The 57,671-nt window shown below is 41.4% G+C and carries 47 protein-coding genes, 1 other RNA gene and 1 pseudogene (1 of these 49 running past the window's edge); 38 read left to right on the forward strand and 11 right to left on the reverse strand.

Features of this window, described 5'->3' with window-relative positions; all coding sequences use genetic code 11:
* Positions 1-94 precede the first annotated feature (94 nt).
* Complete coding sequence (locus tag LKD48_RS03220; protein ID WP_066556783.1) at positions 95-1,513, reverse strand: arabinose isomerase; 1,419 nt, start codon at positions 1,511-1,513, stop codon at positions 95-97.
* A 242-nt stretch (positions 1,514-1,755) separates the two neighbouring features.
* On the opposite strand from LKD48_RS03220, the gene LKD48_RS03225 reads away from it, so the two are divergent.
* From LKD48_RS03225 to LKD48_RS03290, 14 genes and pseudogenes are all read left to right on the forward strand, one after another.
* Positions 1,756-2,472 carry a CpsB/CapC family capsule biosynthesis tyrosine phosphatase gene (locus LKD48_RS03225; RefSeq protein ID WP_118615923.1) on the forward strand — a complete coding sequence of 239 codons (717 nt, stop codon included), beginning with the start codon at positions 1,756-1,758 and terminating at the stop codon, positions 2,470-2,472.
* Positions 2,473-2,581: 109 nt separating this feature from the next.
* Positions 2,582-2,932, forward strand: coding sequence for an Hpt domain-containing protein (locus LKD48_RS03230; RefSeq protein WP_118615921.1), 351 nt, complete (start codon positions 2,582-2,584; stop codon positions 2,930-2,932).
* Positions 2,933-2,989: 57 nt separating this feature from the next.
* Positions 2,990-4,126 (forward strand): zinc ribbon domain-containing protein, encoded by a 1,137-nt coding sequence (locus LKD48_RS03235; protein ID WP_308731177.1) that lies wholly within the window; start codon positions 2,990-2,992, stop codon positions 4,124-4,126.
* Between the two features lie 32 nt (positions 4,127-4,158).
* Positions 4,159-4,938: a TatD family hydrolase gene (locus tag LKD48_RS03240; protein ID WP_308731178.1), complete on the forward strand. Its 780-nt coding sequence runs from the start codon at positions 4,159-4,161 to the stop codon at positions 4,936-4,938.
* Positions 4,931-5,797 carry a 16S rRNA (adenine(1518)-N(6)/adenine(1519)-N(6))-dimethyltransferase RsmA gene (rsmA, locus tag LKD48_RS03245; RefSeq protein ID WP_227100557.1) on the forward strand — a complete coding sequence of 289 codons (867 nt, stop codon included), beginning with the start codon at positions 4,931-4,933 and terminating at the stop codon, positions 5,795-5,797. The genes LKD48_RS03240 and rsmA overlap by 8 nt, the downstream gene beginning before the upstream one ends.
* Before the next feature lie 71 nt (positions 5,798-5,868).
* Positions 5,869-6,822 (forward strand): DUF6128 domain-containing protein, encoded by a 954-nt coding sequence (locus LKD48_RS03250; protein ID WP_308731179.1) that lies wholly within the window; start codon positions 5,869-5,871, stop codon positions 6,820-6,822.
* A 32-nt stretch (positions 6,823-6,854) separates the two neighbouring features.
* Positions 6,855-7,364: pseudogene (tadA, locus tag LKD48_RS03255) on the forward strand (tRNA adenosine(34) deaminase TadA); the annotation flags it as partial.
* A 40-nt stretch (positions 7,365-7,404) separates the two neighbouring features.
* Positions 7,405-7,669, forward strand: an RNA gene (gene ffs, locus LKD48_RS03260) — signal recognition particle sRNA large type.
* Between the two features lie 142 nt (positions 7,670-7,811).
* Positions 7,812-8,882 carry a 6-phosphofructokinase gene (locus tag LKD48_RS03265; protein ID WP_227100555.1) on the forward strand — a complete coding sequence of 357 codons (1,071 nt, stop codon included), beginning with the start codon at positions 7,812-7,814 and terminating at the stop codon, positions 8,880-8,882.
* A 6-nt stretch (positions 8,883-8,888) separates the two neighbouring features.
* On the forward strand, positions 8,889-10,490 hold the full coding sequence (dnaX, locus tag LKD48_RS03270) for a DNA polymerase III subunit gamma/tau (protein WP_308731180.1): 1,602 nt from the start codon (positions 8,889-8,891) through the stop codon (positions 10,488-10,490).
* A 40-nt stretch (positions 10,491-10,530) separates the two neighbouring features.
* On the forward strand, positions 10,531-10,896 hold the full coding sequence (locus LKD48_RS03275; protein WP_066556754.1) for a YbaB/EbfC family nucleoid-associated protein: 366 nt from the start codon (positions 10,531-10,533) through the stop codon (positions 10,894-10,896).
* Positions 10,896-11,495, forward strand: coding sequence for a recombination mediator RecR (gene recR, locus LKD48_RS03280; RefSeq protein ID WP_227100553.1), 600 nt, complete (start codon positions 10,896-10,898; stop codon positions 11,493-11,495). The genes LKD48_RS03275 and recR overlap by 1 nt, the downstream gene beginning before the upstream one ends.
* Before the next feature lie 20 nt (positions 11,496-11,515).
* The gene (locus LKD48_RS03285) at positions 11,516-13,816 is read left to right on the forward strand and encodes a hypothetical protein (RefSeq protein WP_308731181.1); all 2,301 of its coding nucleotides are present in this window, start codon (positions 11,516-11,518) and stop codon (positions 13,814-13,816) included.
* Positions 13,817-13,836: 20 nt separating this feature from the next.
* A complete protein-coding gene (locus LKD48_RS03290) occupies positions 13,837-14,532 on the forward strand; it encodes a CvpA family protein (protein WP_308731182.1) in 696 nt (231 codons plus the stop codon).
* A 75-nt stretch (positions 14,533-14,607) separates the two neighbouring features.
* Here LKD48_RS03290 and LKD48_RS03295 read toward each other — a convergent pair whose 3' ends face one another.
* Complete coding sequence (locus LKD48_RS03295) at positions 14,608-15,960, reverse strand: MATE family efflux transporter (protein WP_308731183.1); 1,353 nt, start codon at positions 15,958-15,960, stop codon at positions 14,608-14,610.
* Positions 15,961-16,157: 197 nt separating this feature from the next.
* Here LKD48_RS03295 and LKD48_RS03300 point away from each other — a divergent pair, with 197 nt between their 5' ends.
* The 3 genes from LKD48_RS03300 (at position 16,158) to LKD48_RS03310 (ending at position 20,225) form a co-directional block, all read left to right on the forward strand.
* On the forward strand, positions 16,158-17,570 hold the full coding sequence (locus LKD48_RS03300; RefSeq protein WP_308731184.1) for a Sapep family Mn(2+)-dependent dipeptidase: 1,413 nt from the start codon (positions 16,158-16,160) through the stop codon (positions 17,568-17,570).
* A 294-nt stretch (positions 17,571-17,864) separates the two neighbouring features.
* Complete coding sequence (locus tag LKD48_RS03305) at positions 17,865-18,776, forward strand: LysR family transcriptional regulator (protein ID WP_308731185.1); 912 nt, start codon at positions 17,865-17,867, stop codon at positions 18,774-18,776.
* A 144-nt stretch (positions 18,777-18,920) separates the two neighbouring features.
* Positions 18,921-20,225, forward strand: coding sequence for an O-acetylhomoserine aminocarboxypropyltransferase/cysteine synthase family protein (locus LKD48_RS03310; RefSeq protein WP_066556735.1), 1,305 nt, complete (start codon positions 18,921-18,923; stop codon positions 20,223-20,225).
* Between the two features lie 195 nt (positions 20,226-20,420).
* On the opposite strand, the gene LKD48_RS03315 is transcribed toward LKD48_RS03310, so the two are convergent.
* Positions 20,421-21,416: a DUF6709 family protein gene (locus tag LKD48_RS03315; protein ID WP_308731186.1), complete on the reverse strand. Its 996-nt coding sequence runs from the start codon at positions 21,414-21,416 to the stop codon at positions 20,421-20,423.
* A gap of 184 nt (positions 21,417-21,600) precedes the next feature.
* Here LKD48_RS03315 and LKD48_RS03320 point away from each other — a divergent pair, with 184 nt between their 5' ends.
* The 6 genes from LKD48_RS03320 to hslO are packed head-to-tail and all read left to right on the forward strand — an operon-like array spanning position 21,601 to position 27,537.
* Positions 21,601-23,043, forward strand: coding sequence for a phospholipase D family protein (locus LKD48_RS03320; protein WP_308731187.1), 1,443 nt, complete (start codon positions 21,601-21,603; stop codon positions 23,041-23,043).
* A 13-nt stretch (positions 23,044-23,056) separates the two neighbouring features.
* Positions 23,057-23,731, forward strand: coding sequence for a response regulator transcription factor (locus LKD48_RS03325; protein WP_308731188.1), 675 nt, complete (start codon positions 23,057-23,059; stop codon positions 23,729-23,731).
* The gene (locus tag LKD48_RS03330; protein ID WP_066556723.1) at positions 23,728-24,756 is read left to right on the forward strand and encodes a HAMP domain-containing sensor histidine kinase; all 1,029 of its coding nucleotides are present in this window, start codon (positions 23,728-23,730) and stop codon (positions 24,754-24,756) included. The genes LKD48_RS03325 and LKD48_RS03330 overlap by 4 nt, the downstream gene beginning before the upstream one ends.
* 24 nt (positions 24,757-24,780) lie before the next feature.
* Positions 24,781-25,839, forward strand: a complete 1,059-nt coding sequence (locus LKD48_RS03335; RefSeq protein WP_308731189.1) for an FUSC family protein — start codon at positions 24,781-24,783, stop codon at positions 25,837-25,839.
* A 49-nt stretch (positions 25,840-25,888) separates the two neighbouring features.
* The gene (locus LKD48_RS03340) at positions 25,889-26,653 is read left to right on the forward strand and encodes a class I SAM-dependent DNA methyltransferase (protein ID WP_118611917.1); all 765 of its coding nucleotides are present in this window, start codon (positions 25,889-25,891) and stop codon (positions 26,651-26,653) included.
* 17 nt (positions 26,654-26,670) lie between these two features.
* Entirely contained in the window at positions 26,671-27,537 is an 867-nt protein-coding gene (gene hslO, locus LKD48_RS03345) for an Hsp33 family molecular chaperone HslO (protein ID WP_118611918.1), read from the forward strand.
* A gap of 41 nt (positions 27,538-27,578) precedes the next feature.
* Here hslO and LKD48_RS03350 read toward each other — a convergent pair whose 3' ends face one another.
* From LKD48_RS03350 to LKD48_RS03365, 4 genes are all read right to left on the reverse strand, one after another.
* Positions 27,579-28,070: a QueT transporter family protein gene (locus LKD48_RS03350; protein WP_118611919.1), complete on the reverse strand. Its 492-nt coding sequence runs from the start codon at positions 28,068-28,070 to the stop codon at positions 27,579-27,581.
* A 103-nt stretch (positions 28,071-28,173) separates the two neighbouring features.
* Entirely contained in the window at positions 28,174-28,485 is a 312-nt protein-coding gene (gene trxA, locus LKD48_RS03355; protein WP_118611920.1) for a thioredoxin, read from the reverse strand.
* Positions 28,486-28,547: 62 nt separating this feature from the next.
* Complete coding sequence (locus LKD48_RS03360) at positions 28,548-29,255, reverse strand: 5'-methylthioadenosine/adenosylhomocysteine nucleosidase (RefSeq protein WP_118611921.1); 708 nt, start codon at positions 29,253-29,255, stop codon at positions 28,548-28,550.
* A gap of 194 nt (positions 29,256-29,449) precedes the next feature.
* Positions 29,450-30,664 (reverse strand): ATP-binding protein, encoded by a 1,215-nt coding sequence (locus LKD48_RS03365; RefSeq protein WP_118611922.1) that lies wholly within the window; start codon positions 30,662-30,664, stop codon positions 29,450-29,452.
* A 329-nt stretch (positions 30,665-30,993) separates the two neighbouring features.
* Between LKD48_RS03365 and LKD48_RS03370 the strand changes: the two genes are divergently transcribed.
* A complete protein-coding gene (locus LKD48_RS03370) occupies positions 30,994-31,515 on the forward strand; it encodes a GNAT family N-acetyltransferase (RefSeq protein ID WP_118611990.1) in 522 nt (173 codons plus the stop codon).
* Between the two features lie 121 nt (positions 31,516-31,636).
* Complete coding sequence (locus LKD48_RS03375; RefSeq protein ID WP_308731191.1) at positions 31,637-32,809, forward strand: aldo/keto reductase; 1,173 nt, start codon at positions 31,637-31,639, stop codon at positions 32,807-32,809.
* 63 nt (positions 32,810-32,872) lie between these two features.
* On the opposite strand, the gene LKD48_RS03380 is transcribed toward LKD48_RS03375, so the two are convergent.
* Entirely contained in the window at positions 32,873-33,883 is a 1,011-nt protein-coding gene (locus tag LKD48_RS03380; RefSeq protein ID WP_118611924.1) for a sugar kinase, read from the reverse strand.
* Between the two features lie 195 nt (positions 33,884-34,078).
* Here LKD48_RS03380 and LKD48_RS03385 point away from each other — a divergent pair, with 195 nt between their 5' ends.
* The 12 genes from LKD48_RS03385 (at position 34,079) to LKD48_RS03440 (ending at position 54,101) form a co-directional block, all read left to right on the forward strand.
* Positions 34,079-36,370 (forward strand): hydratase, encoded by a 2,292-nt coding sequence (locus tag LKD48_RS03385; RefSeq protein ID WP_227100528.1) that lies wholly within the window; start codon positions 34,079-34,081, stop codon positions 36,368-36,370.
* Between the two features lie 111 nt (positions 36,371-36,481).
* The gene (locus tag LKD48_RS03390; protein WP_308731192.1) at positions 36,482-39,028 is read left to right on the forward strand and encodes a beta-mannosidase; all 2,547 of its coding nucleotides are present in this window, start codon (positions 36,482-36,484) and stop codon (positions 39,026-39,028) included.
* Positions 39,029-39,125: 97 nt separating this feature from the next.
* The gene (locus tag LKD48_RS03395; protein WP_118611928.1) at positions 39,126-39,653 is read left to right on the forward strand and encodes a type II secretion system protein; all 528 of its coding nucleotides are present in this window, start codon (positions 39,126-39,128) and stop codon (positions 39,651-39,653) included.
* Between the two features lie 15 nt (positions 39,654-39,668).
* Positions 39,669-40,088 (forward strand): prepilin-type N-terminal cleavage/methylation domain-containing protein, encoded by a 420-nt coding sequence (locus LKD48_RS03400; RefSeq protein WP_118611929.1) that lies wholly within the window; start codon positions 39,669-39,671, stop codon positions 40,086-40,088.
* Positions 40,089-40,096: 8 nt separating this feature from the next.
* Positions 40,097-40,885, forward strand: coding sequence for a prepilin peptidase (locus tag LKD48_RS03405; protein WP_308731193.1), 789 nt, complete (start codon positions 40,097-40,099; stop codon positions 40,883-40,885).
* Between the two features lie 11 nt (positions 40,886-40,896).
* On the forward strand, positions 40,897-42,102 hold the full coding sequence (locus LKD48_RS03410; protein ID WP_308731194.1) for a type II secretion system F family protein: 1,206 nt from the start codon (positions 40,897-40,899) through the stop codon (positions 42,100-42,102).
* A 12-nt stretch (positions 42,103-42,114) separates the two neighbouring features.
* Positions 42,115-43,029: a type IV pilus biogenesis protein PilM gene (gene pilM / locus LKD48_RS03415; RefSeq protein WP_308731195.1), complete on the forward strand. Its 915-nt coding sequence runs from the start codon at positions 42,115-42,117 to the stop codon at positions 43,027-43,029.
* 21 nt (positions 43,030-43,050) lie between these two features.
* Positions 43,051-43,689, forward strand: a complete 639-nt coding sequence (locus LKD48_RS03420) for a hypothetical protein (RefSeq protein WP_308731196.1) — start codon at positions 43,051-43,053, stop codon at positions 43,687-43,689.
* Positions 43,679-44,392 (forward strand): hypothetical protein, encoded by a 714-nt coding sequence (locus LKD48_RS03425; protein ID WP_308731197.1) that lies wholly within the window; start codon positions 43,679-43,681, stop codon positions 44,390-44,392. The genes LKD48_RS03420 and LKD48_RS03425 overlap by 11 nt, the downstream gene beginning before the upstream one ends.
* Positions 44,382-46,061, forward strand: coding sequence for a GspE/PulE family protein (locus LKD48_RS03430; protein ID WP_262537834.1), 1,680 nt, complete (start codon positions 44,382-44,384; stop codon positions 46,059-46,061). Before LKD48_RS03425 ends, LKD48_RS03430 begins: the two co-directional genes overlap by 11 nt.
* 11 nt (positions 46,062-46,072) lie before the next feature.
* The gene (locus LKD48_RS03435) at positions 46,073-47,116 is read left to right on the forward strand and encodes a type IV pilus twitching motility protein PilT (protein WP_308731198.1); all 1,044 of its coding nucleotides are present in this window, start codon (positions 46,073-46,075) and stop codon (positions 47,114-47,116) included.
* Positions 47,117-47,198: 82 nt separating this feature from the next.
* A complete protein-coding gene (locus tag LKD48_RS03440) occupies positions 47,199-54,101 on the forward strand; it encodes a type II secretion system protein (protein WP_308731199.1) in 6,903 nt (2,300 codons plus the stop codon).
* A gap of 53 nt (positions 54,102-54,154) precedes the next feature.
* On the opposite strand, the gene LKD48_RS03445 is transcribed toward LKD48_RS03440, so the two are convergent.
* The 3 genes from LKD48_RS03445 to LKD48_RS03455 form a co-directional block, all read right to left on the reverse strand.
* The gene (locus tag LKD48_RS03445; protein ID WP_308731200.1) at positions 54,155-54,535 is read right to left on the reverse strand and encodes a DUF1622 domain-containing protein; all 381 of its coding nucleotides are present in this window, start codon (positions 54,533-54,535) and stop codon (positions 54,155-54,157) included.
* Positions 54,536-54,603: 68 nt separating this feature from the next.
* On the reverse strand, positions 54,604-55,797 hold the full coding sequence (locus tag LKD48_RS03450; RefSeq protein WP_262537843.1) for a metallophosphoesterase: 1,194 nt from the start codon (positions 55,795-55,797) through the stop codon (positions 54,604-54,606).
* A gap of 10 nt (positions 55,798-55,807) precedes the next feature.
* Positions 55,808-56,824: a LacI family DNA-binding transcriptional regulator gene (locus LKD48_RS03455; RefSeq protein WP_262537845.1), complete on the reverse strand. Its 1,017-nt coding sequence runs from the start codon at positions 56,822-56,824 to the stop codon at positions 55,808-55,810.
* A gap of 251 nt (positions 56,825-57,075) precedes the next feature.
* On the opposite strand from LKD48_RS03455, the gene LKD48_RS03460 reads away from it, so the two are divergent.
* A protein-coding gene (locus LKD48_RS03460; protein WP_262537846.1) for an ABC transporter permease crosses the window boundary here: on the forward strand, positions 57,076-57,671 show its 5' portion. The gene runs 346 nt beyond the window's last position; the window shows 596 of its 942 coding nt (coding positions 1-596); its start codon is at positions 57,076-57,078; its stop codon lies off the right edge, out of view.

A 57,671-nucleotide genomic window follows, 5' to 3' on the forward strand; every position in this document is an offset into this window, starting at 1 on the left:
TCCTCATGTTTTTGCGGGTCCCAAGCTCAAAAACCTAATCGTGCAAGCACGAACGGCTTTTGGAGCTTTTGACCCTGGTATCTTTGAATTGTAATTATCTAGTTACAATTTCAACAGGAACATTTAAGATCTTTGCTACCTTCAAGATGGTATCAATATGTCTTCCAGTTGCTGCTGCCATATGATGAGTTGGGCCAGCTTCGCTCCAACGATTTACAAATTCTCTTGCACCGCAGGTGAAGCGTGTTCTCATGTTTGTATCACCAAAGGAAAGGATCGGTCCGTCCTCGTTAACACCTTCTGCTACAACAAACTTGAAGTGACCATCAGCATCTTGTGTGATTGCCAGGTAGGTAACAGGACCAGTATATGGATAGAACTGTGTCAGATAGCCGCCACCTGTCTTTCCGTGGAATACCTTAACGATCTTCATGGTTGGCTTCTTTGCAGAGATATCAGCATCGCCGCTTCCAGAGTGACCAATGATACAGATGTCATCGTTAAAGTCGATGGAGTACATTTCAGAAAGCTGTCCTGTTCCAGAAATTGTTTTTAAGATACTCATTGCCATGGCAACCTTCATGTCACCCTCTACGGCACATGCAGTTCCCTGCTTGATTAACATAGAGAATGCTGGAATAAGCATACTGTCAAGAACACCAGCCTTGCCCTGTGCAAATCCGTCATAGTGAGATGCGATCAGTCCAAGGTGCTCATCCTTAACCCACTTCTCAAAAGCAACAACATATTTTGCCATATCCCAAACCTTCTCGATGGTGCCGCCGCCCTCAATCTCGAAGGTATCCAGAATATCCTGAGCCTTTGCGCGGATCGCATCCTCATCAGTAATATCATCTGCGATAGCCCACATTTTTTCCCAGTCAAACTGCTTTGTGTATAAGAACATTCTGTTATACAGATTTGTCTCATCAATGTAAAGATCCATCATACCAGGATATGGTCTTCCAATCTGTGCAATATTTGTGTCACGGAATCTTCTTCTTACCTGAGCTGCTTTACACCAGTCTTCGATTTCTGCCTGAACACCAGGATCACCGCCCTCAACAACACCAGTGATAACAGCATGTCGTTTTCCAGCTCTTTCAAGGTCTGCAACTGCCTCACCTACAGCGCCGCATGCATAGCCTTCACCGAGCCAGGATGCGATATCGGTATGCTCATAATCTAATGCCTTTAACTTCTGAACATTTACTAAAACAACCGGAACATCAAGATCACGGATTGCTGGAAGCATGTTGTAGGAGGTAGCGTAGGTCAGCATCTGGAGAAATACCAGATCAACATCTGCTGCACGGAACTTATCTCCGGCTTCCATAGCCTGCTCCTTTGTGGTAACCATTCCGCCGTCAATAACCTCTACGGTATCTGGAAGAGTTTTTTTGAATGCTGCATACTGTGACTCGAACTCCGGTACTAATGATGGGAACTGCGGAAGGTATGCGCCTAATGCGATAGAAAATACACCGACTCTCGCTTTTGTGTTTACTAACATAATGAAACCTCCATTCATTTGTTTTTATTATTTGGCCTGCCGATTTTTGCCAGTCTCAAATTACAGCATTATTATACAAAAGTCATGTGTAAAAAACAATCACTTTTGGCACATTTATCACCTTATTCCGACCCTTTTATAAGAATGATTTCTTCTAATTTTCAGCGGTTGACAAGGGCACTTAACAAATGCTAGAATAACGTTGAAATGTAAGGGAAAGTAATAGATAAGGAAAGAGATTTATGAGAGATTTGTACGATATTCACTGCCATATTCTGCCAGGGGTGGACGATGGAGCGAAGGATATGGACATGGCCCTTTCGATGATTGAAAAGGAAATAGACGCTGGTGTTGAGACAATTATTTTGACACCACATTTTCGAAAAGAAATGTTTGAACCTGATATGGAGGATATTTGGAGCGCGTATGATACGCTTGTTGATGAAACAAGAAATAGGAATATCCGTCTGTATTTGGGCTGTGAATTTCATGCCAATATGGAGATGGTGGAGACATTAGATAGAGATCTTCGTCCAACACTTGCAGATTCACGCTATGTACTTACTGAGTTTTCAAGCAGCAGTACAAGAGCTTTTATAAAAGAGAGAGCTGATGCTCTTTTGACAGCAGGCTATTATCCGATTATTGCCCATATTGAGCGTTATCGTGCGCTGAGAAAAGATTTTGATTTTATCGCAGATCTTATCGAAATGGGGTGCGAGATGCAGGTCAATGCAGATGCTGTGATTGGAAGAAATGGACTTGGTGCACAGCGTTTTTGTAAAAAGCTAATGCAGGAGGATATGCTTCATTATGTTGCAAGCGATGCCCACAATTTGAGGGGACGTGCCTCTCATATGGGGGAGTGCTGTGAATATTTGAAGAAGCATATGGGGCGACTTTACACAAGTCGTATTATGAGAGATAATCCAAGTAAAATTGTTGAAACTTTGAGATAGCCATTTTATTTGTAGGAAGCAACGAAAACAGGTTGAAATTTTATAAATGATAGAGTAGAATACAAAATGAAAATGGAAACTATAGTTACATTAATAGATTGGAGAGAGCATGACAATAAAAGAGTGCTATGAGGCAATGGGTGGAGATTATGAAGACGTTCTCAAGCGCCTCATGAACGAAGCAAGAATACAAAAATTTGCATTAATGTTTAAGAAGGATCCAAGCATGAGTCAGTTAACACAGGCGATGGATGCAGGTGACGTTGAGACTGCATTTCGTGCGGCACATACACTTAAAGGAATTTGTGCAAACCTGGGTTTTAAGTCGTTGTTTGAAGTAAGCTATGAGATCACAGAGGCTTTAAGAGCAGGTGATATGGAGCAGGCAAAGGTTATGTGGCCAGATGTGCAGGCATGCTATGCACGCGTGGAGAATGCATTAAATCAGCTGGAACAGTGAAAAGCTGATGAATTTGCAGAAATTACAAAATAAGGATAATCAGAAAGGAATCAGAGGATGATATGTCCAAAATGTGGTGCGAAGCTTGAGGAAGGAACCAGAGTATGCCCGATTTGTGGCAAGAGTCTGGTGGCTACTAGCGTAGGCACTGTTTTTAAGCGCAGAGATTTACAGGAGTATGATGAGCTGTCATCAGATGAGTACGATGATAGTGATTATCAGGATGATGGTTCTTACGAGGAGGAACAGTATGATGATACTTATCAGGATGATGAGTACGATGATGGTTCTTACGAGGAAGAACAGTATGATGATGGATATGAGGCGGAAAGTGGTCCATATGATAATGAAAATAATGAAGCCTATTTTTCAGACCAATCAGATGAGAAGCCGGTAAAGAAAAAGTCGATTGCAAATAAAATCCTTGGAGGAATGATTTTAATTTGTCTTGTTGGTATTGTGGTTGTGGGCATTGCGACAGCAAAGATGCTTACTGCAACAAAGCAGGATAAAAAGAAGCTTCCACAGACAATTGTTCAGACAACTGAGGAGCAGACAAGCACTGCGCAGGAGACAACAGAGCAAGAGACTTCTACAGAGGAAGAGACAAGTACAGAAAAGGAAACTTCTTCTGAGGCAGAAACAAGTACTGAGGCAGAAACAACAGAAGAAAAAACGACTGAAGAAAAAACAAAGGCAACTACTGCAGAGGAGACAACGACAACTACAACAGCAGTACAAACACAGCCATCTACGTCACCGGCACCGACGCAGCCAAAGCCACAGCCAACACAGCCAAAGCCGCAGCCGACACAGCCAAAGCCGCAGCCGACGCAGCCAAAGCCGGCACCGACGCAGCCAACGCAGCCAAAGCCGGCACCGACGCAGCCGACACAGCCAAAGCCGGCACCAACGCAGCCAACAGAGCCAGATACACCAGCGCAGCCAGATACAGTGCCGACAGAGCCAGATACACCGGCTCAGCCAGATACACCGGCTCAGCCAGATACACCGGCCCAGCCAGATACACCGGCCCAGCCAGATACACCAGCTCAGCCAGATACACCGGCTCAGCCAGATACACCGGCTCAGCCAGATACACCAGCTCAGCCAGATACGCCGGCTCAGCCAGATACACCAGCAGCTGATGTGCAGGAAGCACCGGCAGCAGAGATTGCAGAGACAATCGAATAAATTTTTCGGATTGTAACAGAGAGGAATATAAAATGATTTTTGATACTCATGCGCATTATGATGATGATGCATTTGATGAGGATCGCGATACATTGCTGGGGGAGATTTTCTCCTCCGGCATTTGTTGTATCACGGACGTTGGTGCGTCTGTAAAATCCTCAAAAAGTGCGGTTGCTCTTTCAAAAAAGTGGCCGCAGATATATGCTGCCGTTGGTGTTCATCCAGACAGCACAGCTGATATGACAGAGGAAGATATTGAGACGCTGCGAAGCCTTGCACAGGAAAAAAAGGTAGTGGCAATTGGTGAGATCGGACTTGATTATTATTGGGACAACTCACCGAGAGAAGTTCAGAAGAAATGGTTTGAACGCCAGCTTGAACTTGCAAGAGAGGTTGATCTGCCGGTTATTATACACAGCAGAGAAGCAGCAAAGGACACTATGGATATAATGAGAGAGGCTGCTAAGGCAGGAAATACTGGCGTAATTCATTGCTATTCTTATGCAGCGCCTATGGCAAAGGAGTATATTTCAATGGGATTTTTCATTGGAATAGGAGGCGTGCTTACCTTTAAAAATGCCAGGGTAATTAAAGAGGTGGCATCAGAAATTCCGCTTTCTTCGATTGTGCTTGAGACAGACAGTCCATATCTGGCACCTGTGCCGTATCGCGGAAAACGTAATAATTCAATGTATTTAAAAGAAGTAGTAAAGCAACTGGCACAGATCAAGCAGGTGTCTGAGGAAACTGTTATTACGACAACGCTTGCAAATGCCAAAAGACTGTACCGATTGGAGGAAAACTGTGGCTGAATTAGGAAATCCAAAGAATACAATAGAGGTATTACAGAAATACCAGTTTCATTTTGCAAAGAAATTTGGTCAGAACTTTCTGATTGATACGCATGTGCTTGATAAGATTGTGCGTGCAGCAGAGATCACACCAGAGGATTATGTACTTGAGATTGGACCGGGAATTGGAACACTGACCCAATATCTGTGCGAATCTGCAAAACATGTATTTGCAGTTGAAATCGATGACAATCTGATTCCGATTTTACAGGACACGCTGTCTGCATATGATAATGTTACGGTTATTCATAATGATGTTCTTAAGCTTGATATTAACAAGCTCGTGGAAGAAAAGTGCGAGGGAAAACGCATCAAGGTAGTTGCAAATCTTCCGTATTATATTACTACACCAATTTTAATGGGATTATTTGAGAGTCATGTACCTATGGAGAGTGTGACTGTTATGGTACAAAAGGAGGTCGCACAGCGTATGCAGGCACTTCCTGGCGGAAAGGATTATGGTGCATTGTCTCTTGCTGTACAGTTTTATGCAGAACCATATATCGTGGCAAATGTTCCGCCAAACTGTTTTATGCCAAGACCAAATGTCGGAAGCGCTGTTATCCGTCTGACAAGTCATAAAAAACCAGTGGCAGTAAAAAATGAAAAGCTGATGTTTGACATTATACGAGCATCCTTTAATCAGAGAAGAAAAACACTAGTAAATGGCCTATATAACGTAGGCGGTTTAAACAAATCAAAGGAAGAGCTTGCAGCTGTGCTTGAAAGCATTGGTTTAGCAGCAAACGTGCGTGGAGAAACGCTGACACTTGAGCAGTTTGCAGCACTTTCTGATGCATTGTCAAAAAGCGCGAATTAAATTGTTCTAAACGATGCCTTTCTTTCATATGTACTTATTTAGAATACATATAAGGAAAGGAAGGTATCAATATGGCACAGTATCAGCGCTTCCTCTCATATCTTTTTGAGTATGAGGGTGATCAAAAAAAGGAAAACTGCGGGTTTGCAAAGATAGAAATCAGAGGAGATGTACAGCGTATTTTCCTGTCTGTAAAAAATAATGAGCAGGCTGAAATTTTACATGTATTTGGCTTTTATCATACAAAGGATGGCTGCGATTGTGTGCCGCTTGGCCGTATGGTTGTAAAAAATGGAAAAGGACAGCTCCAGTACATCAATAACGGCGTTTATCTTGCAGGAAGTGAGATTAAATTTGAGCAGCTTAGCGGAATTGTAGCAGGCAGACAGAAGCCGTTTTCAAACGCTTATGCAACTGTCTGGGATGACCAGTATTTTGGACTCTCACTGTTTGAGAAGGATCGAGCAAAACAAACAGCACAGTCTGAAGATGAACAGGTTTTGGAAAATCAGCCTCAGGAAGAACTTCAAACGATGGAAGTTTGCTGTGAGACTGATAGCAAAGAAACAAACAAAATAGAACAGGGACAAGATAAGGCAGATGCTGTTTGGGCACAGTTAAGTACAGCGTATCAGCATATTGAGACGCTTCCAGGTGATACAGTAGTTTGTTTAAAGGTAATGCCAGCAGATATTGGCCGTCTTCCTCGTCCAAATTGGATGTTAAGCAATAATGGATTTTTGATGTACAGTTTTGTGAAGTACCGCTATATTGTATTTGCAAAAGTGACACAAGGACGTTATGAGCTTTGGGTGCCTGGCAATTATGAAAAGAGTGAGGAATTGATGGCGCAGATGTTTGGCTTTTATTGTTTTCGCTCCGTTAAATCAAAAAAAGCGTCAGCAGGAGACTTTGGCTACTGGTGTGTGCCGATTGTATTTCCGGCAGATGATCAGGGTGAAAAAAAGGAAGCAAAGATGACAGTTGCAGATCAACAAAAAACGGTGAATCCTGCATTTGGTTAAAAACACATCAAAAACAGAAGAAAGGGAAAACAATGGCAACAGAGAACGAGCAGCTTTTGGAAGAACAGGCAAGGCTTAGAGAAAAGGAAGACCGAAAATTTATGCGTCAGGCACTTACACAGGCCAAAAAGGCAGCAGCTATTGATGAAGTTCCAATTGGCTGTGTTATCGTTTGTGATGGAAAAGTCATTGCCAGAGGCTATAACAGAAGAAACATAGAAAGCTCAGTGCTTGGTCATGCAGAGCTTGCAGCTATGAAAAAAGCATCGAAAAAGCTAGGAGATTGGCGTCTGGAGGGATGTACGATGTACGTGACGCTTGAGCCATGCCAGATGTGTGCCGGAGCAGCCGTGCAGGCACGTCTTGATCGTGTGGTTATAGGTGCAATGAATGCAAAGGCAGGGTGTGCGGGTTCCATTATAAATTTGCTTGATATGCAGCAGTTTAATCATCAGATTCCGATCACAAAGGGTGTTTTGGAACAGGAATGCTCGCAGATATTGTCAGAGTTTTTTAAACGTATCAGGGTAAAAAAGAAGAAACGCCCCTTGACAAACGAAGAAATATCCGATACAATTATGGATGCGCAGCCGGGGCGGTAGCGGTGCCTTGTACCTTCAATCCGCTATAGTGGGGGTCATATCCCGGCTGAGGGTGTTTCACTTGTAGAGCTGCCCTCTGTAAGTGGCGTTGAAGTTTGGGTCTTACGCAACAAGACTCTGTGAACCATGTCAGGTCGGGAACGAAGCAGCATTAAGCAGAATCTCTTGTGTGCCGTGAGGGTGCCTGAGCCGAGCAGGCTGCAGAGGTAACGTCTGGGGGTGGCATTCGAAGCTGGGATGCGCAAAAAAATGATATATCAAAAGAAAAAGAGTTTTTTAGGAGTTGTCTGTTGCATCGACAGCTCTTTTTTTGTATAATAAAAACTACGATGGGTTAGTTTTGCCATTGATATAGCTGAAATCCTAAATTATAAGGAGGAAGATACGATGAGAGTTGGAATGTTAACCAGCGGCGGAGATTGTCAGAGCTTGAATGCAACCATGAGAGGTGTTGCAAAGACGCTATATAATCAGAGAAAGGATGTTGAAATCATTGGTTTCATCGAAGGTTATCGCGGACTGATCTATGAGGATTACCGTATTATGAAATCAAAGGATTTTTCAGGAATTCTGACAAATGGCGGTACGATTTTGGGTACGAGCAGACAGCCATTTAAGCTGATGCGTGTCCCGGATGAGAATGGTCTTGATAAGGTAGAGGCAATGAAGAATACCTACAAGAAGCTAAAGCTTGACTGTCTCGTAGTATTAGGCGGAAATGGCAGCCAGAAGACGACAAATCTTCTTCGTCAGGAAGGACTTAACGTCATCGGACTTCCAAAAACAATTGACAACGATCTGTGGGGAACTGATGTTACCTTTGGTTTTCAGAGTGCTATCAATCTGGCTACACAGACTATTGACTGTATCCATACAACTGCAGCTTCACACGGACGTGTTTTTATCGTGGAGATAATGGGTCATAAGGTAGGATGGCTTACGCTTCATGCAGGTATTGCAGGCGGAGCAGATATCATTCTTGTTCCAGAGATTCCGTATGATATCAATAAGGTGGCAGCAGCTGTAAATAAGCGTGCTAAGGAAGGAAAGCGTTTCTCAATCATTGCTGTTGCTGAGGGTGCAATCTCCAAGGAGCAGGCTGCACTTTCAAAGAAAGAATATAAGAAATATATTGCAACGCGTCAGTATCCATCTATCTCTTACGAGATTGGTGCAAAGATTTCTGAGCTGACTGGACAGGAGGTGCGTGTAGCAGTTCCAGGTCATATGCAAAGAGGTGGAAGTCCGTGCCCTTATGACCGTGTCCTTTCAACAAGACTTGGCGCAGCAGCAGGCAAGATGATCTTAGACGGAGAGTTTGGCTACCTGGTAGGTATGAAGAACAATCATATCGCAAAGATTCCGTTAGCAGATGTTGCAGGAAAGCTTAAAATGATCCAGCCGGATGATGAGATGGTTCAGGAAGCAAAGCTCATGGGAATTTCATTTGGAGATTAATTGTAAATGGCATATACAGCATTATACCGCAAATGGCGTCCTGCCCGATTTGAAGATGTAAGAGGGCAGGAGCACATTGTACGGACTTTAAAAAATCAGATTATTTCAGACCGCGTAGGTCATGCTTATCTGTTCTGCGGCACGAGAGGAACAGGAAAAACCACGATTGCAAAGATCATGGCGCGTGCCGTCAACTGTGAGCATCCTGTGGATGGAAGCCCGTGCAATGAATGTGCGGTGTGCCGGTCGATCCTTGAGGGACGTTCGGTAAATGTGGCTGAAATTGATGCGGCATCAAACAACGGTGTCGATAATATCAGAGAGATTCGTGATCAGGTTCAGTACTCGCCGACAGAAGGAAAATATCGCGTCTATATCATAGATGAGGTGCATATGCTGTCGGCGGGGGCTTTTAATGCGCTTTTAAAAACGCTTGAGGAGCCGCCGGCATATGTGATTTTTATTTTAGCAACGACAGAGGCAAATAAAATACCTATCACGGTTTTGTCGAGATGTCAGCGATATGATTTCAGGCGAATTGGAAATAATGTAATAGCAGATCAGGTTTCCAATCTGCTTAAGGTAGAAGGTGTCGAGGCAGATGAGGATGCAGTTCGCTACGTAGCAAAAGCAGCTGATGGATCGATGCGAGATGCATTAAGTCTTTTGGAACAATGTATTTCATTTTATTATGGTCAGAGGCTGACGTATGAGAAGGTGCTAGATGTACTCGGTGCAGTAGATACACAGGTATTTTCTAAGCTGCTTCGCCTGATTATACGATGTGATGTGCCGGGATGCGTGCAGCTGATGGATGAAATCAGTTCACAGGGGCGCGATCTTAGCCAATTTGTTACAGACTTTATCTGGTATCTGCGAAATCTTATGCTGGTGCAGACAGCAGACCAGAGTGCGCAGGCACTTGAGATGACAAAAGAAAATTATGAGGCGCTTCGAGAAGAATCAAAGATGGTGGCTCTTAGTGTGCTGATGAGAAATATCAGGATATGTTCAGAGCTTTCAAATCAGCTCAAATTTGCTGTCTCAAAACGAGTACTTATTGAGATGGCAATTATTAAGATGATGCAGCCGCAGATGGAGGATGATATAGAGAGTCTTCGTGTGAGACTGGATCAAATTGAGGAGAAAATTGCTTCTGGCAGTTTTGTTAATAATACAGAACCACAGCAGTCTGGAAGCATTTTTGATTCTTATTTTGAGGGCGATGCAAAGCAGCCTGTTATGCAAAAAGCAGCGCAGACTGTTGAATTAAGTGAGGCTGAATATGAGGACTATCAAAAGATAAGCAGTGAGTGGAAGAAGCTTTCTCACATGCAGTCGGGATTTATGAATTCGATTTTGATGGGAACAAATATAAGCTATGATAAGGCAAAAGGATTGTGCATTGTATTCACAAACAAATTTAACTATGAGCTGATGCTTCGACAGGAACGTATGGAAGAGCTTCGGCAGATGTTAAATAAGCAGTATCAGAAGGAATTTTCAATTACTGCGAAGCTTCTTGAGGCAGGTGAGGCGATGCCGCGCATCACAAGAGGCAGCCATATTGAGGGAATCAATATGGAAATTGGTGTTGAAGATGAATAATTAAATTTATTGAATAATAGTTGAAAGGAAAAGTAAAGACATGGCAAAAAGAGGTGGATTCCCAGGCGGTATGCCGGGCAATATGAACAATTTAATGAAGCAGGCACAGAGAATGCAGCGCCAGATGGAGGAGCAGCAGAAGGAGCTTGAGGAAAAGGAATTTACTGCAAGTGTAGGTGGCGGTGTTGTTAAGGTTACTGTTTCTGGCAAAAGAGAAGTAACAAATGTTGAGTTGGCAGAAGAAGCTGTTGATCCAGATGATATCGAGACATTGCAGGATCTGATCGTAGCAGCTGTAAATGAGGCTATGCGTCAGGTTGATGAGGCTTCTTCTCAGTCAATGGGCAAATTAGCAGGTGGTTTAGGCGGCAGCCTTGGTGGTCTTGGCGGAGGCTTTCCGTTCTGATGGATTTTTACAGCAAAACAGTAAATCAATTGATTGAAGAATTGTCCAGACTGCCTGGGATTGGAGCAAAATCAGCTCAGCGTCTGGCATTTCATATTATTAATATGCCAAAAGAGCAGGTAGAGCAGCTGGCGCAGTCGATGGTGAATGCGCGCAGCAATATCCGCTACTGCAAGGAATGCTTCACACTGACAGATCAGGAGCTGTGTCCGATCTGTGGCAGTGCAAAGAGAGACAAGTCAGTGATTATGGTGGTGGAAACTTCCAGAGATCTGGCAGCTTATGAGAAAACAGGAAAATTTGATGGTGTGTATCATGTTCTTCACGGGGCAATTTCTCCTATGCTTGGAATAGGACCGGGAGACATTAAAATAAAGGAATTGCTGGTGCGCCTGCAGCGCGAAGATGTGCGAGAGGTGATTATTGCGACAAATTCCAGTCTGGAAGGAGAAGCAACAGCGATGTATATAAGCAAATTAATCAAGCCAGCTGGCATTAAGGTAACACGTATTGCAAGTGGCGTGCCGGTAGGCGGTGATTTGGAATATATAGATGAAGTGACATTAACACGTGCACTTGATGGACGTGTGGAATTATAGTTGCAGGAAATGGTGACAAAATGGATAAATACGAATATCAGTTAAAAACAGAGCATATCAGACAGGTTGCAGCCAGAAAAGAGTATGGCGAGGCTGCAAAGCTGTGCGATACGATCGACTGGACAAAAATCCGCGACGTAAAAATGCTGACACTGGCAGCCGATGTCTATACGGCAGTAGGAGAGTATGAAAAGGCAATCGATATTTTGCAGCAGGCATATGAGTATGCAGCGATGGGACGCCGTATCGTGTATCGCCTAACGGAGCTTGCATTGAAGGCAGACAGCTATGATGATGCAAAAAATTATTTCGAGGAGTTTTGCCGTATAGCACCAAACGATCAGGGAAGATATATTCTTTTATATAAGATGGCACGTTATCAGAAGGCGACTCTTGATGAAAAAATCAAAATTCTGGAAGCTTATAAGAGAGAGGATTTTGATGAGAAATGGGCTTATGAGCTGGCTGTTTTATATGCGATGAATAATGAGAAGGATAAGTGTATCCAACTGTGTGATGATATTATTCTTTGGTTTGGCCTTGGAAAATATGTAGAAAAGGCACTTTCTCTTAAGAGTCAGTTTGCACCGTTAACACCGGCGCAAAAGGAAAAGGTTCAGAAGTTTGCAGACAAAAAGGCACAGGAAGAAAACGAAAAGCTTCAGAAAAAGCAAGAAGAGCAGGAAAAGAAAGAATCACAGGCAGAGTTGGCTAAAAAAGCTGCCGCACAGGAAAAAATTTCAAAGTGGCAGGAAGAGCAGGAAAAGGCATATCAGGCAGAGCAGGAGGCAGCTAAAAAAGAGGCTAAAGCGCGAGAGGATGAGCAGAAGGCTTTGCTAGAGCGTGAAGAAAAGCTTCGTAAGCAGCGTGAAGAGGAACTTGAGGCAGTAGAACGCTTAAAGAAGGAACAAAGATTAGAACATGCCAGACAAAGTGTTGTTACGAGTGACATGAACGAAATTATGGCAGTAATTCAGCGTGCAAAGCAGGAGGATGCCCAGAACGAGCTGCAGGATGAGTTGGCAAAGCAGGTACAGCAGGTGCAGCAGCTTGCCGGGGAGAAGGATTTGGAGCTGGTTTCTGAAATTCCTTCAGATGTTGAAGAGAAAGAAAAACTGCAGGTGTCTGAGGATATTTCCTATATGCAGGATGAGATTTCAGAGGACGAAACTACAGAAAGTGAAGTTTTAGATGACGAGACTTCAGAAAACGAAACCTCAGACGTTGAAACAGCAAACACCGAAACTTCAGAGAAAACCTCAGATAGTGAAAACACTGATGAGGCTGTTTGGTTTGAAGCATATAAGCCAGAAGAAGAACCTCAGATTTCTGAGTGGGCAGCACCAGTGGCAGAAACGGTGGAAGTAGAGCCAGAGGAAGAAGTTCAAGAAGAACCTGAAAAAGAGCCAGAAGAGGAAGAGACTCAGGAAGTAGTTCAGGAAGAACTTGAGAAAGAGCCAGAGGAAGAAGAGACTCAGGAGGAAATTCAAGAAGAATTTGAAAAAGATCCAGAAGAAGCAGAGACTCAGGAGGAGATTCAGGAAGAACCAGAAGAGGAAGAACCTCAAGAAGAATTTGAGGAAGAACCAGAAGAGAAAGATGCTCAGGAAGAATCTGCTGAGAGCCGTCAACCAGATATGACAGCAAACAGCGGACTTCCAATTGTCAATCCGGAGGATATGTCACGTGTATGGCATTTTGCTATTCAGGCGATGCCAGATGAGGATGATATTGAACTGGCACTTGAATATTTAGAGGAACTGGCAGAACGCTCTTCACGTGCAGTTCCGAGATCTGTTGTGAAAATTACAGGTCAGAAGCTGAATCAGAAGGGACTTGTTAAGTCAATTGACAAGCTGCTTGGAAAGACAATTCTTATTGAAGATGCGGCAGACATGAATGAGCGTGTCATCAATGAATTTTGTAAGATCATTGATCCAACTGACAGAAGCTTGCTTGTTGTATTCATCGATACACCGGCCTCAATTCGTCATCTGCTTATTGATTACCCACAGCTTGCACAGGTAGTTACGGCCCAATTTGTCCGTGAGACATATTCTGTTACTGAGCTTCTTGAGTATGCAAGAGGATATGCAGATAGAGAGGACAGTGTGTTTGATAAATCAGGTGAGCTGGCACTGATGGAGCGCTTAAAGGTAATTGCAGGTAATCAGGAGCGCAATAAAAAGCGTATTGTTGAGATGATTGTAAATAATGCAATTGAGAAGGCCGAGAAAAAATCTATGCGCAAGCTCTTCCAGAGCAAATATGACAAGAGAGGCTGTCTGATTTTGCGTGATAAGGATTTTGAAGTCGGCTGAAAAAAGAAAGGTGTGATTCTATGAATTGGCTTGTGATAGCGGTAATCGTATTGATTGCACTTGCGACACTGGCTGGTGCAAAAAGAGGACTTGTAAAAACAGTTCTTTCATTTGCGTCCTTTTTTGTAAGCTTGGTAATCATGCTGTTTGTCCGCGAGCCTGTGTCTGATTTTGTGAAAGACCAGACAGGGATTTATGCAGCAATAGAGACTAGTGTTAGTTCATTTGTGGAAGAAAAGACACAAGAGATTCAGGCAGGACAGGCGCAGATGACAGATAAGGTCATTGATAGTCTGAATCTGCCGGATGTTCTGACAAAATCTTTAGAGCAAAGCAACAGCAAGGCAGTTTATGAGCAGCGTGGCATTCAAAATATAGCAGCCTATATTACGGGATGGCTCACAGATTTGGCATTTGAGGCTGTTTGCTGTATTATCAGTTTTGTTGTTGTATGGATTTTGCTTCGTATTGTAACAATGGTTTTAGCAGGAATTGTGAGACTGCCTGTTTTGCATCAGATTGACTGTATTGCAGGCGCCATTTGCGGGCTTTGTACTGCGTTGATTATAATATGGATCGGCGGAATTGTTGTGACGGCGTTTGCAGCACAAGATTGGGGACGCGAGGCACTTTCAATGATTACACAGAGTACACTGCTGACATTTCTTTATAATAATAATTTTTTGCTAAATGCACTGCTTAAGGCAGTACGTTAATAAAAAATACCCTTCGATCAGTCTGCACACATAAGCAGCCTGTCGAGGGGTATTTTTTGATTAGCTGCTTTAAATTTAAGAAGCTAATATTTTTTTCATTCGATTTATTGTATGACAGTATGCTGGAACGAGAAACAGATCTGCCATGATCCATGCAATTGGACTGGCAAGACATATGCCAACAAAGCCAATGAGTGGTACAAGAACAAGACTGGCAATAATTCGTCCAACCATCTCACAGACACCTGCTAAAATTGCCAATCGGGAATAGCCCATTCCCTGTATGCAAAATCTCACAGTATTGACGAGACAAAGCGGAATGTAGAAAGCCGTGTTGAAAACTAAAAACTGCTTAACATGATCAAGAATGGCAATTTCATCTGCCGATACAAACAGAAGTGCAATTTGTCTTCCAAATAATGATAATACAAAGAAAGCAATAATGGCATAGATGCCGCCTATGAAGCTTGCGGATTTCAAGCCTTTTCCAACACGATCAAGCTTTCCAGCGCCGACATTTTGACCGGCATATGTTGCCATTGTAGAGCCAAGTGCATCAAACGGGCAGCAGCTAAAGCCAGATATACGGCCAGCAGCTGTAACTGCGGCTACGGCCTGAGAACCAAGTGAGTTTACTGCAGTCTGTAAGATAACACTTCCGATTGCGGTAATGGAGTACTGCAGCCCCATTGGAATGCCCATGTTGCAAAGTATGATCGCCTGACGCCCCTCAAATTTCATCTCATCCTTTTCAAATTTGAGAATATCATACTGCTTTCTCATATATAAGAAGCATAGAATACCAGAAATCAGCTGGGAGAGAACTGTAGCCCATGCAGCACCTGCCACTCCCATATGCAGCACAAGAATTGCCAGCAGGTCAAAAATAATATTTAACATGGCTGAGATAACTAGAAATATAACTGGTGTTCGGCTGTCTCCTAGGGAACGAATAATACCTGACAGTAGATTATATAGATATGTGGCAGGTATTCCGAGGAAAATAATAAATATGTAGCTATAGGCATATTCAAAAATATTTTCTGGTGTGTCCATCCAGAAAAGAATTTGTCTGCATAGTACGCAGACGACAACTGTCATAACAGCTGCGAATGCGATGGACAGCCAGGCTGCGTTTGCAACAAACTTTCTCAGTCTTTTGTAGTCTTTTGCTCCAAAGCTTTGTGCTATCGGGATAGCAAATCCGCTGCAAACACCGTTGCAAAATCCTATAATCATAAAGTTGATTGCGCCTGTGGATCCGACACCGGCCAACTGATCAACGCCCAAACTTTTTCCTACGATAATAGTATCAACCATACTGTAGAATTGCTGAAACAGCATGCCAAGCAGCAGCGGAACTGCAAAGCTTAAAATTAATTTGACCGGGCTTCCAGATGTCATCTCCCTTGTTGCATTTTTTGCCATACTTCTTATGCTCCTTTTTTAAAGTTGATTTTGACGTTTTTCTAGCACATTATAGCAGGTTATAAAACGTTTGCAAGTGTTTTTTTGCTTTTTTGAAACTATTTCTAGCTATGCAAAATAGCATTGCAATTTTGTGCGGCTAGGGGTATCATAGTAGCATAACGCTACCAATAGCAAATATAGAAAGGTGAAAGATTATGACAGTACAGGAAAAGATTCATGAGTATCTTAGCGTACATCGCGACGAGATGGTTGAAGACATTAAGACATTGATCAAAGTAGACAGTGCTCGTGCAGAGGCGCTGCCGGGAAAGCCATATGGCGAGGGTGCAGCAGAGGCACTTTTGGCAGGATTGTCTCTTTTTGAGAAGCACGGCTTTTTAGGAAAAAACTGGGATAATTATGCGATTGACACAGTAATCAATGGAAAGGAGCTTGGACTTGATATTCTGGCACATCTTGATGTTGTTCCAGGCGGAGACGGATGGACAAAGACAACACCGTTTGAGCCTATAGTTGAGGATGGAAAGATGTACGGACGCGGAACATCTGACGATAAGGGACCAGCTGTTGCGGCACTCTATGCAATGAAGGCAGTGCGTGACCTTGGATTTGAGTTAGATAAGGATGTTCGTTTGATTTTAGGATCTGATGAAGAGTGTGGAAGTTCTGATATTGCCTACTATTTTGGAAAGAATACTCATGCACCGATGACAATTTCACCGGATGCTGATTTTCCGCTTGTATTTTTAGAGAAGGGAAGCCTTCACACTACATTTACAGCAGAAGTTTCACTAGAGGAAGGTCTTCCTAGAGTAAGAAGTGCTGTCAGTGGAATTAAGGTAAATGTTGTTCCAGCAAAGGCAGATGCCGTTGTTGAAGGAATGACAGCAGATGAGATGAATAAATATGTAAAAGAAGCTGAAGATGAGACAGGTGTGAAGTTTACTGTTTCTTTGGTTGAAGATGGTGCTCTTATGATTCATGCAGATGGTGTATCTGCACATGCGGCAAGTCCAATGGATGGAAACAATGCATTGACTGCACTTCTTAAGCTGCTTTCATCCCTACCGCTTGCAGAAAGCAAGACAAAGACATTGCTTCACAATGTAACTACTCTGTTCCCACACGGTGATTACTGCGGAGGAGGACTTGGTGTGAACCTTGAGGATGAAATTTCAGGAAAGACAACCCTGACACTTGATTTGTTTGAATTAAATGATACAAAGATGAGTGGAACCTTTGATTGCCGTGCATGCAACAGTGCAACAGAGGAAAATACAAAGAATGTTGTTCAAAAGAAGCTTTCAGATGCCGGCTTTGAGCCAAATGATTCACCGCTGAATCCGCCTCATTATGTTCCAAAGGATTCTGAACTTGTAAAAACCTTACTTGAGACTTATACAGATGTGACTGGTGAAGTAAGAGAACCACTTGCAATTGGTGGAGGAACCTACGTTCATCATATTGAAAATGGTGTGGCATGTGGATGTGCAGATCCGTCTGTAGATAACCATATGCATGGACCGGATGAGTTTGTTATTATTGATCAGCTTGTTATGAGTGCAGAAATTTTTGCGCTTGCAATAGTAAAGCTCTGCGGAAAATGAGAAAAAAAGTGGGAAAAGTGCCATCCATTCACAAATCGTTAAAAATTTGGACAAAAAATGAACACATTTATCGGTTATGATGTAGGCACAGTTGAGAAATCAACTGGACATTCATATATCTTTTTCATAGCCGATGAAGTAATCGGCATCCCTCCCCTTTTTATTCCCTTTTGGCCCTGCAGAGAGCAGGGCCTTTTTCTGTATATGATACAGGGGCGAAAAGTCACAAGCGGATCGTGCTTGCACTAGAAGTTGTGACCTTGAGACCCGCCAAAACATGAGGAGACGGTAGCAATGACATTACAGCAATTACGATATGCGATTGCCGTCGCGGACTGTGGATCAATGAATCAGGCAGCAGCAAAATTATTTATTTCTCAGCCGAGTCTTTCAGAGGCAGTAAAGGAACTTGAGAGAGAGATTGGAATCCGTATATTCGGACGAACAAACAGAGGCATCCTTGTGACAACGGAGGGAAATGAATTTTTAGGCTACGCCAGACAAGTTGTTGAGCAGTATCGTTTGATGGAGCAGCGATACGTAGAGAAGACACAAACAAAGAAGCGCTTTGCCGTTTCCATGCAGCATTATACCTTTGCCGTTAAAGCATTTGTTGAGATGGTAAAGGAATTTGGTATGGACGATTATGCGTTTGCAATTCATGAGACAAAGACGGGAACTGTTATTGAGCATGTAAAGGATTTTATCAGCGAGATTGGTATTCTTTATATGAGTGATTTTAATAGGAAGATTTTGATGAAGCTGATTCATGAGAGTGAGCTTGAGTTTATCCCACTGTTTGACTGCAATACTTATGTATATGTGTGGAAGAAAAATCCGATTGCATCAAAGTCTAGTGTTAGCTTACAGGAGCTTGAAAAGTATCCTTGTCTTACATTTGATCAGGGAAAGACAAATTCCTTCTATTTTGCAGAGGAGGTTTTTAGTACCTATGAGTATAAACAGACAATTCAGGTAGATGACCGAGCAAGTATGCTAAATCTGATGGTTGGCTTAAATGGTTATACTTTGTGTTCAGGTATTATTTGTGAGGAGTTAAACGGAAGTGACTATGCGGCAGTTCCGCTTAAGGAAACAGAGGTCATGACAATCGGATATGTGAAGAGAAAAAGTATTCAGTTAAGTGAACTGGCGCAGCTTTATGTTAATGAGCTTGCAAAATACAAGAATCTGGTGCTGAAGTGATGAAAAACCACTTTAATCATCCAATATAGCTATAGGAGAATCCAATAACAGGCGTTTGCTTTTGTGTATTAGACAAAGACAGGCGCCTTCGCTATAATACAGACAGTGAAACAAAAAACACCACCTGAAAGCGAGGATTTAAATATGAGTACATTAAAGGAAAGAAAATTAAAGTTTGAGACACTGCAGCTTCACGTAGGACAGGAGGAAGCTGATCCAGTAACAGATGCAAGAGCCGTTCCGATTTATCAGACATCTTCCTATGTATTTCATAACTCTCAGCATGCAGCTGACCGTTTTGCATTAAAGGATGCCGGCAACATTTACGGAAGACTGACTAATCCGACTGAGGATGTATTTGAGAAGAGAATTGCCAGCCTTGAGGGTGGTGTTGCAGCACTTGCAGTTGGATCTGGCGCAGCAGCTGTTGCATATGCAATCCAGAATCTGGCATTTGCAGGTGATCATGTTGTTGCAGCAAAAAATATCTATGGTGGTACCTACAATTTGCTGGCACATACATTCGTATCATATGGTATCAACACAACATTCGTAGATCCATTTAATTATGAAGAGATTGAGGGCGCTATCAAGGAGAATACAAAACTGGTTTTTATTGAGACACTGGGAAATCCAAACTCAGAGGTTGTTGATATTGAGAAAATTGCAAAGATTGCGCACAAGCATCAGATTCCGCTTGTTATTGATAATACATTTGCAACACCGTATCTTGTAAGACCAATTGAGTATGGTGCAGACGTAGTAGTACACTCTGCAACAAAGTTTATCGGTGGTCATGGAACTACCATCGGAGGTGTCATTGTAGATGGAGGAACATTTGACTGGAAAGCATCAGGAAAGTTCCCGCAGCTGACACAGCCAGATCCAAGCTATCATGGAATTAGCTTTGCAGACGCAGCAGGTCCTGCAGCATTTGTTACAAGAATCCGTGCTATTTTACTTCGTGATACAGGTGCAACTCTTTCGCCGTTCCATGCATTTATCTTCCTGCAGGGACTTGAGACATTGTCACTTCGTGTAGAGAGACATGTAGAAAATGCACTTAAGGTTGTAGATTTCTTAAAGAAACAGCCGCTTGTAGAAAAAGTAAATCATCCGTCAGTATCAGAAGACCCAGAGCAGCAGGCTCTTTATAAGAAGTATTTCCCAAATGGCGGCGGTTCTATCTTTACATTTGAGATTAAGGGCGGCGCAAAGGAAGCACAAGAGTTTATTGATCAGCTGAAGCTGTTCTCACTGCTTGCAAATGTAGCAGATGTAAAGTCTCTTGTTATTCATCCGGCATCTACTACACATGCTGAGTTAAACGAGGCTGAACAGGCAGAGCAGGGAATCAAGCCAAACACCATTCGTCTTTCAATTGGTACAGAAAATATTGATGATATTATTTATGATCTTCAGGAAGCATTTGAAGCAATCTCGAAGTGATAGAAGAAAGAGCCTGTGCATCTGCGCAGGCTCTTCTTTGAAAGGGGAGGATAAATAATAAATGATATCATTTGTAAGCTTTGCGGTTTAGAGGGGGGAATCATAACCGCCTGTCAGCTGACTGCGGCATTTAAAATGCCGCTAGATTTCTGACATTTTTATTATGTCCTCTGATTCATTTTATATACAGATTTCTTATGTTTTTTCGTTTTTCATTTCATGCAATACATATTGAACCATTTCCTGATGTTCTTTTGAATAACCGAAGAAAAAATTCGGATAACGAGTATTTAGCTCGTGATATATAGCGCTGACTTCACGGTGTGATTTTCCAGTCAGTGTATATTCCTCACCCTTCATGGTGACAACATGGATTGTATAGCTTAACTGGCGTCCCTTTATGGTCCGGCGCATAGCAGCATGATCATAGATCCATAATACTTCCGGAAGTGGGATAATGGCACATATATCATCAGAGAGCTCAACAAGATAGCGAGGCGTTAGAATAAGTGTCTTTGTCTGCAGAAGAATCCTTCGACGAATTTGTTTTTCCACATCACTTAAAATTTTCTCAGGATTGCCATAGTGCTCCAGATTTCGGTAGGTTTTTGTTAGACGTGGATTTATGATATATAAAAATGTGCGAATAAAAACCACAATCATTAAGACAAACACCAAAAGAAGGACAACCATAAGCACAATTTCACGCCTGTTTAGATAGGCAGTCTGGTTGACAAAATATTTCTGGCAAACGCTTTTAAGGGATTTTGCATCCCATGAAATATCTTCAGCAAGCTTTTGTGTGAGCGGATCTAGAATTTCGGGTTCAAAAGCATCAACGCGCCCTATAATAGTCTGTCCTTCAAGTGTTTTGGAAGCTGGATAGCCGGCCACAGCGCGGATGAGATAAAAATGACAGCTTCCGCCTATAAGCTCGTAGTAATAATGTCCAACGAGCTCACCGCCTGCCAGACAGTCCTCGCCGCTGTAATAGAGAGTTCCTGTTTTAATTTTCGCATACAAAACCTTTTTTGCCATGGAATCATTGATAAGCATGGCATTGCTGATGGTGCGTTTTGTCACATATTCAGTGACAGGCGAGCGCCATACAAGAAAAATGACAACACCGAGCAGCATCAGCGGGTAAAAAAGGCGCTTACACTGATTTTTTCGGATATAGGATAAAATCATATTGTTTCCTTTCCTTTGTGAGAGATCATGTCAATGTAGATTCACCATACAATGAGTATACTGGATTTTTTTGTTTTTGTAAATAAAATAAAGCATTTTGGGGAAAAGTCAATCGTTGTTGAGGTTCAATTGAGTTTTTATTTGTATGCTACATGCAGCAAGTAAGAAAGGAAGATAATATACTATGAGCAAACAGCGTAAAATCCAAAAAATTATTTTTTGTATACTGGCAGTGATTCTTGTCATTGTTTTTTATGAAGCAATTGGAATTTACACTGCATATAAAAAACAGCCTAAAGTATCTTCTGAAACCAAAACAGCAGTTCAAGAGGAAATTAAAAATTGGAATCAGATTAGTGAGAACCCAGAACGAGCCACGATTATAGAAGAAAATAATGAAGCTCTTTTACAGAGAATCCGTTTGATACAAAATGCAAGGGAAGAGATTATTTTATCTACTTTTGCATTTCACTCTGATGAGAGTGGAAAGCTGATTATGGGAGCTCTTCTTGAAGCTGCAAACAGAGGCATTAAAGTTCGCATACTAGCAGATGGCTTTGAAAGCTGGACTGCTATGGAATGGAATCCTTATTTTTATGCGTTATCTTCTAATGAAAATATTGAAGTGAAGATTTATAATCAGGCAAATCCATTAACACCATGGAAAATGATGGGAAGGATGCATGATAAATATTTGATAGCAGATGGAAGTATATATATTCTTGGTGGAAGAAATACATATAATTATTTTCTTGGTGATTTTGAAAAATATAAAAATTATGACAGAGATGTCCTTGTTATATGCGAGAATCCACAGAAGGAAAATTCTGTTAGCCAATTGTTGGATTATTTTGAAAATATATGGAAACAGGATGACTGTGCTTATTTTCACGAAGATAAAAAATTGGCAGATAAGGCTTCTGTGAAGAAAGCAGCCTTAAGAATGGAAGAAGAATATAAAGAATATGCTGCAGAGTATAAAGAGCGTATTTTTGACAGTGATTATACAGATGAAACCTTTGAGACAGAAAAGATTACTCTGGTGTCAAATCCTATCCATACAGGTGCAAAAGAGCCTGTGGTTTGGTATACGCTTGGAGAGCTTATGAAAAATGCAAAAGAACGTGTAAAGATCCATACACCGTATATCATTTGCAATGAAATGATGTATAATACATGGGCAGATGTTGCGAAGAATGTTTCAGAATTTTCTGTCATGACAAATTCTGCTGCAAATAATGGGAATCCGTTTGGTTCAGCAGATTATGCAGTAAACAGGGATAAAATCGTAGATACAGGGATTGATATTTGGGAGTATGAAGGTGGTTTCTCATATCATGGAAAGAGTATTTTGATTGATGATAATTTATCAGTGATAGGTTCTTTTAATATGGATATGAGAAGTGCATATCTTGATACAGAGCTTATGTTAGTTATACGAAGCAGTGAAATTAACAAACAGCTTGAGGAAGGTATGATGACGTATGAAAAAATGTCAAGACAGGTGTTGGAAGACGGAACATACAATAATCCATATCATGTGGAGCCAATTGCATTAACAAAAAAGAAACAAATAAAGATTTTCTTAGTACAGCATTTGCTTGGATGGGTACGATTTTTGTTTTAATTATGGAGGATATATGTTTAATATTTTAATTGTAGAAGATGATAAGGAATTGAGTCAATTGTTTCAAAAAGTACTTGAAAAAAATGGATATCAGGTTAAATGCGCGTCAGATGGCATGCAGGCATTGGAAACGCTTGACACAGCGTACATCGATCTGATCATTTCTGATATTATGATGCCTGTAATGGATGGGTATGAGCTTGTTTCTAGGCTACGGGCAGCAGGATATCAGATTCCAGTGCTGATGATTACGGCAAAAGGTACGTTTGATGATATGCGTCAGGGATTTTTGTCAGGAAGTGATGATTATATGGTAAAGCCAGTTAATGTAAATGAGATGGTTTTACGAGTTGGGGCTTTGCTGAGGCGTGCACAGATCCTTAGTGCACATAAAATTATAATTGGCTCTACAGAATTTGATTATGATCAAATGACTGTTAAAATGGGTTCAGAAATTCAGGTGCTTCCGAAAAAGGAATTTCTGATTTTGTACAAATTGGCAGCATCGCCAGGACGTACATTTACAAAACAGCAACTGATGGACGATGTCTGGGGAGTGGAAACAGAGGCTGACCCGCATACGATTGAAGTTCATATTGGAAGAATTAGAGAGCGATTTAAGGAAAACTCTGATTTTGAAATTGTGACGATGCGAGGCATTGGATATAAGGTGGTAAAGAAATCATGAAAAAAAGAAAAGAGAAGGAATTTAAAATTCGCACATATTTGACAGGCATTATTTGGCTGGCATTGGCCTGTTCGATGATAATTTCAGCATTACTTTTTGCGTTTTTAAAGCATTTTCTGGAAATGCCGGAAAATATTCCTGCGATTGTCTGGCTGTTGATTTTTAATACAATGATTGCAGGTTTAATTACAGCACTTTTAAATAGAAAGGTTTTAGAGCCGATCACAAAGCTTAGCGAGGCAATGAAGGACGTTTCGCAAGGAGATTTTGATAAACAATTAGAAACAAGTAGCCGTATTGCAGAGGTGGCACAATCATATAATAGTTTTAATGTGATGACAAAAGAGCTTCGTGCGACACACATACTGCAGATGGATTTTGTTTCTAATGTTTCACATGAATTTAAAACACCTATAAATGCGATTGAAGGTTATACGATGCTGCTTCAGGGTGAGGAGCTTTCGAATGAACAAAATGAATATGTAGAGAAAATCCTGTTTAATACTCAGAGATTGTCTTGTCTTGTTGGAAATATTCTTCTGCTGTCTAAGCTGGAAAATCAGAATATTCCAATGAAAAAGACAAAATATCGTCTTGATGAGCAGATTAGACAGGCACTACTTTCTCTAGAATCAAAGTGGACACAGAAGGAAATTGGATTTCAGGTAGAGATGGAGGCTGTTAAATATGTAGGAAATGAAGGACTTTTTATGCATGTCTGGATAAATCTTTTGGATAATGCCATTAAGTTTAGTCCTAATCAGGGAATAATTACGATGTTTTTAAAACAGGAAAATGATCAGGTAAAATTTATTTTGGAAGATGAAGGCCCTGGAATTGACGAGGAAATAAAAAACAGGATATTTGATAAGTTTTATCAGGCAGATGGTTCCCATAAGGCAGAAGGAAATGGTCTTGGTCTTGCACTTGTAAAGCGAATTATTGACAGTGCAGGCGGAACGATTGAAGCACAAAATCGCGAATATGGAGGATGCAGGTTTGTTGTGCAGCTCCCATTACAATAATTATAAAATACTAGGAGGAAAGATATGACGTTTTATCAGGAATTGCAGTTAAATCAGGCAGGATCAAAAAAGATGCTTAAGACAAGTGAGACAAGGAGGGAGAAGGCATATCATACACTTGTATATCTTGTAAAGATTGCGCTCACAATGATATTTTGCTTTGGTTTTGTTACTGTTTTTAGCATTTTGTTTGGCAATGAAAATAGTATTGTAGGTGTAGTAGTTTTATTATGCCTTATGGTATTTAGAAATGCAGATTTGGGAATCCATACAGGACAGTCAACGATATTACTTGTATTGTTCTTTGTAATTATGGCAGTATTTCCACATTTGGCTAATCATGTGTCACCTGTGTTGGGTATACTTTTGAATATAGCAGCACTTGCAGTGTTTATTATTTTTGGATGTCACAATCCATTTATGTTTAACCAGTCAACTTTAGTTTTGGGATACTTACTTTTGTATGGATATGACGTGACAGGAAAAAGTTATCAGATGAGATTAGCAGCAATGGTGGTAGGAGCATTGCTTACCTGTCTTGTATTTTTCAGAAATCATAAAAATAGAACTTATAAGAGAACAATTAAAGATATTATAAGAGAATTTGACATTACATCCTCAAGAACAAAATGGCAGCTGTGCCAGATACTTTGTGTGCCAACAGTGCTTTTTATTGCACAGGTATGTAAAATGCCGAGAGCAATGTGGGCGGGTATTGCAGCTATGTCAGCAATAGTACCTTTCATGGAGGATATGCAGTATAGAGTCAGAAAAAGAATTATTGGAAATGTAGCTGGTGTAATCTGCTTTGTTGCATTGTATTATCTGCTTCCGCCATCGATATACGCATATATTGGAATTATCGGAGGAATCGGAGTTGGATTTTCAGTAAAATATGGATGGCAGGCAGTATTTAATACGTTTGGCGCACTTGCAATTGCTGCGCAGACTTATGGACTTAAGGGTGCAGTAAGTTTGCGTGTGATACAGAACGTGTTTGGTGTTGCTTTTGCACTAGTATTTTGTATTCTATTTTATTGGATGATGTCAAAATCTTGTAAATTAGCTTCAAATCAGGTATAATAAGTTCTTGAACCGTTGTGGAGGAGAAAAAAGAAAGGCGTGGGAATTTATGAACGCATATCATGCATTTGCACTTGTCTATGATCGTATGATGGAGGAAATTCCATACGAGGAGTGGTGCAATTTTGTAACCGATCAGCTTAAAAAATTTGGCATTGAGGATGGTTTGATGCTAGAGCTAGGCTGTGGAACAGGAACGTTAACCGAGATGTTTGATGCGAAGGGATTTGACATGATCGGTGTGGATAATTCAGAAGAAATGCTGGCAGAGGCTGTTGAAAAGCGTGAGCAAAGTGGAAGATCTATTTTATATCTGAATCAGGATATGAGAGAGTTTGAGCTTTACGGAACTGTGCGCGCGGTAATTAGCTTGTGTGACACAATGAATTACCTGACTGAATACGATGATCTTGTTAATGTGTGCCGTCTCGTCAATAATTATCTGGATCCAAATGGCATATTTTTATTTGATCTAAAGACTGACCATTACTTTAAGAGTATTGGCTGTCAGAGTTTTTGTGATGCAGATGAAGAGGTAAGCTTTATTTGGGATAATGATTATGATGAAGAAAAACGAATCAACAGCTATGCGCTGACGCTGTTTGTGCAGGAAGAGGATAATCGTTATGAACGTTTTGACGAATATCATGAGCAGCGTGCGTTTTCTATTGATGAGGTGCGCTGTGCAATTGAAGAGTCGGGCATGATATTTCTTTCTGCAATTGATAAAAATGGTGCACCTGCAACGAAAGATACCGATCGTGTGTACATAATAGCACGCGAAAAGGGAAAAACACCGCTGCAAAACTTATAAAGAAAAGAGGAAGAAACATGAGTGACTATATGATTCGTGCGACTGCTGCAAATGGTCAGATCCGTGCGTTTGCCGCAACCACAAGAGATCTTACAGAATATGCAAGAAATGCACATAATACAAGTCCGGTTGTTACCGCAGCTTTAGGACGCACAATGACAGCAGCTGTCATGATGGGCAGCATGCTGAAGGGAGATAAAGAGCTTCTGACTGTTAAGATTCAGGGTGATGGCCCAATTGGTTCTTTGACAGTAACAGCTGATTCTCATGGCCATGTAAAGGGATATGCGCAAAATCCGGTTGTACTTATTCAGGCAAATTCTATTGGAAAACTTGATGTAGCAGGTGCTATTGGAAAGGGTGTGCTAAGCGTAATCAAAGATATTGGTCTGAAGGATCCGTATGTGGGACAGACAGATCTTGTAAGCGGAGAGATTGCCGAGGATTTGACATATTATTTTGCTGTCTCCGAGCAGACACCATCTAGCGTTGGATTAGGCGTGCTGATGAATAAGGACAATACTGTACGTCAGGCAGGAGGATTTATTATTCAGCTTATGCCAGATGCATCAGAAGAAACCATTTCTGCACTAGAAAAGCGTTTGGCAAAAGTATCTTCAGTAACGGCAATGCTCGACAGTGGAAAAACACCGGAAGATATTTTGCAGGAGCTTCTTGGCGATATGGAACTTGCTGTTCTTGATCGATTGGCTGTCTCATTTAAATGTGGATGCAGTAAGGAGCGTTTTGCACGAGGAATCGCAAGCATTAAAAAATCAGACATTCAGGAAATGATTGATGCAGGAGAGAATATTGAGACCTGCTGTCAGTTCTGCAATTCTAAGTATGTCTTTACACCAGATGAATTAAAAGAAATGATGTAATTAAAAAAGCCGCACCCATTTACTGAGTGTGGCTTTTATGATTATGATTGAAAAATCTGATTGGCATTCTTTTGCAGTGCAAACAAAAGAAGCATTCCAAGTATGCCGCAGGAGATTACCTCACCTATGCCAACTGTAGCTGTTAAGTACCAGATGGAGTCTGGTGCACCATAGACGATGCGAAGAACCTGCGGAACAACAAGGATATTGGCTAAAATTGGCGGCAGAGGTGCCAGCCATTTGCTGATATGGCGCAGCTTATAAGTAAAGAAAGCACCGATCAGTGTGGCAAGTGAGCCAAACAAAATATCCCAGATTGCAGATCCGGTGATGGTGTTACTGATGATGCAGCCAACAAAAAGTCCTGGAATTGCTGCTGGTGTAAAAAATGGTAAAATGGTCAGTGCCTCAGAGAATCGAACCTGAATAACACCATTTGCGAGTCTTAAAAGATTGGCAACCCAAGTTAAAACGACATACATGGCGGCGATCAGTGCTGCCTGAACCATGTGTAAAACGTGCTTATTTCTCATAGATATGTATAGCCTTTCAAATTAAACATGTGAACTCCCCCGTCTTATAAAAAACGGGGGAGTCAAAAATCCTATTATTATCTTATTTTAAAATAATGCAGGATTACAGGCCAAGCATCCGCTCAATAGAAGCCTTAGAGGTAACACCTGTTACCTGATCAATCACTCTGCCATCTCTAAAGATAATCAGAGTTGGGATAGAGGTGATGCCATACTCGGAAGCAAGATCTGGCTCCTCATCTACATTTACCTTTCCAAATACGACGTTGGAATGAGAAGCGGCAAGCTGATCAATAATCGGACCCTGCATACGGCACGGACCGCACCAGGAAGCCCAGAAATCAAGCAGTACTGGCTTGTCAGACTTTAAAACGGTTTCTTCAAAATTGCTTTTTGTAATAGTTAAAACGGACATAGTAAAACTCCTTTCGCTAAATAGTATGCACCCAAGTAGGGGTGATGATTCAAGTAAAATAATTATAGTGCCAACAGTTTTTCAATCAATGCTTCAACGAGGCGTGCAGAGTGATATGATGCCATCTTGGAAAACTGTGTGTAATCCATAGTTGCACTTCCGTCTGCCTTGTCGGAGATTGAACGAATGATCAAAAATGGAACTTCATTTAAAGAAGCAACATGGGCAATTGCACCGCCTTCCATCTCAGCACAAAGACCATGGAAGGTGTCAATAAGCCAATTTTTCTTTTCCTGTCCGGAAATAAACTGGTCTCCAGTTAGGATTAAGCCCTCATAGACTGTAACATCTGGATTTGCCTCATGGCTGCAGGAAACAGCCAGATCATGGAGCAGTTTGTCAGAGGTAAATACCTTTCCAGTACCTGGAACATCACCTGGCTTATAGCCAAGATCTGTAACGTCGAGATCATGCTGGATCACCTCAGTGGAGACAACAATATCGCCAATATTGATGCGGGAATCTAAGGATCCGGCAGCACCTGTGTTTACGATCATCTTTACATCAAACAGATCAATTAACATCTGTGTGCAGGCTGCTGCATTCACCTTTCCGATTCCGGCCTTTACGATAACAACAGGATAATCATGGATGGTACCGCAAAAGAAAGACAGTCCGGCCTTTTTGACGGTCTTTTCAAGTGAAAGATGCTCAAGCAAAAGATCAATTTCCTGCTGCTCGGCACCGATAATACCAAGTGTTTTCTTCATAAAAGTATCTTAAAACCACCTTTCTTGACAATTAGAGTCAGGCACGGATAAACTGGAGTTTCGTGAACTGACCTCAGGGGAGATTGCGCCCCTGATAAGATACAGTATATCAGTACAACTCGAAGATTGCAAGTATCAGATGATGAATGACTCGGTCATTGAATGGACGAGGATTAAAGCGCCTGTGTTCTAAATCATGCCCAAGAATCTTCTAGTAGAAAGTCGCGAATATTGCGGTGCTTGATTCCATTTCTGCTCATATCAAATTCATCGAGAGATACGACATACTTTGGAAAATTGTCTCGAATGTTATCATACACGCCAAATTCACGCTGAATGGTTTCGGGTGATGCGAGTAGGTAGGTTACTTGAATATAGAGGCGCTCTCCACGCTTGTCACATACGAAATCGACTTCTTTGTTTCCCTCTTTTCCAACTGTGACGGTGTAGCCACGGCGCAGTAGTTCCATGTAAATGATATTTTCAAGAATTAGATTGATATCGCGCATGTTGCCGCCGAAGACGGCTTCTCGAATACCGTGATCTGCGATATAATACTTTTCATTTGAAGATAAAAGCTGTTTTCCTTGAAGATCCTGACGTTTTACCTGATAAAATAGGTAGGCATCACAACAATATTTTAAATAATTGAGAATGGTATCTGCAGAGACAGAACGTTTCTCATTTTTTAAGAATTTCACCAAAGAGGAAGCAGAAAATGGTGTCCCTATGTTTGACATAATATAAGCTGTGATTCGCTCTAGCAGATCAACATCGCGAACCTTGTTTCTTTTGACAATATCTTTTAACTGAACTGAGTTAAAAAGATCTGTTAAATATTGAATGGATGGTTCCTCGGCATAACGAAGGTTAGACAAGTATGGCATACCACCCGATACAAGATATTTTTGAAAACAGCTTGAAATTGATTCATCTGGTGCAGTGAGATGGTACAATTCAAGAAATTCTGCAAATGAAAAAGGATAAATAATAAATTCAACATATCGGCCACCAAGATAGGTAGCAAGTTCGCCGGACAACAGTTTGGCATTCGAACCTGTAATGTAAACGTCGCAGTCAAGCGTGATTCGTAGAGAATTAATGCATTTTTCCCAATCTGTTACTTCTTGAATTTCATCAAAGAAAAGGTAGACTTTTCCATCAATGGAAGAAGCAAGCTTTGTGATTTCATCATGCAGAGCCTGTGCAGTTTGCAGGTAGGTGTATCTCATATCCTCAAAGTTAATTGAGATAAATTGGGACGAATCAACACCGGATGCTTTTAATTCGTCTTTTATTAGTTCTAGCATAACGGATTTTCCACAGCGACGGATACCAGTCATAACCTTGACTAAATCGCTTCCGATAAATGGTCGGATGCGTTTCATATATAATTCACGTTTAATCATAAAAGAGGCTCCTTTCATATAATAGTGAGTATATCATATCACTAGTATACTAGATAAAACAAGCAAATATTACAATTTTATCTAGTATAAAAGATAAAATTGGATATATTAGGGATTTTATCGAGTATAAAAGATGAAAAATGATTTGAAACCAAATTATAATATAAAGATCAAACTTATCCATCTAGGAACAACGATTTGGGCTTGCGGTAAGATAGCATTTGTATTATAGTAGTGAAAAAAGTGCCAGACTCGAGTTGACGTATCGGAAAGGGTTCGTTAAGTGAGCTGTCATGAAAAATAGAGTTGAAGTTTGGAGGAAAATGGTAGTGAATATTAAACTAGTAAAGCTGACTGCTGAATATAAGAAGCAGCTGACAGATATGATGGATGAGTGGCTGGCAGTCGAAAAGGACTTCTCTCCATATGCAATTCGAAAGAATGATTACCATGATTTTGAGTACTATTTGGAAAATCTGGAGACAAAAGAAGGTGAAAAGCCTGGTCTTGTGCCGGACTCTGTCTATTTTTGTTTGGATATCGACCGCAATATTTTTGTCGGTGCTGTGAATATTCGCCATTATTTAAACGAAAGTCTTTATAAGAGTGGTGGGCATATTGGCGATGGGATTCGTCCGAGTGAGAGAAGAAAAGGTTATGCGACAGCGATGATTGGTCTGGCTCTTGAAAAATGCAAAGAACTTGGCATTAACAAGGTGCTAATGACCTGCGATAAGACCAATATTGGATCGGCAAAATCAATTACGAATAACGGTGGTGTATTGGAGTCTGAGTTTGAAGAAGACGGTGTGGTGGAGCAGAGATATTGGATTACGCTGGTTTCAATTTGAATTGCGAAGGTGTCAGATGCAAAGGCTTTGCCAAATATGCAAGTCTAGCTGTGGAAGATGAACATTTGACGAGATGATCGGCACGAATAGCTTTATCATATATTAAGGAAAGGAAAACAGAATGCAGTATCGAAAGGATAGAAAAGGCAATGACATCTCTTTACTAGGATTTGGATGTATGCGATTTGAGGGAAGTGGAACAGGAGAATATTTTCAAAAGGCAAATGATCAGGTGATGGAGGCCATCAGACAGGGTATAAACTACTTTGATACTGCATATGTCTATAAAAATAATGAAAAAGTGCTTGGCCGCATTCTGGTTGAGAACAATTGCAGAGATCAGATCTATATCGCAACGAAGCTTCCGCAGTATATGGTGAGATCAGTTGCGCAGGCAGAAAAAATCTTTAATCAGGAGCTGGAACTTTTGCAGACTGATCATATTGATTATTATCTGATGCATATGCTGAATGATTTGGCTTCTTGGAACCGCTTAAAAGCGATGGGGCTTGAGGATTGGATCAAGGAGAAAATGGACAGCGGAAAGATTCGAAATATCGGGTTTTCCTATCACGGCAATACCGAGAATTTTAAGCCAGTTGTAGATGTATTTGATTGGGATTTTTGTCAGATTCAGTATAACTATTTGGATGAAAACATTCAGGCCGGAAAAAAGGGTCTTTTATACGCGGCAGAAAAAGGACTTCCAGTGATTATCATGGAGCCTCTTCGCGGAGGTCGCCTTGTTGGAATGCTTCCAGAGACAGCAAAAAAGCGCATTGCAAAGTCTGATGTAAATGAGTCAGCTGCTTCGCTTGCACTTCGATGGCTTTACGATCAGCCACAGGTAACATGTGTGTTATCTGGCATGAATTCAATGGAGATGGTAAATGAGAATTGTAAAACTGCATCACTGGCATTGCCAGGTTGCCTGACCGATGATGAGAGACAGCTGATTGAGGATGTGAAAAACGATATCAAAAATAGTGTAAAGGTAGGCTGTACAGGATGCAATTATTGCTGCCCATGTCCGAAGGGAGTAGATATTCCAGCTGTTTTTCAGTGCTATAATCAGCTGTCAGAGGACAGTCATGCGCGCTGGCGCTATATTCAGATGACGACATTTAGAAAAGAGACAACAAATGCTGCAAAATGTGTTGGCTGTGGTGCCTGTACAAAGAAATGTCCTCAGCATCTGGATATACCGCAGTTATTGAAGGAAGCTAAAAAGGAGCTTGAGACTCCGATGTTCAAGATTATAAATTGGGGAACGCATTTTTTCCATTTTTATTAAGATATAATATGAAGAAAAAAAGGGAAAAGCCGCAGCTTCTCCCTTTTTTATAGCGTCTTTTGTTTATCTTTGCACATCAAAGCTTTGGTTCATAAGTCTCTGGATACTCTCTACATCGGTGATATTTGTATCACCGTGAATTGAGTGCTTCATAACAGAGGAAGCAACGGCAAAGTTGACAACATCTCTTGGCTTATAATTGTTCATGAGAGCATAAATAAGGCCGGATGAGAAGGCATCGCCGCCGCCTACACGGTCAAGAATCTGGAAGCGGAAAAGCTTGCTTTCGTATGTCTGTCCATTATAATACAGATAAGCCTTTAAAGAGTTTTCGCTGCTTGAGTGGGTGTAGCGAACATGTCTTGCAATTGCTTTGAAATGATAGCGGTCTGCCATTGCCTGGAAGATGCGGTCTTGCTCTTCGTAATCAGGCTGCATGGACATGCCATCCTTTAAATCATGACCATTTTCATCCTGTAAGTGAAGTGGCTCAATACCAATAAGCACATCGACATATGGAAGGTAACGACTGATGATATCTCTTGCCTCATCGAAGCTCCACAGCATACTGCGGTAATTGCAGTCAAAGCTGATTGTCATGCCGAGCTGTCTTGCAGCGTAGATTGCAGCTTCGATTAAGATTTGGCAGCTGTTAGAAAGTGCCGGTGTGATTCCGCTTAAGTGAAGCCAGTCATAGCCTTCAAGCAAAGCCTTAAAGTCAACAGTAGTATAGTCATATTCTGCAAAGGCGGAATGCTTGCGGTCATAAATTACTTTAGAGGAACGTACACCGATTCCTTCCTCAAGGAAATAAACGCCCATGCGCTCGCCGCCGAAGATAATAGGGGATGTATGTACATCATTTGCCTTTAAGGAGCGGACTGCGCTTCGTCCGATATCATTGTCAGGAAGGACAGTAAATACTGTAGTATCAACGCCAAGGTTTGCTAAAGAGACAGCAACATTTGCCTCAGCACCGCCAAAATTGACAACGTAAGAGCTGGTAGTGCGGATCTTCTCATAATCCGGAGGGGAAAGACGCATTAAAAGTTCGCCGATTGTGATAAACTTCATGATTTTTGATTCCTTTCTTTCACTATTAGAGAACGTTTCACTATTACTGTCATTATAGCTAATCTGTAAGAAAATTACAAGTAAAATTAAAATAGTATCAGGTTGCAAAATCTTTTATAGTAAACTATAATGGAATTTAAGTTAGGTTTTTGCCTGGCTTAGATACGCACAAGACAGCATGGAGGTACATACAGTATGGTTCAATTATTTGAAAGTGGTGCATACCTGATTGACGGAAAAGAGCTGATCGCAGACAATGCAGATGCGGCAGTGCAAGTAGCGGCAAAGACAGGCCGTACAATTTCAAAAGAGGAAGCGGCAAAGCAGACGATGGCATATAAGATTCTGCAGGCGCATAACACATCAGGGGACGACGAGCATTTAAAAGTGAAGTTTGATCGTCTTACTTCACATGACATTACCTTTGTTGGAATTATCCAGACAGCAAGAGCCAGCGGACTTGAAAAATTTCCAGTTCCGTATGTTTTAACTAACTGCCATAACAGTCTTTGTGCGGTAGGCGGAACCATCAACGAGGATGATCATATGTTTGGCCTTTCCTGTGCACAAAAATACGGCGGTGTCTATGTACCTCCGCATTTAGCAGTTATTCATCAGTATGCAAGAGAAATGCTTGCAGGCTGTGGCAAGATGATTCTTGGTTCTGATAGCCATACACGCTATGGTGCACTTGGAACAATGGCATGTGGTGAGGGAGGACCAGAGCTTGTAAAGCAGCTTCTTGGCCGTACTTACGATATTGATATGCCTCAGGTTGTTGCAATTTATCTGACAGGAAAGCCTGTAAAGGGTGTTGGCCCGCAGGATATCGCATTGGCAATCATCAAGGCTGTATTTGCAAACGGCTATGTAAAAAATAAGGTAATGGAGTTTGTTGGACCTGGCGTTGACAATTTGTCTGTTGATTACCGTATAGGTGTCGATGTTATGACTACTGAGACTACATGTCTGTCATCTATCTGGAAGACGGATGAGAAGGTACAGGATTTCTATGAGATACACAGACGTCCGGAGGAGTATAGAGAGTTAAATCCGGGAGCAGTGGCATATTATGACGGTGTTGTATGTGTTGATCTGTCAGCAGTTCGTCCGATGATCGCAATGCCATTCCATCCGAGCAATGCATATACGATTGATGAGCTGAATGCTAATCTTGATGATATTCTGGCTGATGTAGAGAAGCGTGCAGCAGTGAGTCTTGGAAATAAAGTTCCGTTTACTTTGCGTGACAAGGTAAGAGACGGCAAGATGTATGTTGATCAGGGTGTTATCGCAGGATGTGCAGGCGGCGGTTTTGAGAATCTGTGTGATGTTGCCGATATGTTAGATGGACAGAGCATCGGTGACGGACGTTTCTCATTAAGTGTATATCCGGCATCTCAGCCTGTTTACATGGAATTAATTAGAAACGGTAGCATTGCAAAGATCATGGAAACTGGTGCAACTGTTAGAACAGCATTCTGTGGACCATGCTTTGGTGCAGGTGATGTTCCGGCAAATAATGCATTTTCAATTCGTCACTCAACAAGAAACTTCCCAAATCGTGAGGGTTCAAAGGTCAACAACGGACAGATCGCATCAGTTGCACTTATGGATGCACGTTCAATTGCAGCGACAGCACTTAATAAGGGCCGACTGACAGCAGCAACTGATATTGATGTGAACTTTACAAAGCCAAAGTACTATTTTGACAGTCATATCTACGAGAAGCGTGTTTATAATGGTGTAGGAAAGGCAGATCCATCTGTAGAAATTCAGTTTGGACCAAATATCAAGGATTGGCCGTCAATGGTACCGCTGACCGATAATATCTTATTAAAGGTTGTATCTGAGATCCACGATCCTGTAACGACAACGGATGAACTGATTCCGTCTGGTGAAACATCATCATTCCGTTCTAATCCGCTTGGTCTTGCTGAGTTTACGCTCTCCAGAAAGGATCCGGAGTATGTTGGACGTGCTAAAAAGGTTCGTGCAGCAGAAGAAGCACGTGAGGATGGAAAGTGTCCATGTCAGGCAGATGATGAGGTAGCAGCTGCATTTAATGAGATTCATAAGCTGTTCCCAGATGTAAAGGCAAGCGAGACAGAGATTGGCTCTGTAATTTATGCAGTAAAGCCTGGAGATGGTTCTGCGAGAGAGCAGGCAGCATCATGCCAGCGCGTACTTGGCGGTCTTGCTAATATTGCGAAAGAGTATGCAACAAAGCGTTATCGTTCGAATTTGATTAACTGGGGTATGATTCCATTTATCTTCGAGCCAGAGAAGCTTCCATTTGCAAATCTGGATTATATTTTTGTGCCAGGTATTCGCGATGCTGTTAAGGAAAAGCAGCCGAAGGTAACAGCTTATGCTGTCAAGGATAACGCACTTGAGAGCTTTGAGCTTGAGATTAAGCCGCTTACAGATGATGAGAGACAGATTATTCTTGATGGCTGCCTGATCAACTACTATAAAAGTCATTAAAATCTGATACTATTCAGATAAGTTTAAGCAGCGGTTTTTCAGCGCAGAGATATGTGCTGGAAAATCGCTGCCTTTTTACAAAATCGAAACTTATAATTGGGAGGAATGACGATGGAGCGTGTTAATTTACAGGAAGGCTGGCGTTTTGCCAAGGCAAACAGCGATGAGTGGACACCATTGAGTGTGCCAGGAACAGTTTTGTCTGGTCTTTTAGAGGCAGGCAAAATGCAGGATCCGTATTATCGTGAAAATGAATATGAAGCAAGAGAGCTTCTGGCAAAGGATTATGTCTTTGAAACTGATTTTTGTATTTCAGAGGAGCAATTAAATAAGAAGCACTGCGTATTAGTCTGCGAGGGACTTGATACATTGGCTGATGTTTACGTAAATGAGAAGCTAGTCGGAAAGGCTGATAATATGCATCGCACATGGCGCTTTGACTGCAAGGACGCATTGCAAAAGGAAAATCATCTTCGCATTTACTTTCATTCAGCACTGACTTACATTCGTGAGCATGAGGCAACACCGGGAAAGGAGATTACATATGAGCCAACAGGTGGTATTTTAGGTAATCAGTATATTAGAAAGGCACATTCTATGTTTGGCTGGGACTGGGGCGCACAGCTGCCAGATATAGGCATCTGGAGAGATTTATATCTGGAGTGTTATAATGCAGGCCGCATTGAGGATGTGGTAATTCGTCAGAAGCACACATGGAAAGAGCGCCCTCAGATGGGTGAGCTGTCTCAAGAGGAATATATTGAGGCAGTTGAGCAGTCTGATACAGTTTCTCTTAGTGTGGAGGTGAAGCCTGAACAGGATACAAATTTAGAGAATACAAAAGTAATAGTCACATTGACAGATCCAAAAGGCGTGCAGCTAGAGCAAATCGTTTTGCCGACAATAAAAGAAGCAGTCTGTGCAGAAATTTTGGTAGCGCAGCCAAAGCTTTGGTGGTGCAATGGGCTTGGGGATCAGCCACTGTATAAGGTGCAGGTATCTTTGGTGGATAACAATCAGTTCGTGCTTGATTCAAAGGAATATTCTATTGGTCTTCGTGAACTTACAGTCAGCACAAAGAAGGATGAGTGGGGAAATGAATTTGCATTTGTAATAAATGGTATTCATATTTTCTCAATGGGAGCTGATTATATTCCAGAGGACTGCATCTATCCATGGATCACGAAGGAACGCATAGAGGCATTGATCCGATCTTCTGTAAAAGCTAATTATAACATGCTTCGTGTATGGGGCGGCGGTTATTATCCATCTGATACATTTTATGATTTGTGTGATCAGTATGGTTTGATTGTATGGCAGGATCTGATGTATGCATGCAATGTCTATGACTTTACAGAAGAGTTTGAAAAGAATATTTGTCAGGAAACAGTAGATAATGTGCGCCGTCTGCGTCACCATGCAAGTCTGGGACTATGGTGCGGAAATAATGAACTAGAGTCTGCATGGGATCATTGGGGTATTTCAGAGACACATAGTCCACTGCTCAAGGGAGATTATATCAAGCAGTTTGAATACGTGCTTCCGAAGGTAACAAAGGCAGAGGATCAAGCGACATTTTATTGGCCATCATCACCATCATCAGGCGGATGTCTTGATAATCCAGACGATCATGACAGAGGAGACTGCCATTACTGGGATGTATGGCATGGCATGAAGCCATTTTCAGATTATCGCAGTCATTATTTTCGTTTCTGTTCTGAGTTTGGATTCCAGTCCTTCCCGGAAAGAAAGACAATTGATACATTTGCACTGCCGCAGGACTGCAATATTTTCTCACCAGTTATGGAGAGTCATCAGAAAAACGGTACAGCAAACGGAAAGATTTTATATTATATTTCCGAGAATTTCCGTTATCCAAAGGACTTTGACAGCTTAGTATATGTAAGTCAGGTGCTTCAGGGTATTGCAATTAAGGCAGGAGTAGATCACTGGAGAGCAAACAGAGGACGCTGCATGGGTGCACTGTATTGGCAGTTAAATGATAACTGGCCAGTGGCATCATGGGCAAGTATCGACTATTTTGGACGATGGAAGGCACTTCATTACATGGCAGCCCGTTTCTTTGCACCAAAGGCCGGTTATATTTATACAGAGGGAACAAAGGCAGTTATCAGTGCAGCAAATGAGACACTTGAGAATCAGTCACTGACCGTAACAGTGCGCATCAGGGATGTGGAGCTTAATGTATTATTTGAGGAAACTGTGGAGACGACAGTAAAGGCACAAAGCAGTATTCATGTGCTGGAGCGAGATTTTGCAGATGTGATCGGATCAAAGAAGCGCCGCGTGTTTGCAGAGGCAGTTTATACATGGCAGGACGGCACGACAAGTACTGAGGCAGAAAGCTTTGTTCCATATAAGCATATGGATCTTTTGCAGCCGCAGATCGAGACTTCTGTAACAGAAAAGGATGGCACTATTGAAATACAGATAAGTGCAGACTGTTTTGCACCGTTTGTATGGTTAGAAATAGAAGATGATGTTATTTTCTCCGATAATTGTTTTGACTTAACATCGGAAGAGACAAAAACAATCTGCATACGAAAGGAAGATGTTCTGTCAGGAAAGGTGCTTAGCGCAGATAATGTGCGAAAAACACTCAAGATAAGAAGCCTTCGTGATACATATGAGCAGTAATAGCCATAAGTTGTAATGGAAAAACAACTTGAAAAATAATCCATATCATGCTATTCTGATGTAAGAAAGAATTGGAAAGGTGAAGGTCGAAAAATCTATGGGGAAGATAAAAGAGCGGTTTTTACAATGCAAAAAGAACCAGGGCGGTTTTACTCTGGTTGAGATGATCGTCGTGCTGGTTATCATTGCAATTTTGGCGTCTTTGATGTTAGGTGCACTGAATGGTTACATAGACAAGGCAAAGGAAAAGGAAGTGCTTGCTGACTGCAGAAGTGTAGTATTAGCGGCTAATACAGTTGGATCTGAGGTTTATTCAGGAAAGACGGCGTATCGTCCGCGTACACAGGTGCAGGAGCTTTCAGGCGTAAAGCAAAATCCAGATGTTGGTTCTGATACAGGCTGTGTAGTTGAGTATGATTCTCAGTGCAATGTCATAGGTGTTGCATGTTGGACGGGTGATATTACAGCTCAGTACCTGGCACCGAATACAGCGTATAATTCATCTGCTACGGCAAAGATGGAAATCATTGATAAGGGTGCAATTGTTGTATCAGACAATTGGTCTTCTTTAAATGAGCATGCAAAGGATGTAGATGAAAACGATCAGGATTTTACGATTGATTAAGTCAGGAGGAGCAAAATGAGATCATTTGCAGAGAAATTAAAGAAAGCTAAGGAAAACAAAAAGGGTTTTACACTTGTTGAAATTATCGTAGTGCTTGTTATTATCGGTATTTTGGCATCTCTGATGTTAGGTGCATTAAATGGCTATATCGACAAGGCAAAGGAAAAGACACTGACAGCAAACACAAGAAGCATTTATCTGGCAGCTCAGACAGTAGCGAGCGAACAGTATGCAAACGGCAATACTACAGATATCCTTTCAGACGATAAGAATCTTGCAGATGTAGATTCGCTTTCTGGCGGTCTTTTGACGCAGTATGGAAGTGGAAACTATGCAATTACAGTTGAGGCTGGAAAGGTTATTTCTGTCAGTGTAACCGACAGCGGAATAAAAAAGACCTGCACGATTACAGATGGAACGATCAAAATCGAGTAAGTGGCAAAATGACATGGATTGAATTGATATACAGCCTTCCCTTCATACTGATGGGGGGCTGTATATTTTCATTTGCGGATGTTGTGGCAGACAGACTTCCGAGAAAAATCTCGTTTGTAAAGGGAAGATCATATTGTCCATCTTGTGATCATACACTTGCCTGGTATGATATGATTCCGGTAGTCAGCTGGCTGCTTCTTAGAGGAAAATGCCGACAGTGCAGGTGTCGGATTCCGGCTAGATATCCAGTTACGGAAGCAATGGGAATGGCAGCCGCAGAGATTAGTTTATTATGTTTTGGAGGTTGGAATGGCTACTGGCATGAGATTAACCTTTGTGTTGTGACTGTCTTTTCTTTGCTGACACTTTTATTAATCATTGCGCAGATTGATCAGCAGACAATGGAGATTCCAAATGGTCTTGTTATTGCCTGTATAGTGCCAGCGGCGATAGCTGTATTTGCATTTCCAGATGTCACATTAACAGAACGGCTGATTGGATTTTTTTCAGTCAGTCTGCCGCTATTTGCGATAACGCTTGCTGTGCCTGGAGCATTTGGCGGCGGAGATATCAAGCTGATGGCGGTGATCGGATTTTTTCTTGGCTGGAAAATGAGTCTGACTGCGTTTATGCTTGCCGTATTTTCAGGAGGTATTTATGGAATCGGACTTCTCTTGTCAAAGAAAAAGGGTGCAAAAGAGCATTTTGCATTTGGCCCGTTTTTGTGCGCAGGGACAGCGCTGACTTTATTTGTGGGAGAATGGCTGCTTTCCTGGTATCTATCCATAATTTTTTAAAAGGGGGACTTATGCCAAAGTATCAATATACGGCGAAGGATGTCGCAGGAAAGAAGAAAAAAGGGCAGCTTATGGCAGCTGATGAGGCTGCACTTTACGAGCTTTTAAGGGGAGAAAATCTGTTTTTGATTTCCTGCCGTCTGGCACAAAAGAAGAAAAAAAATACATATCGTCTTAATCCAAGGCAGCTTTCTGAGTTCTGTAGGCAGCTTGGAACTTTGCTTGGCGCAGGTGTTCCGCTTGTGAGGGCGCTTAATTTAATGCAGTCAGAGGAGACTATCAAACCAAAACAAAAGGCAATATATGAAAACATGATTCGAAGTGTTCGCCGTGGAAATTCATTTGCGGATACGATGAAGGATCAGGGAGATGCCTTTCCAGAGCTGCTCATAAATATGTTTCGCGCAGCACAGGAGTCAGGCCGTATGGATCAGACAGCACTTAGAATGGCAGAGCATTATCAAAAGGAGTATCGTTTAAGTGCAAAGATTAAGAGCGCTACGCTGTATCCAAAGATTTTGTGCGGAGTAATTGTTGTGGTTGTCATGATTTTATTTTGCTATATTATGCCAAAATTTATGGATGTGTTTGCTAATTTGGAGCTGCCAGCTGTGACAGTGGCATTGATGGCTGCATCTGGTTTTATGCAGAGAAATTGGCTGTGGGTATTGTTTGGCATTGCTGTTTTATATGTGATTGCAAAAGCAGTGTTGGAGCTTCCAAAGATTCGTTTAGAGGTGGATCGAATTAAGTTAAAGATTCCTAAAATTGGCATTTTGATTCAGACGATTTATACAGCGCGTTTTGCAAGAACACTTTGTTCTCTTTACACAAGCGGTCTGCCTATTGTGACAGCGCTTCAGGTGAGCAAAGATACGATTGGAAATAGTTATCTGGAATCTCAATTTGATGAAACAATTGCTATGGTGAGGCGTGGAGAGTCCTTGTCAGATGCTCTGGCACATATTGATGGCTTTCATAAAAAGCTGGCAGGAAATGTAGCGATTGGTGAGGAGACAGGAAGTCTTGATACCATGCTTATCTCAGCGGCTGACAATTTTGAGTATGAATCTGAGCAGGCAATATCACGTCTGATTAGCTTTTTGGAACCGGCAATGATTATTGTGATGGCAGTAATTGTCGGAATGATTATGATTGCTGTGATGCTTCCGCTGTTAAATATGTATGCAGAGATTGAGGCAAGTGGAACGATGTAAGGAGAAAAGAGGATGGAGCTTTCAGTATATATTTCAAATGAACGAATAGAAATCGTGGCCGGAACAGGGTCAAAATCAAAGGCAAAGATTAAAAAAGTATATAGTCTGGCAGTCCCAGAGGGGACGATTATGAATGGTATCATTACAGGAGAACAGCGATTACAGGAGAGACTTGAACAGATTTGGAATCGTTATTCACTTCCAAGAAAAGGAATTTGCCTTGTAATTGATTCAGGAAAGATTATGACAAAAATGCTTGAAGTTCCTTATATGAAGGATAAGGAGCTGATTTCCTGCATTAATAAGGAGTTTGCAGACGGAGAGAAGACTGATCTTGTAACCGATTATTTCCCGTTCCCAAAGAATAGTCCATATGAGATGAATCATATTTTTTGCGCAGCATTGGAAAAAAGTGTAATTGAAAGCTATTTATCCTTGTTTTCTGATCTTAAGCTGAAGGTAAAACGAATCAGCATTGGTCTTGGATGTCTTTTAAGAGCAGTGACGGCAACAGGAATGTTTGCCTATGAGACATGCGTGTTTATGCTGGTACAGGGAAGCACTACGATCAGTGTATTATTTGAAAATGGAAATTATATTTACAGCCGAAGAAACCGTATGTTAAATGATCAGGGAAGCGCTGAATGGATCGAGGAATTGGGACAGATCGCAGACGGAATACGTCAGTTTTACAGACAGCGTCACAGCAGCTATACACTAGACAGTATATATCTGGCTGGTATAGCAGGAGGTAGTGATGACGTGGTAAAAGAGCTTGATACATATATGCAGGAGTATGGCATCAGGGCGAAGGCACCAGGTATGATTCAAGGAATTTCGTTTGTAAAAACAGCAGTAAGTGATCACGGAGAAATTAACGCAGAGCCGGCATCTTACATTTTTGGAATCGGCAACCTGCTTTTGTAAAAGCTGCGAAAGGTGGAAAAAATGAAGAAACATCAGACAGAAAAGATAAGAAAGATAAAAGCAATTCCAGATCGAAGGATTGATTTTTACTATCGGCTGTTAAATGGTCCAGAGCAGCTAAAAAAAAGAAAGAAGCAAAGAATAGCGGCGGCACTTGTGATAGCAGCATTTCTGGCAGCCGGACATGTGCTTGGTGTTTTAAAGCATAGTGAAAAAGAATATCAAAAAACAATTGCTGAGCTGGAAGCATTTTTAAATGATGAAACGAATCAGGCAGCTGATGAGAGTGCAGAAAAGCTTGGAGATCAGGTGAAAAAGCAGGACAATATGATTTTTGATATGGAAAATGCAAAAGCCAATATATATTCTTATCCTCTTGTGACAAGTGATGTGTTCAAAACGCTTGAGGATTGCTGTCCAGATAAAGTATTAATTACAATAACAGGATACAATTGTGCAACAGGAGAGCTGCAGTTTGACGCAGTGGCACCAGAAGTTACCGATGTTTCAGAAGTTATTGAGATCTGGAAGACACTTGATATTTTCCAGAGCGTCTATTTTACAGGATATACGCAGAATCAGGCACAGGATGGTTATACCGTGAAGGTTGTCTGTATTTTAAGTGAACATGCAGGAAGGCAGGCCGCAGATGAAAATTGATTTTACAGTGACAAAACGAGATAAAAAGTTATTAGCAGGTCTGGCAGTCTGTGCCGCAGTTTTTTGTTTTTACTGGTTTGATGTGAAGCCGCAGATGAATTGCCTTGATAAGCTGGAAATGCAGCAGGAGGCATTGGAAATGCAGCAGCTTCAGATGCAGGTACATATAGCAGCTCTTCCGGTAGATGAAAAACGTGATGAGGAGCAAAAAAAGCAGCTGGCAGAATTAGAAAGTCATTTCTTTCCATATCAGACTAATGAGGAACTTAATCGTTATCTGACAGATGTGTTTGTGAGTGAGGGGATGATTATGCAGGATTCGACGCTTCGCGCAGGATTGCTTGATGAGATTACACCTTACAGCTTAAGTGAACGTATGGCGCTTTTGAAGAAAAATGAACAGGCAAAACAGACGCAGTCAGATATGAACGCATCTGCAGACTCAAAGAAGGATGAGATAGATACAAAGACAGAGTATGTCTACAGCGCTCAGGCAGATTATACGGCAATAGGCACAAAAAATCAGGCACTTGCTGTTTTAGATCAGCTTTCAGAAAAGGAAGGGGTCAGAATAGTATCCTTTTCAATTAGTGATGCAGCAGTTAAGACAACAAATAATGGACAGGATGTTCTTCAGGCAGGAAAGCGTCTGGAGGTCAGCATGATGATTTATATGACACGAGGCAGCAGCGATGGCAAATGAAAAAAATATACGAATTGGTGATGTGTTACTTCAGGCCGGCTACATCAATCAGAACGAGCTTGATGAGGCACTAGAGTATCAGAAAAATAATAAAGGCATTCGTCTTGGTGAGGCATTGATTAAGCTTGGCTTTATCACAGAGCACCAGCAGTTAGAAGCACTTTCAGCGCGTCTTGGACAGCGCTATGTAAAGATTGATAGAATTATGGTACAGACAGAGGCGGTAGCAATGATACCAGTCCAGCTTGCAAAGAAATATCATATGCTTGCTGTGCAGTACCAGGATAATAATCTTACAATTGTATTGAATGATCCTCTTGATTATTATGGAATTGAGGATATTCGCCAGACTACCGGCATGAACCTTGAAATTTGGCTGACAGAGCTTTTGCCTTTAAATCAGGCAATTGAATACTATTATTCAGAAATCGAGGCAAAAAAGGCCGCCAGCTCAGCAAATGAGATGGCAAGAGAACGTGAGCAGGCACTTGAGGTTGATGCTGATGAGGGAGATTCTGATGCACCGGTTATTAAGCTTCTTGACAACTTGCTTGCACGCGCATTTAGCATGAATGCGTCTGATATTCATATTGAGCCGTTTGAGGAGAAAACATCTGTCAGAATACGTGTAGATGGTCAGCTTCTTGATTATGTCGTGTTGCAAAAGAGTCTTCATCAAAATCTGATTGCCCGCGTAAAGATTTTAGGACAGATGGATATTGCAGAGAAAAGACTTCCGCAGGACGGTCATTTTCGGACAAGAATCGCAAACCGCGATGTCAATATTCGTACATCAGTGATTCCGACTGTATTTGGAGAAAAGGCCGTGCTTCGTCTTTTAGCTTCTGGAAATATGGTGGCAGATGCCGAGACGTTTGGCATGAATCAGGCACATTTTGAACAGTTTAGCAAAATGCTTGAGGCACCAAATGGCATGATTTACATTACAGGTCCGACAGGTTCCGGAAAAACAACAACACTTTATATGGCACTTCAAAAGCTTAGTAACCGCAAGGTGAATATCGCAACAATTGAGGATCCGGTAGAGTGGAATATTCCGCGTGTCAATCAGTGCCAGGTAAATACTGTTGCGGGGCTGACATTTGAGCGCGGACTGCGTTCTCTTCTTCGTCAAGACCCGGATATTATTATGGTCGGAGAGACAAGAGACGAGGAGACGGCAGCCATTTCAGTACGTGCTGCAATTACGGGTCATCTTGTATTTTCAACACTTCATACAAATGATGCAGTGTCGTCCATTATTCGTCTGATTGATATGGGAGTTGAGCCATATATGGTTGCAAACTCACTAGTCGGTCTAGTGGCACAGCGTCTTGTACGTGTTGTCTGTCCTGAGTGTGGTTACTGGGATGAGCCGACAGAGCAGGAAAAAGCTTTTATAGGGCCAAAGATTACGCGCGTGCGCCGCGCACAGGGATGTAACAGCTGCAGCCATACTGGATATGTCGGAAGACGTGCAATCCATGAGATTCTCTGCGTGGACAATCAGATGCGAAGAATGATTACACAGAGAACTCCTATGGAGGAGCTTAGAAGCTATGCGACGCATTATCTTGGCATGGAGTCGCTAACTGATGAGGCTCTTAAGCTTGTAGCGGATGGTACAACTACTGTCGAGGAGCTTAAGAAGGTGGCATACTATATTTAAAGGAGCTGTATATGATAGAAAAAATGATACGTGAGGCAAGAAGCCAGCGTGCCTCTGATATTCATATAAGCGAAGGACAGGCAGTGTATCTTCGCATTGATGGAAAGCTCATAAAGAGTGACTTAGAGCTGTCAGATGAGATGACGCGAAAGCTTATTTTGTCTCTTCTTACAAAAGAAAGCCAGGAAAGCATCTGGCGTGGAGAGGATGCAGATTTTGCACTTGAAACATCAGATGGAAACCGTCAGAGAGTCAATGTATTTTGTCAGCAGGGACGCCTCGCGGCAGCAATTCGTCTGCTTAACGCAAAAGTGCCTACACTCTCTCAGCTTCATCTGCCGCCAGTGCTTAAAAATCTTGCAAATGAGCCAAGAGGATTGATTTTAGTGACAGGACCTACTGGTTCAGGAAAGTCTACAACGCTTGCGGCAATGGTTGATTACATCAATCATACGCGTGCAGATCACATTTTAACGATTGAAGATCCGATTGAATATGTGTACGAACAGGATCAGGCTGTGATTCACCAAAGAGAAGTGGGAAAGGATGTTTGTTCTTTTGCGGGAGCACTTCGCTCTGCACTTAGAGAAGATCCAGATGTCATTCTTGTCGGAGAGATGCGTGATTATGAGACAATTTCAGCAGCTGTCACGGCAGCAGAGACTGGCCATCTTGTGCTGTCAACACTTCATACGACAGGGGCAGCTAAGACGGTAGACCGTATTATAGATGTGTGTCCGGTACAGGCACAAAACCAGATTCGTATTCAGCTGGCAGGCGTATTAAAGGGTGTTGTGACGCAGTGTCTGGTTCCTCTTATAGACGGCGGCCGAATAGCGGCAACAGAAGTTCTAACAGGAACAGATGCAGTGCTAAGTCAGATACGTGAAGGAAAAACGCATCAGCTTGGAAGCGTAATGCAGTCAGGCGCAGCAGCAGGTATGCATACGCTTGACTATGATCTGGCAAAGCTTGTTTCACGTGGGCTGATTGAGAAAAAAACAGCGCTCAAATACGCACAGGATAAAAGAGAGCTGGAGCAGTGTATATTTTAAGCAGTTATTTGGTTATGAGCAAGTAGCGAAGCGGATTGCGAATATCCGCTTGACATTATAAGATAGCTTGGGAGGTTTGACATTGATCAGAAATATCTTACAGCGAATCAAAGAAAGCAAGGGAGGCTTTACACTGGTAGAGCTTATGGTGACGATGGTGCTTGTTGGCATATTGCTTGGCGCATCGGCAGCAGGCATTTTTTATTACCAGAAGTGGTCGGTATGGCAGCGTCAGGAACACTATGCCCGTACGCTGTTTTTAGCGGCGCAGTCAGGCATGACACAGTATAGCACTGATAAGCATCTTGAGGCGTTTGATAAGGAAGCACAAACCTCTGCACAGGCAATTGTAAGACAAAACAAGCTTTTGGTTCCAATTACTGATGAAAACGGACAAGTGGTAAATGTATCAACGATCTGGAAAAATGATGATGGACAGACCACTTCGAACTTGTACTATGTGACAGGAACGCCAGCTGATTATAAAGCCTACAAAAATGGCAGTGCTGATGCTTCACATACGCTTTTGTATGATATTTTTGATGCTTACCTTTATGACAAAACATTGCTGGCAAATGGCTGTGTGAGTGTGGAGTTTGATGCACGAGACGGACTTGTCTACTCTGTTTTGTATAGTGATCGCGTGGAAGCACTTTCCTACACGGGCTGTACAAGCACGATGGCAAATATTGTAAACCGTTCCAAAGAAAACAGAAAGGGAAGCGGAAGTGACAATTCTACAGGTCTTTGCTTTGGCTATTATGGAGCAGATTCCTTGTCAAAGGCAACTGATACAGCGACTAAAGTTAAGGTTTTAAATGCATCTTTACATAATGAAGAGACTTTAAATCTGACATGGAAGCTTTCAGAGGGAGAGACGGCAGTTTCCCTGATGAATTATCAGGTAATGATATGTGATGCAAAGACGAATGAGGAGCTTCTTGAGATTTCTTTTAATAACGCATCTTTAAGCGGACAGAAAACAGAAGAAGGTTATTACTACAGTATACCATCTGAGTCGGCAGAGGATGAGTTAAAGGTGGTTGCTGCAGAAGTGACGAGCTTTGCAGGCAAAAAAGAAGAAAAACTTGGCACATATCCATTTCTTGCATATATTGACGAAGAGCTGAATGTCACACTAGTGCTTGATGCAGTTGATTTAAGTGCAACACAGGCTGCCTATGAGGCATACAGAAGAACAGGCGAGCTAGGCGAGCTTATGAATACGCTTAGTCTGCATCGTTTTGGACTGGAACGATATGGTGTTGATGAAATCAGCTGTATTGTGCAGGGCGGCGGATCAGGCTATCAAATTACAGGGCGCAGACAAAGCAATTCTGAGCTTATGTATTTTGCACGTGAGGATGGCGAAGATACTGATGAGACCATTGGTACATCGTATGAAATTCAAAACACAAGACATCTTTATAACATCCGTTTTGCAGAAATGATTACGGATGCAGCTGTCTATGCAGCAGAGGAAGATGAAAAAAGCGAAAATACATATATCGTTTCAAGAGACTTTGCCTGGGGCTATGAAAAAGAAGATGACGAGAGTGATGAGACATTGCAAGAGTCAGGTTCAATTTTGGCGAAGGGAATGGTCTATCAAAATGGACTTCCGGTAAAAGAGGCAGACACAGCATTTCCTATGATTACACAGCTTAGAGAGGGAAGCAGTCTTGGCTCTAAGGACGGCGATGAAGTTTACACGATTGACTACCTTACATTGTCAGATAAAGCAAATATGGGAACAGGAAGTTCAAGCCGCTGGTATCCGCAGGGCGATGGTACAGCATTTGTACTGGAAAATTTAGGTACGATTCATGATCTTTGCCTTGATCATGTGTCAGTTACTGGTGATCAGAATACGGCAGCAGTTTGTGCTTACAATGGCGGAACGCTGGAAAATCTGGCAGTTGCAGGAAGCATTGAAGCAAAAGATTTTGCAGCTGGTATTTTTGCAGCATCACTTCCAATGAAGGAGGAAGATGAGACACTTTCAAAGCTTGTCAATCATGCAAAGGTTACAGCAGACGGGACAGCCGCAGGAATTGTGGCACAGACAAAAGAAAAAGTTTTATTGGAAGATTGTGTTAACACAGGAGTAATAGAGGCAGCTGTGGCAGCAGGAATCACAACAGCAGAATGCGAAAATCTGGTGCTGATGCGCTGTCAGAATTATGCACCGATAATTTCCTCTGACAACGAGTCATATGGCATTACGAGTAATTTAACAGCAAATTTGACTGATTGTGTCGGCGTGAGTGAAAACGTTTATCCAATTGCAGCAGATGCAAATGAAAGTGAAAACTGCCTGTATTTCATATCAGGAGGAGAAAAACTTGAAGATGCGTTGCTAGCTGATATATGTGATATTTCACTTACAATAGGCGAGACAGATGCAAATGGCTCTTACAGAGAGTATCCATTTGTGGAAGCATCAGAAGAACAGCTTCAAAATCTGATTAAACATCAGTCGGTAGATGTTCCTGTTTTTCCATCATCCTCATTTGATATAAAAGAGCAGCGCTGCCCTATCTATACGGCTTTTTTGAATGGCACATGCAAGCTGTCCGATGTGACGCTTACATGGCTTAATGAAGGGACATATAAGTTTGATGTGTTGTACGCAGATGCAGAGGACGGTGTCTGGAAGGAACTTGCCGCAGGTTTGCAGGTAGCAGGCAAGGATGTTTATGATGGTGGTACAGTTTCTGTGAAAGCACCTGACGCAGTAGAGGCAAGTGCGCTCAAAATCATAGTGACAGGTGCGACAGATGGATGTGACGTGGCACTAGGAAGCATCGAGGTAGCAGGAAGCTGGAACACTGAAGGCGTAAAGGTTGCCTGCGAATCAGATGATTCAAACAATAACGAAGACCAGGAAGACCAAAAAGAAAATCAAAAAGAAAATACAGATGATAATAAGTCAGAAAAGGAGCAAAAAACACCAGGTATCGGAACTGAGCTGTATGTTTATAAAGAAGATGAACTTACAGAAGAAGATCAGGCAGAAATTTACACAAAGTGGACAGCTTTTGCAGGAAGCTTGTCTGTCTCACCTCTGCTTTTAAATACAGAAGAAGCAAAGACAGATGAGGACAGCGAAAATATACGTATACGTGTATGGGAAAAGCTGAGCAGTGAGTTGACAGATCTTACAGTATTCGATAAGTCAGAGCCAAAGCCTGGTATTCCAGGCGGAATCACATTTACAAAGGAGAACGGATCATGGATGATTCGTTTTTGGCCAGGTCTTTTTGCCGAATACTATGAGTATGAAGTTGAGTATGAAACATATGAAAGAGACAGTAATAATCAGCCTGTTCTAGAAAACGGTCTTTTAAAGAGGATTAAGATTGGAAGTAAGAATGGAGAGATAACAAATAATTTCTTAGAACTGCCAGATGAATTAGAAGGACAAAAGGTTGACGCTGTTGTATTTCATGTAAGAGCCGTCAATAAAGAGGGAACATCTGAGTGGAGTACTGCGCAGGCGGCAGACGAAAGAATACAGCTGCCAGCTTTGTCATATCATCTGAGGCTTTGCAGCGAAAACACTAGTGTGTCAGATGATAAAGATAAGACAGCTTTGTATGAGATTGTAATTGACAACAAGGATGATTTTACGTCAATTACTGCTGGCGACAGAGAGTTAACAGTGACAGCTGTGTATTCATCAGCCGATTCGGATGAAGAAAAAAGTCAATCATCATCTGTAAAGTTTGGATGGGAAAAGACAGGACATATTGCAGTTACAAGTGAAGAGGCGATTACTATTAATTGTCGTGTGTCGTGTCAAGGTTATAAGAGCTCTACCTATTCAGAAAAAACATTTGATGTGCTGAGTGCAAATACTGTATGTGAAAACGAAGCGGTATTTGATGCTTCATTAAAGCCAGACAGAATGTATTCTGGTTTTAAAAACAAGGATGCATCTTTGTATCAGATTTTGGCAGGTCATGCACAAAAGAAGGAAATGGAGATTCAAACAGCGTTAGAGGCTGTTGATGAAGAACTTCAGGTACCGGTTCAGTATCAGGCATCAATAAAGAAATGCAGCACAGACAAGATGGAGCAGATGCATTTTGATACAGCTGACTGTACTGAAATGACAGTTGTTGCATATCCTGTTACCTTAATGTCAGGTCAGGTTGAGCTGGGTCATATTGTGTGTCAGGCAAATGGAAGCGAAAGTTGGAGTGCAGCAGATCTTCTTGCAGCGCAAGTGACAAATGATGGAGTTTCTGCTGCGCCAGGAGATTTTTCGTTTTCATCAGGTGAAAGTCTGATTCAGTCAGGAAAAGTTATGGATGGCTATGCGATTTTAGCAGAAGATGATGGCTACAGACTTTATTATTCACCTCTTTTGAAAAACAGCGCATTAATGCAGCACTCATCATCTGATCAGAGTCTGTACGGTGTTTGGCGCTATGAACTTACTCAAGAAGAAAGCGAAATTACACTTCCTGTATTGATTAGCGTAAATAAAAAGACAACAGATGATGATGAGATTGATGCTTTAAATGGCGCGCTTGTCATGTGGGATGCTGAAAGTGAGAAACCAAAGTATGAGGGTATATCATATGAAGTTAACGTTACAGCTTTATCGAAGACAAACGAGGAGACGCTTTTATTATCAAAAGAAGAAATAGCTTCAGATGAAGAAACTTCATATTCGTGTCATGTCAGTGCGCCAGAAGACTGTGTAAGCCTGACTGTGCAGGTAAAAAGAGAAGGCATTACAGACAAAAATGGATTTACAATAAGCAGACCATCAACAAGTACACTTTCTGTGCGTATTAAAGAAGACGAATCAGAGCCAGAGACTGAAACAGAAAGTGAATCAGAAAAGCCATCAGAGACTGAGACAGAAAGTGAATCAGAGTCGGAAAGCGAATCTGAGTCAGAGACACCGCCAGAGCCAGAACATCTTGCAGCACCAGAGCTTTTTATTTCAGACAAAAAGCAGGAATTTTTGTACCCGATTTTTGATCTGGATGAAAATGGAAACTGGAAGGATTCTGGAAGAAAGGCATCTGCATGGCAGGGAAGCATTTATTTTGATGTGAATGCGAATGAAGAAGGATGTGCAGGCTATAAGATCAATGTGCTGTCACTGCTTAAATCAAGGCAAATGACAAGAGATACACTTTTTTATCGCGATGCCTTTTCCATTGAAATTGTAAAGGATGACAGTCAGGCAGGTTTTTATGTTCGCAGTATGCTTTCAACAAAGTCAGGCGGCTACACGATGGAGCAAAATGATACACAGGGTGGTTTTATTGGTGTATATGAGATGTATACGGACCGTTCAAATGGTATCTATACATATCTTCTTCCATATTATGTTTCGTGTGAAAGTAATCAGGAAAAGGTGCTTGTATATGCATGGATAAAGCAGACAAATACGACAGATGAAAATGGAGATCTTATTTCTGCCAGGTTTGAAGTGTTTGTGACAGATGGGGCAGCACCGCTTGGAGATGCTTACATAACAGAACCAGACTGTGCTGTAATGAGTGTACAGGCACTTGCAGGGACAACAACTGCAGAGGGAGAACAAAAGCAATGGTTAGATTCAGATGTGACAAGTCTTTATCGTGATAAAGGTACAGATGAATTTAAAAAGACACAGCGAGAAAAAGAAAAGATGGAGGATACTTTTTCTGATGCTAGTGTAGAGCAATGCGACAATACAGGCTTTGCATATTGTTTTGCACAAGGAACTGGAATGAGTGAATATCTTGTTCAAACTATGCAGCAGCGTGTTACAAGGGAAGGAAAACAAACATGCACATATCGTTTGCTTCCTGTTTATTGGAAATATGATGCAGATGGTGTTCAAAAGAAATACAGTGTCTATTTACCAGAAGACGGTTATGCAGTTCCTTATACTGAGCAAGTCAATGGAAACGAGCCATATCTTTTATACGATCTTTCCATTTGCTTTGCATCGATGGATGAGATTGGCATAAGTGATTGGTCAAAGATTAGTGCAAGCGCACATGACGGTGATAATAAGACATTTGTACTTTCAAAAAACACAAGTCTTGGTCATTTAACAGCACCAAAGTTTACTGGTTTGGCAGGTGAGATAGAGAAATCGTATACGCTTTTAGACCAAAGTAATCAGCCTGTGTCAGAGATATTGGCAAAGACAAATGAAATTTCCTGGAGCTTAAACAGCGACTGGGAAAAGGCAGCAGGTTTTGATGCGACACTTTTCTTTAATTGTCAAGATGGTGAGACAAAAGAGATTACCTTTTATTGGAGGGCAGAGGATTGGATAAAGGATCCTGCTGCATGGGAAGCATCATATGGAAGCAGTTTGCTGGAAAAACTGACAGTTTGTGAAGCAAAAGAGGAAGAAACTACTGAGGAAAAATCGACAGAAGAAAAATCTATCGAAGAAAGCTCTACCGAAGAAAGCTCTGTCGAGGTTTCTTCAATCGAAGAAACTTCAAGTGAGAAGGCAACAACAGAAAGTGCGTCTAGTGAGCCTTCCACAACTATAGAGGCGACTTCTAAAGAAAGCATATCCTCAGAAGAAACAACGCAGACACAAGAGCAGGAAAGTACAACACCACTGCAAACACAAGAAGCGACAACACTTTTGCCATCATCAGAAACATCACTGCCAGAGATACAGCAGACGATGGAGGAGGAATCACCAGCACCAGTGCAAGAGGCAAAGATTGAGCGAAAGAATGTCATTTTGCGTGCAGCAGCACCAAGCATAAAATCGTTTTTATTTGAGGTAAAAGCTGTGCTTACGATAACATCCACTGTTCTTACAGACGGAAGTACACAATATCAGTTTACACTGACAGTTCCAAAGGAGCTGCCAGATAATTACACAGATGAAGAACAAAATAAACTTAAGCTGATGCAGCTTGATCATATAAAGACAATAGTTGTGCTGCAGGATGAGGACAGCCCATATTATGGACAGATTGATGTAGAAATGACAAGCGAGTAAATTAGAAAAAGCCCTCCTAGCTTCAAACGAAGCTAGGGGAGCTTTTTCTGATTTTACTTTGCTTTTTCATGAATTTTAGCATGTTCGCGCTCGGCATGCTCTGTCTGGCGTTCCATTTTCAGTTCCCAATGGATCAGGAATGTTAAAAGCGCACGCAGTACAATTACGGCTCCAAGAATACTCAGTTCCTCAATTGTATGGGAGACAACTGTTTTTAAAATCTCGCCTGCCATTTTAAATTCCAGAGACAGCGCCAGTGTTTCAGCCAGATCAATCTTTACTCTTGTATCATCGGAATTTAGACCGGAACGTATAAATTTGATAAATGATTTTATCGTTCCATAGGCGACAATAAAGACGCCGATCAGTTCTAGGATGGGAACAAGATATGAAATGACCACTTCAAGAATAAAATCAAGAAATTCTGCCGACATAAAAGAATCCTCCTGTGTATACTTAATATCCATCATAGTATACATAGGAGGAAATAGCAAATGATTTTTTATTCAAAATGAACATCAATTACCATAACTTCGCTATTTGTTCCAACACGCATGTCGGGTCCGTAGACACCAATGCCGGAAGTGACAAAGCTGTACATGCTGTCAATCATTTTCATGCCCCAGTAATTTTCCCACACAAACGGTTGAACAATCGTCAGTGGGAAAAACTGGCCGGCATGTGTGTGACCAGAAAGAACTATATCAACACCGTGCGCATTGTAATCAGACAGATGATCAGGTTCATGGCTTATCACAAAAAGCGGCATAGATGGATCAAGATTCTTTGTGAGTTCATCAAGAGAAGCACGTTTTTTTGTTCCATTTCCGGTGCGTTTTTCATCAAGACGTCCAGTAAGATAAAAGCTGTTGTCTATTATTGCTGTCTCATCCTCAAGCACGCTAATATTACTTTTTTTAAGAAATTCATACATGCGCGGATCGCGCGGTGCATTTTTTGAAGAAATTGGAAAACCGGCAATCAATGTCTCTGTCACATCATGGTTTCCAAATACGGCATATGTTCCGTAAGTGCTGTTTATCTGTGACAGGAGCATTTCGAGGCGCTCTGGATTATCAAGAGCATCGAAGTTATTATCAAAAATATCTCCTGCAATAACAACAATATCAGCATTCTCGGAATTAATTGCAGCAACCATGTCCTCAATCTGGGAGCAGCCAACACTGTAGCCAAGATGAAAATCTCCAAGTAAAATCATTCGTAAATCTGTCAGATTGCCGGCACTTTTTTGAATAGTGGCTTTATAGTGGGCGGTAGTCAGCATCTTTGCGTGAAAGCATCCATATACGGTAAAGCTGATACTAAGTAAAATGACAAGAAAGCCAAGTATAGTGCGAAGAAATACAGAAGACAAAAGATGCTTGCTTGATTTTATATAACGTGAAGCAAGCTTTAGAAGCAGCAAAAAAAGATCAGCTGTGAGAATAAAGAAAATCAGATAAATTAAGAAGCCAATCCAATAATTGCTGAATCGCAAAATCAAGAGCTGATAATCATTTTCAGGAAGAAATTTCCCTAAAAAAATGCTGGCAGCAAAGATTAATATTAGTCCGCACACAATAATGTTAAAGGCGCGGCGCTTTGGAAGATATATCTTTTTTGTCCATCTGCAAAATGACCACATAACGTAGCAGCAGAGGGTTATATAGACAGTTAGCATGAACCATTTCAGCATAGGCGTTACCTTAACCTTTTTTGAGTGATCGTGTTGTGCCGCCATCCTCGAAAGTCACTGGAAGAAGTGTCAGGCTAGGGATCATAGAACGATCCTCTGTTGTGATAATTTCTACACATTTTGCGGCAAGCTGCGGCAGTGGTTGGCACATTGAGGAGACAAAAAGATCTTCTTTTGACCCACCAAATTTGCGGATACCGTCAAAACCAATAAGCTGTACATCTTCTGGGACACGGTATCCTTCCTTTTGCAAAAGCTTCTTGAATATATAACCGTGATAATCTGTATGACAGAAAACTCCGTCAAAGGAAAGAGAGCCATCTGATTTTTTATGCTTATCAATAAATTGCTTCATCATATCAATGAAATTATCACAATCTTCCATGTCAAGAAAGTCGGGAGTTATATGATATTTTTTGCAGGCAGCCAAATAGCCATCTTTTCGCTTGTCAGATTCTCCAGGGAAGATAGAATGAAAACGAATGTATACTGGATGGCGACAGCCAAGCTCAAGCAGCTTTTCAATAGCCATCATGCTGCCATTATAATTATCTGATGCAACTCGAGGAATGTTGCGGTTTTCAAAGAAGCGGTCGAAGACAACAATCGGAATATCAGGATTGATAAAATTTCCAATATCTGAGTAGGTCAGTGCAACAATTCCGTTAACTTTGTTTTGCGTTGCCAGATTTAAATAAGCAATCTCCTTTTCAGGAATACCATCTGAGCAGCAAAGCATTGTTTTTAATCCTTTTTTGTATAAGGCATCCTCAATATAATCGGTAAGGGCTGCAAAAAAAGGATTTAGCATGTTGGGAATAATCACGGCAACTAGTCCTGTTTTTTTTGTTTTTAATCCTCGTGCATAGGTATTTATTTCATAGTGGAGGCTGGCAATGGCAGCTTCCACTTTCTTTTTATATTCCTCGCGCACAGTAATTCCGTTAATAACTTTAGAAACGGTGCCAAGTGAAACTCCAGCCTCCTTTGCGACGTCTTTCATAGTGGGCGCGTTTGTTTTTGCCATAAAGATCCTCCTGAAACGTTATATTAATGAATAGTATATCATAATTTATTTATAAATAGTATACCACAAAAATATGAAACGTTATATTGTTGCATATGCACAAAAGCAAGATAATAAAATTGAATATACTGCATATAAATGAGAAAAATATAAGGAAAATAGTTGACAATATGAAAAAACATAACTATAATGAAAATACAAACATGAAACGTTTCAAGTAACACTCAAAGTAAAAGAAAGAAGGGAAGAGCATGAAGAAGGCAAAACAAGGAGCAGTGCCTGTTCCGAAGAAAAATCTGTGGAAGCAAATCGCAAAGCATTGGGAGTTTTATGTGCTGCTGCTTCCAGGCATCATTTTGACAATTATTTTTAAATATGTTCCAATGTATGGTGTACAGATTGCTTTCCGTGATTACAATCCAGTTGGAGGCTTTTTTGGAAGTCCGTGGGTAGGATTGAAATGGTTTGAGCGTTTCTTTAACAATTATAACAGCATACGAATGATCAAAAATACGGTATTGCTGAGTCTTTACAGTATTTTGTGGACATTTCCAATTCCGATCATACTGGCACTTTTAATCAATCAGGTGAAGTGGAAAAAGTTCCAGCGTGTTTCGCAGACGATACTCTATGCACCTCATTTTATTTCAACAATGATCCTGTGTGGTATGCTTCGTATTTTCCTTTCTCCATATGGAGGACTGATCAGTACAATCATTCAGGCATTCGGCGGAAAAGCAACTAACTTAATTGACTCTGCAACTGCATTTCGTACCATCTACATTTCATCTAGTGTATGGCAGGACGCAGGTTGGGGAACAATCATTTACATTGCAACATTATCAAG

Source organism: Anthropogastromicrobium aceti (assembly GCF_020687335.1).
Taxonomy (GTDB): Bacteria; Bacillota; Clostridia; order Lachnospirales; family Lachnospiraceae; genus Anthropogastromicrobium; species Anthropogastromicrobium aceti.

Bases quoted from the DNA above. Each gene is read 5' to 3' on its own strand.
- LKD48_RS03360 (WP_118611921.1), bottom strand. From the start codon at position 29,255: ATGAAGAAAACACTTGGTATTATCGGTGCCGAGCAGCAGGAAATTGAT.
- LKD48_RS03250 (WP_308731179.1), top strand. From the start codon at position 5,869: ATGGCACAGTATCAGCGCTTCCTCTCATATCTTTTTGAGTATGAGGGT.
- LKD48_RS03400 (WP_118611929.1), top strand. From the start codon at position 39,669: ATGAGATCATTTGCAGAGAAATTAAAGAAAGCTAAGGAAAACAAAAAG.
- LKD48_RS03235 (WP_308731177.1), top strand. From the start codon at position 2,990: ATGATATGTCCAAAATGTGGTGCGAAGCTTGAGGAAGGAACCAGAGTA.
- LKD48_RS03300 (WP_308731184.1), top strand. From the start codon at position 16,158: ATGACAGTACAGGAAAAGATTCATGAGTATCTTAGCGTACATCGCGAC.
- LKD48_RS03265 (WP_227100555.1), top strand. From the start codon at position 7,812: ATGAGAGTTGGAATGTTAACCAGCGGCGGAGATTGTCAGAGCTTGAAT.
- LKD48_RS03285 (WP_308731181.1), top strand. From the start codon at position 11,516: ATGGATAAATACGAATATCAGTTAAAAACAGAGCATATCAGACAGGTT.
- LKD48_RS03310 (WP_066556735.1), top strand. From the start codon at position 18,921: ATGAGTACATTAAAGGAAAGAAAATTAAAGTTTGAGACACTGCAGCTT.
- LKD48_RS03420 (WP_308731196.1), top strand. From the start codon at position 43,051: ATGAAGAAACATCAGACAGAAAAGATAAGAAAGATAAAAGCAATTCCA.
- LKD48_RS03385 (WP_227100528.1), top strand. From the start codon at position 34,079: ATGGTTCAATTATTTGAAAGTGGTGCATACCTGATTGACGGAAAAGAG.
- LKD48_RS03335 (WP_308731189.1), top strand. From the start codon at position 24,781: ATGACGTTTTATCAGGAATTGCAGTTAAATCAGGCAGGATCAAAAAAG.
- LKD48_RS03395 (WP_118611928.1), top strand. From the start codon at position 39,126: ATGGGGAAGATAAAAGAGCGGTTTTTACAATGCAAAAAGAACCAGGGC.
- LKD48_RS03220 (WP_066556783.1), bottom strand. From the start codon at position 1,513: ATGTTAGTAAACACAAAAGCGAGAGTCGGTGTATTTTCTATCGCATTA.
- pilM (WP_308731195.1), top strand. From the start codon at position 42,115: ATGGAGCTTTCAGTATATATTTCAAATGAACGAATAGAAATCGTGGCC.
- LKD48_RS03435 (WP_308731198.1), top strand. From the start codon at position 46,073: ATGATAGAAAAAATGATACGTGAGGCAAGAAGCCAGCGTGCCTCTGAT.
- LKD48_RS03455 (WP_262537845.1), bottom strand. From the start codon at position 56,824: ATGGCAAAAACAAACGCGCCCACTATGAAAGACGTCGCAAAGGAGGCT.
- LKD48_RS03450 (WP_262537843.1), bottom strand. From the start codon at position 55,797: ATGCTGAAATGGTTCATGCTAACTGTCTATATAACCCTCTGCTGCTAC.
- LKD48_RS03390 (WP_308731192.1), top strand. From the start codon at position 36,482: ATGGAGCGTGTTAATTTACAGGAAGGCTGGCGTTTTGCCAAGGCAAAC.
- LKD48_RS03365 (WP_118611922.1), bottom strand. From the start codon at position 30,664: ATGATTAAACGTGAATTATATATGAAACGCATCCGACCATTTATCGGA.
- LKD48_RS03305 (WP_308731185.1), top strand. From the start codon at position 17,865: ATGACATTACAGCAATTACGATATGCGATTGCCGTCGCGGACTGTGGA.
- LKD48_RS03240 (WP_308731178.1), top strand. From the start codon at position 4,159: ATGATTTTTGATACTCATGCGCATTATGATGATGATGCATTTGATGAG.
- LKD48_RS03295 (WP_308731183.1), bottom strand. From the start codon at position 15,960: ATGGCAAAAAATGCAACAAGGGAGATGACATCTGGAAGCCCGGTCAAA.
- LKD48_RS03445 (WP_308731200.1), bottom strand. From the start codon at position 54,535: ATGTCGGCAGAATTTCTTGATTTTATTCTTGAAGTGGTCATTTCATAT.
- LKD48_RS03325 (WP_308731188.1), top strand. From the start codon at position 23,057: ATGTTTAATATTTTAATTGTAGAAGATGATAAGGAATTGAGTCAATTG.
- LKD48_RS03430 (WP_262537834.1), top strand. From the start codon at position 44,382: ATGGCAAATGAAAAAAATATACGAATTGGTGATGTGTTACTTCAGGCC.
- LKD48_RS03225 (WP_118615923.1), top strand. From the start codon at position 1,756: ATGAGAGATTTGTACGATATTCACTGCCATATTCTGCCAGGGGTGGAC.
- LKD48_RS03315 (WP_308731186.1), bottom strand. From the start codon at position 21,416: ATGATTTTATCCTATATCCGAAAAAATCAGTGTAAGCGCCTTTTTTAC.
- LKD48_RS03350 (WP_118611919.1), bottom strand. From the start codon at position 28,070: ATGAGAAATAAGCACGTTTTACACATGGTTCAGGCAGCACTGATCGCC.
- hslO (WP_118611918.1), top strand. From the start codon at position 26,671: ATGAGTGACTATATGATTCGTGCGACTGCTGCAAATGGTCAGATCCGT.
- LKD48_RS03340 (WP_118611917.1), top strand. From the start codon at position 25,889: ATGAACGCATATCATGCATTTGCACTTGTCTATGATCGTATGATGGAG.
- LKD48_RS03275 (WP_066556754.1), top strand. From the start codon at position 10,531: ATGGCAAAAAGAGGTGGATTCCCAGGCGGTATGCCGGGCAATATGAAC.
- trxA (WP_118611920.1), bottom strand. From the start codon at position 28,485: ATGTCCGTTTTAACTATTACAAAAAGCAATTTTGAAGAAACCGTTTTA.
- LKD48_RS03410 (WP_308731194.1), top strand. From the start codon at position 40,897: ATGCCAAAGTATCAATATACGGCGAAGGATGTCGCAGGAAAGAAGAAA.
- LKD48_RS03380 (WP_118611924.1), bottom strand. From the start codon at position 33,883: ATGAAGTTTATCACAATCGGCGAACTTTTAATGCGTCTTTCCCCTCCG.
- LKD48_RS03405 (WP_308731193.1), top strand. From the start codon at position 40,097: ATGACATGGATTGAATTGATATACAGCCTTCCCTTCATACTGATGGGG.
- LKD48_RS03320 (WP_308731187.1), top strand. From the start codon at position 21,601: ATGAGCAAACAGCGTAAAATCCAAAAAATTATTTTTTGTATACTGGCA.
- recR (WP_227100553.1), top strand. From the start codon at position 10,896: ATGGATTTTTACAGCAAAACAGTAAATCAATTGATTGAAGAATTGTCC.
- LKD48_RS03230 (WP_118615921.1), top strand. From the start codon at position 2,582: ATGACAATAAAAGAGTGCTATGAGGCAATGGGTGGAGATTATGAAGAC.
- LKD48_RS03290 (WP_308731182.1), top strand. From the start codon at position 13,837: ATGAATTGGCTTGTGATAGCGGTAATCGTATTGATTGCACTTGCGACA.
- LKD48_RS03330 (WP_066556723.1), top strand. From the start codon at position 23,728: ATGAAAAAAAGAAAAGAGAAGGAATTTAAAATTCGCACATATTTGACA.
- LKD48_RS03375 (WP_308731191.1), top strand. From the start codon at position 31,637: ATGCAGTATCGAAAGGATAGAAAAGGCAATGACATCTCTTTACTAGGA.
- LKD48_RS03425 (WP_308731197.1), top strand. From the start codon at position 43,679: ATGAAAATTGATTTTACAGTGACAAAACGAGATAAAAAGTTATTAGCA.
- dnaX (WP_308731180.1), top strand. From the start codon at position 8,889: ATGGCATATACAGCATTATACCGCAAATGGCGTCCTGCCCGATTTGAA.